The organism is Nitratidesulfovibrio sp. HK-II (assembly GCF_003402415.2).
Classification (GTDB): domain Bacteria; phylum Desulfobacterota; class Desulfovibrionia; order Desulfovibrionales; family Desulfovibrionaceae; genus Cupidesulfovibrio.
The window spans coordinates 774,045-831,715 of record NZ_AP036014.1; the positions used below are offsets into that span (position 1 = coordinate 774,045).

The window sequence follows — 57,671 nt, forward strand, 5'->3', positions numbered from 1 at the left end:
GCCGGGGGCTGGGCGTATTCCACCGCGTCCAGCGCGTTTTCCGCCACGTGCACGAACACCTGGCGCAGTTCCACGGGCGGGGCCACCAGCAGGGGCAGGTCCGGCGGCGCGTCCAGCCGCACCGTCACGCCAAGGTCGGCGGCCCGGTCGCTCAGCAGGCGCAGGGCCTCGCCCAGCAGATCGGCCGCGCGCACCGGGCCGGGGCGCGGGTCCAACCCCTTGCCGAAGAACAGCAGCTTGCGGGTTATCTCGCGCACGCGGCGGCTCTGGGCCTTGATCCGGATCACCGAGCGGCGCATTTCCGCCGCGTGCGGGCTGGATGCAAGGTCCGGCTCGTCCAGCAGGTCCTCGATCCAGCCCGCAGCGTTGGTCATGATGTTCACGGGGTTGTTGATCTCGTGCGCCACGCCCTCGGCCAGCCGCCCGATGGAGGCCAGCTTGCCCGCCTCGATCATGCGGGCGTTTTCTTCCTGGCGCAGCTTGCGCTCGTGGGCGGCGCGCAGCTCGCGCACCAGATCGTCGATGTCGGCGGGTTTCAGCAGGTAGTTGAAGGCCCCGTGCCGCATGCCCTCGACCGCGCTGCGCACGTCGGACGAGCCGGTGAGCATCAGCGCCTCGACCAGCGGCAGGCGCGCCTTCATGCGGCGCAGAAGGTCGATGCCGCTGGCCCCGGGCAGGCACACGTCCAGCACGGCCACGTCGAACTCCTCGCCCGCGTCCAGAAGCGCGAGCGCGGATTCGGCGTCGTAGGCCGTGCGCACGGCAATGCCCCGCGCGCGCAGCCGTTCGGCCAGCAGCTCGGCGAATGCCGTCTCGTCGTCAACGAGCAGGGCGCGCATCATGCCACCCGCGGGCGGGCAAGCCCGCGCCGCTACTCCTTGTCTTCGTCAAGGATCTTGCGGGCGTTGTCGAAGTCGCCCGCCTGCGCGAAGGTGGCGGCCACCATGGCGTCCTCGACCCTCTCGCGGAAGGCGCGGCGGATGTCGCGCACCAGGATGTCGATGTCCACGGGCTTCTTGTGGTATTCGAAGGCCCCCAGGCGGCGGGCTTCTTCCTCGTCCTTTTCGGTGCCGTGGCCGGTCAGCACGATGACCTGTACCTGCGGGTAGGCCTTCTTGACGCGGCGCAGCACTTCCATGCCGTCGATGCCGGGCATGCGCAGGTCGAGGACCATGACGTCGGGCACTTCGCCGGAGGACACCATCTGCAGGGCTTCTTCACCGTTCAGGGCAACGGTGGCCCCGGCGTCGCGCATGGACATGCGCTCGGCCAGCGTGCGGACGAAATTTTCCTCGTCGTCCACCAGCAATACCTTGATACCCTTCATGACTGCTCTCCTTCGGGTTCGGGTGAAACTCGGTCCGCAAACCCGCGCGGCGGTGGCGAAGCCGCCGCGCGGTGCATCTTAACTGTTCATGCGCTAAATGGGCGCCACGCCGTAGCACACGGCCACGTCGCCAAGGCCCACGTTGTCCAGGAAACTGTTGTGAATGACCCGGCGCGCGGGGCGCGCGCATCCCATCATTTCCAGGGCCGCGTCGTGGCAGTCGGCCTCGGCGAAGGCCACGGCCGCGAAGACATCTTCAAGCCGCCCGGCGCATGCGGGGGTGGCGGTGACGCCCGCCATGCGCATGGCCTCGCCGTGTTCCGCCGCATCGGCGAAGGCCACGGCTGCGAAGCAGCGTTCCAGCGTTTCACGAAGTGTTGCCATACGTTCCTCCGTTGTGCCGTGGCGGCAGGATGTTGCCGCAGCGTGAGACAAATGTTTCAGGAGAGCAGTTGGCTATATCGTAGCTGAAACCGTTGCAACGCGAAAGCGGAAAATATCGTCTGCATCATGCGGTGCAGTTGGGGCAGGGCAGAAAGAAGCGCAGTTGCGCCCCTTCCGTCTGCCGCACATCCGCCCCGCACGCCCGCATGCAACGCGCTATGTCGGCGCTGGACGTGGAAAGCTCCGTCGTTCCGGAGCCGGACAGCGCCCCGGGCGGGGTGAAATCCAGTTCCACGCCCGGCGTGCCGTCACGCATGGCCGTGCGCAGCACCAGCATGCCGCCGGTGGCGGGCCTGCCCTGCGGCGCGGCGCCATCCGCCAGCCCCTCGCCCAGGCAGCAGCGCACGGCCCGCAGCAGTCTGGCGCGCAGGGCAAGGCCGGGTGCGCTCACGCGCACGGCCGGGCCATCCCCTTGCGAAAGTTGCACCCCGCGCATGGCGCAGCCGCGCCGGGCCAGGGCCACGAATTCCTCAAGCACTGTGGAAAGCTCGCGGGCGGATTCGCCGTCCTCTTCCCAGGCGTGGGCCAGCCGGTTCAGGTTCCACGCAAGGTCGCCCCCGCGCGCCACCTGTTCCTGGATCAGCGAAAGCATGGTGCACAGCCGGTCGCGGTGGGGCAGCCCTTCGCCGCACAGGGACACGAGATCCTGCATCAGCCCGGCCGATTCGCGGATCACCGCCAGGGCGTTCTGCAGTTCGTGGGTGGCCGAGGCGGCAAGGCAGCCCACGCATTCGTGGGCCGCGTCGCTTCCGTCCATGTGGGCCGGGGCGTCCATGCGGGGGGTGTCGTCGTGTGCCATGCCGTGTTTCCTGTGCGGTGCGTTGTGCCGGGATGCGCTCGTGCAGGGGCTAACTGTTGCCCTGGGCGGCGTGGGCCAGCCTGCCCGCCTCGTGCAGCTTTTCCAGCAGGTCTTCCAGCCGCAGCGGCTTCATCAGGTAGTCGAACGCGCCCAGCTTCATGCCTTCGATGCCGTCGCGCGCGCTGCCGTGCCCGGTGAGCAGGATGACCTGCACGGTGGGGTGCCCGGCCTTGATGCGGCGCAGGGCCTCGGTGCCCTTGATGCCGGGCATCATCAGGTCCAGCACCACCACGTGGGGCGGGTCCGCCTCCACGGCGCGCAGGGCCTGCTCGCCGTCGGTGGCGATGCGCGTGACCATGCCGCGCAGCGAAAGCCGCTCGGCCAGGGTTGTGACGAACTCTTCCTCGTCGTCCACGAGCAGAACCTTCAGTTCCTGCATGCTAGCTCCCCAGGGTGGCCGTTGGCGCGGCTTTCACGGGCAGGAACACGGTCACGGTGGTGCCCGCGCCCTCCTTGCTCTGCACCGCGATGTCGCCGCCAAGGCGCCTGATGATGCCGTAGGTTATGAACATGCCAAGGCCGGTGCCCGAAGTCTTCTTGGTGGTGAAGAACGGTTCGAAGATGTGGCGAAGCACCTCGTCGGACATGCCCTTGCCGTTGTCCTTGATGGAGACGCCCACCGTGTCCGGGTCGCGCAGCCAGGTGGCCAGCGTCACGGAACCACCGTCCGGCACGGCGGCGAAGGCGTTGTTCAGGATGTTCAGGAATACCTGCTGCAACTGGCCCCGGTCCGAGGCGATGCGCGGCATGGCCTGGTCGAGGCTGGCCGAGGTGGTGATGGACCGGTGCAGGGCCTCCTGTTCCAGGAAGCTCATGGTTTCCTTGAGCACGTCGTTGACGTCCAACTGCTCTATGTTCACGTCCATGCGGCGCGAAAAGCCCAGCAGCCGGTGGGTGATGGAACGGCAGCGCTCCACCGAGCGCAGGATGGCGTCCACCAGAGCGCGGAAGCGGTCGCGCTCCGGAAAGTCCCTGGCCAGTTCCATGAGGTCTGAGGCCAGGCCAGCCTTCTCGTTGATGATGGCCAGCGGGTTGTTGATCTCGTGGGCAACCCCGGCGGCCAGCCGCCCGATGGAGGACAGCTTCTGGGTGTGCTCCATCTGCACGAAGGCCGCGATGCGCCGTTCGTCGCTGGCGCGCATGCGCCGCACCAGGAGGTCGGTGAGGCCGAAGGCCACGGACAGGATCAGCGCCACGCTGGTGACGAAAAGCAGGATCAGGTCGCTGCGCAGCGTGGTCCAGGGCTTGAAAATCTCGGCGCGGGGCTTCACCGCCATCAGCACGAAATCGGCGTGCTGGAAGTAGGTGTAGGTGATGAACACGTCGCGCCCGGCCGGGTCGGTGGTTTCCAGGGTGGCCGTTTCATAGGTCATGGGCGGCATGGGCATGGGCAGTTCGTCCAGCACCTTGCCGTAGAAGCGCGAAGGGGTCTGGAGCACCCCGGCGGTGTTCACGATGAAGGCGTCGCTTTCCGGCTCCAGCCCCATGGAGGCGATGAGCCGGTCGAACTGCCCGGTGTCGATGGTGGCGCGCAGCACCCACGAGTGGCCGTCGTCGGTCATGCGCTGCACGGCGATGACGATGTGCGGAAAGCGCCGGAAGCCCATGAACACGTCGCTGACGTACACGCCCTTGACCCGGGTCTGCTGGTACCAGTCCGCCGTGGAGTAGTCCTTGCCCTTGAGGTTGTACGGGCCCACGTAGCTGGCGTGCACGCCCTTCTCGTCGATGAGGCCAAGATCGATGAAGCCGGGAAATTCGCCCTTCACCGCGCGGAAGATGCGGTTCAGGTTGCGTTCGTCGGAAAGCTCGGCCGGGCTGTACACCTGCGAGATGAGGCTGACCGTGGAGGCGCGCTCCGCCAGGAACAGCTCGAAGGAATGGCGGGTCTTGTTCACCAGCCCGCGCACGGGGGTGACGATTTCGCGTGTCAGGGTGGCGCGGTACTGGTGGTAGTTGATGGCCGACAGGATGACCAGCGGCACCACGGCGGCCGTGGTCAGCAGCAGGGTGATCTTGCGGCGCAGGGCGCGGTAGCGTTCCGGCGCGATTTCTTCCGGCACGTCCAGCATGGTCCGGAACAGGCTGCGGAAGTGCTCGAAGCGGCTCACAGCTCGCTCCTGTGGAACAGGATGTCGCCGGGGCGCAGCACGTCGGCCCGGAACCGGGCGATGGCCTCGTCCGCCGGACCCATGACGTTGTCGATGACCTCGATGCGCTTCCAGCGCAGGTACTGCCAGAATTCGTCGTCGATGCCGTTGCAGATCACCGCGCGTACCTTTTCTTCCAGCGCGATGCGGCACAGCTCTTCGGACGAGGCGTGGGCCAGCAGCACGCTGGAACGGGAAAGCTCCGCGCCGTCGGCGTCCAGGTGCACCAGCAGGGCTTCTCCCGCCAGGTCGAAGCGGGGCGCGATCTCGTCGCGGTACAGGGGTATGAGCAGGGTGGCGGGCATATCAGCACATCCCGTACTGTTTCATCTTGCGCCACAGGGTGGAACGGCCCCAGCCCAGCAGTTCGGCCGCCTCGCCCCGGCGGTTGCCGGTGCGGTGCAGGGCGTCCGCGATAAGGCGGCGCTCCAGGTCGCTGACGCTGGCCCGGGCCAGGGGTTCGGCCGCATCGCCGGGCATGCCCTGCTGCGCGGCGGATTGCTCGTTGTCGGCGAGAGGCGACAGGGGTGACAGGGCGCGCCCGGCCCTGCGCTCGCGCTCGGCGCGGCGGGCCTCTGCCTTGGCCTGGAAGAGATAGGCGGGCAGGTGCGCGGGCATCACCGTTTCACCGTGGCACAGGGTGACGGCGTATTCGGCGATGTTGCGCAACTCGCGCACGTTGCCGGGGAAGGGGTACTCCAGCAGGGTGCGCAGGGCCTTGCCCGAGCAGCCGCGCACGGTCTTTTTCAGCCGCGCGGCGAAGTGGCCCATGAAGTGGTTGAGCAGAAATTCGATGTCCTCGCCCCGCTCGCGCAGGGGGGGCAGGTGCAGGCGCACGGCGGACAGGCGGCGGAAAAGGTCTTCGCGCAGGCGGCCTTCGGCCACCAGTTGTTCCGGGTCGCGGTTGGTGGCCACCACCAGGCGCACGTCGCAGGATGCCGGTTCCGTGGCACCCACGGGGTAGATGACCCCCTCGTCCAGGAAGGCCAGCAGGCGGCCCTGGATGGACAGGGGCAGGTCGCCGATCTCGGTGAGGTACAGCGTGCCGCCCTGGGCCATGCGGAACCGGCCGGGCTTGTTCTCGTCCGCGCCGGGGAAGGCCCCCTTGCGGTGGCCGAACAGTTCCGACTCGGCCAGAAATTCGGGCAGGGACGACAGGCTGGCCTTCACGAACGGTTCGCGGGCGCGCGACGACGCCTTGTGCACGGCCTCGGCCAGGGTGTCCTTGCCGGTGCCCGTCTCGCCGGTGACCAGCAGGGGGGTGTCGTTCTGGGCCACGGCGGGCAGGGCCTGGAACACCCGTTCCATGGCCACGCTGCGTCCCACCAGCGGACCGAAGGCCTCGCCCTTGGCGGTCTTTTCCTCCAGCTCGCGCACCAGGGTCAGGTCTTCCACGGCGTGCAGCCAGCCCACCACGCGGCCGTCGGCGTCGCGCAGGGGGGCCATGCTCATGCGCACCGGGATGCGGCGGCGGTGGCGGTTGAGGATGTCGCCTTCCTGGGCCTGCGGCGTCGGTGACCGTTCGCCGTCGTCGGCCAGGTCGTAGTGCGCGCCGGATGCCGTGGCCACGGTGACCCCGGATGCGGTGGTCAGCGGGCGGCGCAGCGGGCAGCGGTGCAGGCAGATGCTGGCGCGCAGGGCGTGGCGGCAGGGGATGCCGCGCACTTCTGCCGTGGTGAACCCGGTAAGGGTTTCCAGCGCGCGGTTCATCAGGCGGATGGTGCAGTCGGTGTCCAGCAGGGCCACGCCCACGGGCAGGGCGTCCAGCATGGCGGACAGGTCCACCGGCAGGGGGGAAAGCCCCGCCACGTGCGGCAGCGGCGACGCGCCGTGGCGTGCGCCAGCGCCGGTACGGGGCCGGGTGGTGTGCGGGGCTGCTGGGCCTGTCTGCTGTATGGACACGAAATACCTGTTCCGTTGTTGCGCGTTGTGCCGGTTGCCCAAGGGATGCGCCGGGATGCGGAACATCCCGCCGAACCGGCGTTCCGTTTCTCCGGTCCGGGACGCCGCGTCGCGTCCCGGACCGTTGCCCATGGCAGTTCCACGGGCGGCACATTTTTGCAAGCGGATGTGCCGACCGCGTTTCAGATCGGAATGCTAGTGGCCGCCAGCGCCGAAGATGCCCGACGCGGCCACGGTAAGCACGATGACCTCAAGCACCGCGATGGTGGCCATCAGCGGGTCCTTCTTCTTGAGAAAGGCCGGGATCAGCGTGAGGTAGCAGATGATGGTCATGCCCGCGAGCAGCACGATGCCGATGAAGTTCAGGAAGTCGCCCTGGCCGAGCAGCACGGCCCAGCCCCAGCCGGTGGGCACGTTGCCCTGCGAGAGGTATACGCCCACGCGCTGGCCCCACAACTGGGTGATGACGTCCAGAGGGATGTGCGGGGGCAGGATGCCCAGCACGTAGATGAGGTAGGTGACGACCATGATGGCCAGCGAACCCCAGCAGCCGTAGTAGAGCAGGTTGGCGTAGGTCACCTGTTCCGGAGACGCCTTGACGGACTGATTGGACATGTCTGTTTCCTCCTGTGCGCCGGGCTAGATGCCCAGGCCCTTCAGCAGCGCCTTGCCGCCAGAGAACAGCAGCACGCCGATGACCATGTAGCGGATGAACTTGGGCTTGGCCACGGCCAGCAGGCGCACGCCCACGAACGAGCCCAGCATCAGGCCGATGATGGAGGGGATGGCCATCAGCGGGATGACGCAGCCCTGGTTCAGGTACACCCACGCGGCCGAGGTGTCGGTGATGGACAGCAGGAACTTGGAGGTGCCCACGGCCACCTTCAGCGGCACGCCCATGAGCAGGTTGAGCACCGGCACGTTGGCCCACCCGGCGCCAAGGCCGAACATGCCCGCCATGAGGCCGATGACGATGAACAGCAGCAGGCCCGGGAGGGTGCGGTGGGTCTTCCAGTCAATGACTTCGCCGGTGGAGGGTTCGATGAACACGCCGTCCATGCCGAGGGCAACGCTGATGGCGTCCTGCTTCTTCACTTCGGGGCGCACGGTGTTCTTGGACACCAGCAGCAGCACGGCGATGAACAGGATGGTGCCGCCAAGGCAGATCTGCACCACGTTGGTGGGCAGGGCCAGGCCGACCATGGCGCCCACGATGGAGCAGGCCGAGGCGATGAGCGCCACGGGCAGGGCCAGGCGCAGGCTGGCCAGGTTGCGCTTCAGAAGACCAGGGCCGGCCGCCAGCGCGCCCGCCAGGGCCACCAGCAGGCCCGCGCCGCGCACGAAGTCGAGGTGGAACGGAAAGAACCCGCTGACCAGCGGCACGAACAGCACGCCGCCGCCCACGCCCGCGAGCACGGCGATGATGCCGAGAATGAAACAGAAGAACAGCAGCGCGGTGGGCCAGAACCACCACGGGTGGCCGTCTGCGGGCATGGCTGCGGCGGCCGCGGAGGCGGCGTCGCCCCCCGACGCCAGGACGGGAAGGGCCCAGCACAGCACGAGCAGGACCGCGAGGACCGCCGGGCCCCAGAACCTGACTTTGGTAGCGGTGTTCATGTCGGTAATGTCCCCTTTTGAAACATTGAAACATTGATGAAACAAAAACTCGCCATCGCGGCGCGCAATGCAGGGTGGTTTTTGGATTTTCCGCCCCGTAGTGCGATGCGCGTTGCGTCCTGTGCGCCAGCAACCCACCGGAAAGAGAGGTGATGGTCTGGTCGCCTCCGTTATTTGTGATTGCTGTAACAAGTTTCGTGCCACCAGTGAGCGCTTGCCAAACCTTGGGAAATGGCCTAGTCCTCACGCATGGACGGCAGAAAATTTCCGCAGACCGGCAACAAATTGCCGGGAGAGGGCCAGGAAGGTCCTCATTTCGAAACGTTGCAGAACGGAACGGGGTTTCTCCTGTTGTCCGGCGACATGCTGCGCCTGAAACAGTTGGCCGTGCAGGTGGCCTCGTCGGACGCGCCCATTCTGATCCACGGCGAAACGGGCACCGGCAAGGAACTGTTCGCCCGGCTCATCCACGACATGAGCGTGCGGGCGCGCAAGCCCTTCGTTGCCGTGAACTGCGGCGTGCACGAGGGCGAGCTGTTCGCGGACAAGTTCTTCGGACACGAACAGGGGGCCTTCACCGGCGCGCACCGCACCAGCCAGGGGTGTTTCGAACTGGCCGGGGACGGCACGCTGTTCCTGGACGAGGTGGGCGAGATTCCGCCCGCCAACCAGGCGGACTTTCTGCGGGTGCTGGAGGAGCGCAAGTACCGGCGCATCGGTGGGCAGCGGGACATTCCGTTTCAGGCGCGGATCATCGCCGCATCGAACCGCGAACTGCCGGACATGGTTCGCGAGGGGCGCTTTAGGGCGGACCTGTTCTTTCGGCTGAACGTGATCCCCGTTTCGCTGCCGCCGCTGCGGGCGCGGCGCGAGGAGATCGTGCCGCTGGCCCGGCATTTTCTTGCCCATTACGCCGAGAAGTACCATCGGCACGGGATGCGTTTTCGGCCAGAGACCGAGGCGGGCCTGAGCGGCTACCCGTGGCCGGGCAACGTGCGCGAACTGAAGAACCTGGTGGAGCGGCTGGCCCTGCTGGCCCCGGAAGGGGACATCGGACCGGAACATCTGCCGCTGGAGCTGCGGTCGGCCGTGGCGCTGGGGGCGGCGGGCATGGGTGGTGGCGCTGGCGGGTACGCCGGGGGCGCTGGGGGCAACGGTTCAGGCGGCAATGGATTGCCTGGTGGGGCGAACGGCGGCGCGATGGGGAGCGCAACGGGGCAGGGCGACTCACTGGCCATCCACGCCGTGCACCCGGCGGGCATGGGCGAGGACCTCAGTCTGGACGTGGCCCGCCGCGAAGCCGAGGTGCGCGTGATCCTGAAGGCCATGCGCGCCAGCGGCGGCAACAAGGGCGAGGCCGCGCGCCTGCTGGGGGTAAGCCCGCGCACCCTGCGCTACAAGTTCAGCGAGTACGGGTTGCGGTTCTGAGGGAATATGCGACGGCAAAACCGCCAAGGCACCGGGCTTTTCATGTCCGGTGTCTTGGCGGTTTCCTGTTGTGGCGGATGGGGGAAGAGGGCTACCAGCGCACGCCCTTCAGGAACAACTCCGGCTTGATGTTGGCCTTGTGTTCTTCGACGATGGCAAAAAATCCATGCAACACATCGTCCGTGAGGGGGTGAGGCGTGACGCCGATACCCTGGAGGCCCTGATAAGCAGGGTTGTAGTAGTGCTCTTCTGCTTCTTTGCGAGGATTTTCCACATGGTTGACCTGAACGGCATGCCCTCGTTCAGTGCCAACACGTTGGACGCGTTCAGCGAGTTCGTTGACGGTGAACGTTTCGGTGATCTGGTTGAAAATACGGAGTTCGCCGGGATTCGCGGGGGTCTCGAAGGACTTGTAAACACACTGCAGCGTGTCGCATATGTTCAGATAGCCACGGGTTTGCCCCCCCTTTCCATAAACGGTAAGGGGGTGCCGCGCGACGGACTGCACCACGAATCTGTTGATTACGGTGCCGAATATCTCATCGTAATTGAAGTAGGGGCGCAGGCGCTCGTCAACGCGTGACTCTTCCGTCTCAATTCCGTACACGGGGCCCTGCATCAGGTCTGTCATGCGGAGCTTCCATGTGCGAATGCCGAACCAGAACAGGTCGGTATCCATGATTTTTGACGTGTGGTAGATGGAGCTGGCCTGTCTAGGGAAAAGAAATCTGTCACGCCGGCCTTTGTGTTCAATGTCGAGCCAGCCTTCCTCGATGTCGATATTGGGTGTTCCGTATTCGCCCATGGTGCCGATGTGGATGATATGTGTATCGGGGGCGAAGTCTTTCACGGCGAACATGAGGTTGTTCGTCGTGATGAGGTTGTTGGCGAGCGTGATGTTCGCACGGCGGTAGTCCAGCAGGGAATACGGGGCCGATGGCTGTTCGGCGTAGTGTAGGATGGTGTGCGGCAGGCCGGTGAACCTTTCATCCAGAGCCCATGTGTAACGTACGGCGCCGGAGAACAGGCCGCGCATGGTCTCCGAGTCCGAAAGGTCGGCCAGTATCACCTTGATTTCCCGGCCTGTGGCTTTGTGCCAGATTCGGGCTCGTTCCGGCAGGCTCGGGACGGGGTAGAGGAAGTCTGCATCGACATCGATACAGGCCTTGCGGCGGAAGTAATTGTCTACAACCGTAACCTGGTGACCGCGTGCGGAGAAATACATGGCCGATGGCCAGCCCAGATATCCGTCGCCGCCTAGGATGAGAATGTGCATTGGGGCCTCCTCCGGTGCTTGGGGTGCGGTTAGCCAGCCTTCCGGATGCGATAAAGGTCGTGAATCAGAATGTCGAGTTGGGTCTGCTGGCCGGGCAAAAGGCTCTGCAAGGCGCGGAAATGCGCCGTGACGGACGCCGGGTACAGGTCGCGCAGCTTGTTACGGTCCAGGGCGGTCGTCGTGATGCGGCCCAGGAGGCGATTCAGGAAACGTTTGCACTTTACCTTGACGAGATAGCCTTGCAGCCCTTTTTGGGTGGGGGTATTGCCAACTGCGTGTCTCGCGGCAAGCTCTGATACGACCTGGGCGATTCTTTGTGCCGCCCTGCCATCATGTGTGAAAAATGCAGACATGATGTCGTCTATGCCTTCCGGCTTGGTGAGATAGTGGCCATTGGCCAGGCAGCGGACTGCGTCGTCTTCGTTGTGCATTCTGTGGCTGCACGCCACGGGAATCCAGGGGAAGAAATTTTCCTCGACGACGATTGGTGTATAGGCAATTGCCCATTTTCCGAGCATTGCCGCCTCGAGCCCGGTGGTAGAGTGGTTGTGGATCACGGTACGTGCCGCGAGGATCCAGTTGACTGCGGTTCCCTTGTATATCGGGTAAATACCCGGACTATTGGCAAATGCTTCGCGATATGTGCCAATGTTCTCTTCTGGGTGAGGACGCACCACGACGGGCATTCCGAGTTCTTCGGAAATCCTGCGGATCAATGATATGTTGGCTGCCAAGCGGGCGCTGTCGTATTCCAGGCGCCGTTCCAATTCCTTTACACGCCCTGTGTAGTTCTTGAGGATGTGCTCTCTGCTGTTGATGTTGTTGGAAAATTTGGAGTTCGTTGTATACAGGACGAAATCTCCGTACCGGTCGCGCAGGCGTTGTGCTTCGGCTTCGTACAGATTGCTCAAGGGTGGGGCGAGAAGGTCGAAACGTGGGTGCCCGGTAACCAGGACGCGCCGGGTGTCCATGCTTTCTCTGTGTTCTGCCAGGTAGTTCTGCTGGGATTTGCCCCAAAGCAGGACCCTGTCCATTCGGGACAGGAAGTCGTCTGGCATTCTGATGTCAAGCATGAAGAAGTCGCGGAAATCAACGCCATTTTCTTCGTCAAGGCTTACCAGAAGGCATCCCGCCTCCTTGAGGCGCGTGTAGATGCCCTCGGAAACTCCCCTGTGGAATCCCTTGTCAAAATAGATGACGCCCGGAAGCCTGCATGAGACTTCCAGTGCGGGGTCCTTTGCGCCGAGATATACGTTGAAGCCTCGTTCTGCCAGGACCATGGCCAAGTACAGCTTGGCGTTAAGCTCGCGCGCCGTGGTTTCAATCGGCAGGACTATGTTGCTGTATGTGTTGTTCATGAGCTGAAAGATGCGTTGTGTTTTTGGATGAATTTGGAAATGTCAAGAATGATCATCGAGCGTTTCCCCGTGTGTGCGGTGTCGATGGCGATTCGCGTTCCATCGGCGTTCCAGCGAGGGTGTAGATCGCAACGATGTTCGCCTGACAAGTTGGGCGGACTGTAGAAGGACCCCAGTTGCGTCAGCGTGCCTGCAGAAGGGTTGGCTACCCACAGGTTTCGCTCGGGTCGTGCGCCAGGCAGGGTGTCGCCCACCAGCAGGGTGCCGGCACGGCAGAAGCTGGGGTGTCCGTCCGAAGAAGGCAGGGTGTGGGGGAGGTAGGGCTCTGGAAGGGCGCCAGCTTCGTCCCGAACCATGAAGTAGCCTTGCCGCCCGCCATGCGTGGCGTAAAGAAGCAGGGTGCTGTCGTCAACCCACCAGTAATGGGACACGTGGTCTTCGTGTGTCAGAACCCGAACGTTGTCGCCAGTGGCATCTAGGGTGAGCAGGCGCGTGCGACGTGTACCATCGGGCGCCACCCAGATGTGAAATACCATCAATCTGCTTCCGGAAGGGGTCCAGCAAGGATGGTTGAAGTAGTGGCAGGCGCTTGCCATCGTTGGGGATGGCTGTTGGTGGCAGGCGTTTTCAAGGGAGAGGATGAGTCTTGGCTCGTTGTCGGGAGTCACGAGAAACAGTCCATTGTCTGCCGGAATGGTCGCTGTGGGAGAAAGTTCAGGGATGTTGCCATAGCCGTAGCCAGGGCGCAGGCGTTGCAACCGCGCAAAATCCAAGCTTAATGCGCGTTTTCCCGATGCATCCAGTGCATAGGTTGGCATCGGGAATTCGTAGAGAATGCTCCCGTTTTTCACGTCCTTCACGACACTCGCGGCATGGCCGTTACACAGTGTATTGTACAACACTGCATTTGTTCCGGCCTTCGGAACCCATTGAAGCCGAGCTCCCTGCTGCCAGCACCATGTCTGCGTTTCCGCTGTTTTATGGAACACATCCGGGCTGCTGGTGTCATACCAGCCAAGGTCCATGTGCAAGCTGTTCGAGTGTCTTTTTTTTGATGAAACCTTGCAGGCAAGAATCCGAGCCGTGCTCTCGTGAAATGGAGATATGTCGTAATATCCGAAGAAAATGTGGTTTCCTTTTTCGGTTAACGTAATGCAGGTGATGTCATCTTCAGTCTTGTAGGTGGGTTCATTGCGCGAGAAACGTACTGTAGTGTGTATCGCTTGTTTTATTGCGGTTTTGCACGAAGGCGGGATGAGGCGCTTTGTGAAGTCTATTATATCGTTCATGCGCGCACCATGCGGAACCACCAGTTGCCCATATCCTCAGCGAGAACATCGTGCATGCCGAATCCATCAAGAATGCCGCGCACTTCTTCCATGGTCGCGCCGGGAAATTTTTCCAGCGCATAAGGGGTCATGATTGCTTGAAGAGCGTTGGTGTTATTCCTGATCCGAAGCGCGACTGCAGATTCCTGACGCCAATAGCGGGCGAGGCACCGTACTGCGCGCAGAAGTTCACGTGGCGCGATAGGTGTCGTCCAGCGCAGCGACTCCAGTTCGTCAAGGATGTGATCAGTGGCAGTGCACCCCGACAGGCCGGCTATCTGTGGGGCAACACGGTGACGCGCCGCCGTCGATAACGCATCGCGTTCCACATCGGAAGGAATGTGCATGTGCTCCAGTGCCGCGAACATTTCAAAGGTGTTATCGTATTGTTCGCTAATGGCGTTTGGTAGCTGAACATCATAGCTGCCGGATGTTGTGGGGCAGTACGCCAGGACGCGGCAGCCCAGTAGCGCAGCTTCCAACGCCGTTGTGCACCCGTTGTGAATGGTCGCCACTGCAGCCATGGACCATTCCGTAGCAGTATGCTTTTTTGAGCAGATGCAGTTCTCGTGTTCCTCAGCTATCGCATTCCATACATTGGGATTTTCAGATGGATGCGGTCGAATAACCACGAGGTGATCGGGAAAACGGGCGGGTAGTTGCGCCACCATTTCCTTAAAAAAGCTATAGAGTTTATCGGTATAATCCATGTAGCCGATTTTGAATTCCAGGGCCTGCCCGCTGAGCCCGGAGCGTGCCAGCAAGGCCTTGCGGAATGCTTCGGGAGACATGTGAAAGGGGTTGCTGTGGGAGAAGCGCGAATTCACGAGTAGTATGGGGCGGTCAGACTGAATGGCCGTGTGCCGGTGAAGATGTCGGTACTGCGGTTCCAGAATGTCCAGGCGGGGGTTGCCTGCGGGGGTCATGTGCCCTCTGGCCAGCGGATAGCGAGTGGCGATGGCCTCGAGGTCGCCGGAGCCCCGTGTAAAGAATTTGTGGCAGGCATACAGGGCCTCGGGCCGAACGCGCTCATCAACGTAGTATGGATCGTTCTTGACGACGAGCGCCTCCTCGTCCCATGCCGCCACGCCAAAGCCAAGCCTGCGCAATTCCGGGAGCCTTGTGGTGCTGCCGACGCTGATGTCGTTTTCCATGACAATGCCCCGGGGAAAGCGCGGGGTGTTGGCATGGAAAAAACGGGCACAACCGAGCAATGCCGTAAATCCTCTTCGCGCGGCATGCCCGGCGAAGAATATTTTTGCAAGAAATTCACGGGTCTTTGTTTCGACCGGAAGCAGCAGGATGGTTGGATTAGGCATGGTTGGCTTTGTTTTAATTCTGCGGTGATAACGACAGCCATTGGCGCAACAGTTTTTCAGAAATGAACGTTTCGGCCCGAGCCATGGCATCATTGGATGCGCCGCCGATGTGGGGCGTGATCAGTACCCGGCGGCTGCACGCGGCAAGCTGCCGCAGTTTGAGGGAACTGGCTGTGGCTGCGGCGTCATACTCGTCTTCAAGGACGTCCAGCGCAGCGCCCGCGATTTTTCCCGTTTCCAGGGCCTCGACAAGGGCGCGCTCGTCAATGACGTCACCGCGCGCGGTATTGATGAGCACGGCGCCACGTTGCATGCGGGCAAAGGCCGAGCGGCCGACAAGGTGGTGGGTTTCCGGAGCCGAGGGGACGTGCACGGTGATGACGTCGCTCTCGGCGTACAGAGCGTCATGGGAAACCTGCTCTGCCCAAGGGGGAAGCTCCATGGGCCGGATGTCTGCAACAAGGACGCGCATGCCGAAGGCATGTCCGTAGTTCGCGACGATCGTGCCGAGCCGTCCGTAGCCCAATATCCCCAGCGTTCGACCGGCAAGCTGCAGGCCGTCCCGAAATTCGTCACGGTTCCACCTGCCGTGGGCGGTGTGCGCGCATGCGGCAGGTATGCTGCGTACGAGTGCCAGCAACAATCCCCACGTGAGTTCTGCGGTGACGGTGATGCGCCGCAGAAATTCCGTTTCACCCTTGAGGCTTATTATCTCTATGCCTCGTTGCGCTGCAGCGGAGATATCTATGTGATTCAGTCCCGTGGTGGCAGAGACGATTGCCCGCAGCCTGGGAGCATGGCCGAAAAACTCCGTATCCAGGCGATGCCCCAGGCGTACGAGGATGACATCCGCGTCACGGGATTCGTGCAGCAGGTCAGAACGTGTTGCCGCACCCATGTGGACCTCGAAAACGCCCCTCAGGGTTTCAAGGACGTCTTTGGGGAAGTTGAGTGGTTCCGTAATGAGCAGCTTGGGCTTCATGGCTGCCACAGCCCTTGCTCAACCAGCCACCCCCCCACGGCTTCCGCGATCACCCAATCCAGGGGGACGTCTATGTTGATGCTGCGCTCCGGTGGCATGACGTAACCCAGCACGGACGACCCATAAAGCGATTTCCTATCCATGATGACGTCTCGGCGCATGAGGTAGATCGCGCCATTGCGCCACCACACGGGGGCAAAATCCTGGCGCCTGACGCCGGCAGGGTTTGCCGGAAGCATGGGGGAAAGCCCCGTTTCGGGGTTGCCCGTGTAGCAGGTGAGGGGATGATGCCCCGATACATCGGCAACGCTGATCACCGTTTCGGCGCCGCTGGCATTCATGAGGGCCACGGCACCTTCGATATCCTCTGTGAGGCGGAAGGGTGTGGTCGGCTGCAGCAGCAGGACGGCATCGAAGTGTTCGCCGCGATCCTCAAGAAACGAAAGGGCATGCCGGATGGCGTCTATCTGAAGAGCGGTGGACGTCGCAAGTTCGATCGGGCGCATGAAAGGCACGTCCGCGCCATGTTCGCGTGCCACGGTTGCGATTTCGTGATCGTCGGTCGACACCAGGAGGTGGTTGACCGACGAAGAGCGCAGTCCGACACGAATCGCATGAGCGATAAGGGGAATTCCCATCAGCGGGCGGACATTTTTCCTGGGGACGCCCTTGGAGCCGCCCCGGGCATTGATCAGGCCGAGAATGCGCATGGTTGCTCCGTGCGCGCTTGCGCGGTGGTGTGTGCAAGTTTGCCGAAGGCTTCGAACCAAAGGGCGATGTTGCACCATTGCCACAGGAAGAAGCTGTTGTCGGCCCCGTGCGCAAGGTAGTTCCGAAACCTGTTCTGCAGTGCCGGGATGTGAAAATAGCCGCAGTCGCGCAGTGCCGCGGAATGCAGCAGATCACCCACCCAAGATGCCAGTGGCCCGCGCAGCCATTCTCTCTGGGGTGCCACAACCGCCCGCTTGGTCTGAAGGAGTGCCGCCTTTTCCGGGTGCCTTCCGGCAATCAGCCGGCGGACAAGGTACTTGGACACGCCATCGCGTATCTTGAGGCTGCTGGGCAAGGTGAACGTGAACTCGACGAGGCGGTGATCCAGAAAGGGCTCTCGCAGTTCTATGCCGCTGGCCATGGAGAGTCGGTCATTCATGCGCAGGACGCGAGGCAGCTTGCGGTAGATGAGGTCGATCTTGAGGGCTTGTTCCAGCGGGGCGGCCAGAGTGGATGGCCTGTCCGGCAGGACCGGGTTGCCGAGCCTGGCAAAATCCGGGGCGAGAACCTCTGGCGCAAGAAACGGGGAGGCGTCCTGATAGGTGTTGGCGCCCAGCCATGCGTCAATGCTCTGCGTTCCGGCGGCCAATCTGGAGTAGTAGGCATACCCGCCAAAGAGTTCGTCGACACCCTGCGCTTCAAGCTGGACGACAACCCCGCGCTTGCGGTGTTCGCGGTGCAGCTTGTGGTACGCCAGCGTCGAGACGCCACCAATGGGGGCCTCCTGATGCCACAGTGCCTCGTGCATGAGGCCCGGAATTTCGCCGGGCGCTGTGGGGATTTCGAAAGAATTCCATCTTTCCTGGTCCATCAGCCGTCTGGTGAACCAGGTCTCGTCGTACTGCGGCTCCCGGAAGCAGGCAGTGCTTGCATCAAGTCGCTGGTTGAGGGGGCTCAGCTGCTCCATGATGCTCATCAGGGTGAAGGAATCCAGGCCACCACTGAAGTTCAGCCCCAGCGGAACATCCGAGCGTAGCCGTATGCGCACCGCGTCGAGCAGCAGGTCGCCGAGTCTCTCAATGGCTTCTTCTTCCCTGATGGGTGCCACGTCGCAGGCATCTGGAATGCGCACGCTCCAGTATTGTCTGGGGGCGGGGGCGCTGGCCGGTGTCAGCAGCATGAAATGTCCCGCAGGAAGCGAGTGGACCTGTGCGAAGAACGTAGCGTCCGAGTGGTCGTAAAGCCCGTGCGCCAGATAGGTGGCGAAGGTTTCGTGGTTCGGGCGCGAATCCACGCCAGCGGCGAACAGCGCCTTTGCCTCGGAAGCGAAACGGAACGTCCTGCCGTCCCAGGAATAGAGAAAGGGCTTGATGCCCAGCCGGTCACGCGCGCAGAACAGCACGCTGGCTTTAGCGTCCCACAGGGCGAAGGAAAACATCCCCACGAAACGGGAAAGGCACTCCACTCCCCATTTGTCGTAAGCCGCCAGGATGACTTCGGTGTCCGAGTTGGAGCGAAATGGATATTCGCTTAGAATTTCACGCAGTTCTAGGTAGTTGTAGATTTCGCCATTGAAGACGAGGTGGCGCTGGCCGGTGGCATCCGCCATGGGCTGCAGCCCCTGCGGGCTCAGGTCGAGAATGCTGAGCCTGGTGTGGGCAAGCCCGATGGATTGATCCGGAATGCAGTATGTACCGCGCGCGTCAGGGCCCCGATGATGGAGCGCCGTAGTCATGGCCTCGAGAGCGTGGAATGTGAGTGCCGGGCCAAATATGCCTGCAATGCCGCACATTGCGTATCCTTTGCCTGTATCGGATTAGTTGCTGAACACCAGCCGCTTGCGGATGTCTAGGGTTACGGAGGCCAGGATATCGGCAATGCGCTTGCCAGCATGGCCGTCGCCGTACAGGGCGTTGCTTTGGTATTTGCCATGCGCCATCTGCTGCCTGATGGCCAAGTCGATGGCGTCATGGGCGTAGGGCGCGTGCACAACGTTGGGCCCATGCTCGCGGTTGGACTGGCGGGTGCCGATGTTGACGGCCGGCACGCCGAGCAAGGCGCCTTCGCGTAGGGCGGATGAGGAGTTGCCGACGAGGCAGGCGCAATTGTCGATGAGCCGCACATAATCTTCAGCGGAAAGATTCTTTACAAAGAACACGGGGTGGCTGCTGCGGCTTTCACGGAACTGGCGCAACCGCTTTGAGATCTGGTCTGTACCGGCATCGATGTTGGGCCAGAGCCAGACTGTCTGTACTTGCTGTGACAGGATGGCGTTCAGCGTCTCGTCGATTTGTGCGTAGGCCGAGCCGTATTCAGTGGTAACAGGATGTTGCAGCACCACAATGTATGGCTTCAGCGGGTCGATGGAATTTCCGACCCCGGGATTCCGTGCGAAAAAATCCTGGTCGAGCTTGGTCGAGGCAAGTGATGTCACGATGTCCATGGCCGGGCATCCGGTAAGGAAGACCTTGTCGGGGGCCTCTCCCATGCGGAGCAGCGTATCACGTGCCTTGGCCGTCGCAGGGAAGTGCACGTGCGCCAGTTTTGTGATGGCATGACGAACGCACTCGTCGATCGACCCTGTCTCTTCACCCCCCTGCGTGTGCGCCAGGGGGATGTTCATATAGCTTGCAGACACCGCTGTTGCCAGCGTCTCATGTCTGTCTGCGACCGTCAGGACAACATCAGGCTTCGTCTGCTCGAAAAGCGTCGAGAGTTCTATCATGCCGAGAGCTGTCGATTTTACCATGTTTGCGGGCGTATCGCCTTCAAGGGCCATGTAGACAACGGCGGATTCTTTGATGCCATCACTCCTGATGATGTCGATGACACGGCCGAAGCGATCCAGCAGGGCTGATGCCCCGACAATAAGCTGCAGTTCAAGCTGCGGATGCTCTTGTACAGCAAGAATGACGGATTTGATGCGCGCGTAATTCGCCCTGCTGTTCACTACGATGCAGATTTTTCTCATGTTATGTTCTGCCGAATCATGCGTTGTTGTCATCTAGGTCGCTCCACTGTAGCAGCCGGTCTGCGGTGATGTTTCTGCGTAGGCGGCGTCCCTGCAGGGAATCAAGATGTTCAGGAGGGATGCCCGTTGCCGGTTTCTTCAGCGTGAGCATGGACAGGTCAAGGACCGTGCCTGTGGGCAGGTCGCGAACGGGTGCGACGCTTTTGCCGAAAATCCTGCGCGAATCCGCCAGGGAGTGCGCCAAGGCGTCCTTATCGACGGGGTGCGTACGCATGACTTCCAGCGCATCACGAAAGGCCGCGAGGGTGGCGAATTCCTCGAACGTAAGGGAGGCAGGCACGTCGGGCCCGAACATGCTGCGATGGAAGGTGACGTGTACCTCTACCATTGCTGCGCCCCGGGCCATTGCCGCCATTGCCGGTTCAGTTCTTCCCGTGTGGTCGGACAGGCCGACCGGGCAGGCATACCGTTTGCGGAATTCCTGAAGAACGTTGAGCCCCACTTCCTCAAGACAGGAAGGATACTTGCTGGTGCACTGGAACATGGCGAACGGCGATCCGTCGCAGCGGAAGCCTGCTGCCAGTTGATCCAGTTCCGTGTAGCTCGCCATTCCTGTGGAAAGCAGGATCGGTTTTCCCGTTGCAAGGATGGCCTGCATCATGTCCGTCGAGCGGAGTTCTCCCGAGCCGATTTTCCATGCAGGGGTTCCCAGCTGGTCAAGCAGCCGTACGGCGGCTACAGAGAATGGCGAAGACAGGAACACCAGGCCGCATTCACGGGCATGTTCCGCCAAGCCCTGCCATTGCTCCGGCGTGAATTCCATGCGCTTCCAGTAATCATATCTGGTGGCGTCCTGTTTTGAAAAGAGCACCCGGAAGGGCTCGTCGCGCGTGGATTCGGCACTGGCGATGTGTGTCTGGAATTTGATCGCGTCGGCCCCGGCGACTGCTGCCGCCGAGACGAAGGCGTGCGCCATTCCCAGGGAGCCATCGTGAGCCTGGGCAACCTCGGCGATCAGGAATGGCTTGTTGTCATTCTGGATCGCCTTCCCGGCGATCATGATATCGCTATTCACGTGGGCCTCCCAAGCCGTGCTCTGCAAGCTCGCAGAGCCGCGCTGCAACAGCAGCTGCGGCGGTGCCTCGGTTGACTGAAACTTCCTGCTGCACCATCTGTTCGCGCTCGTGCTTGAGCCGTTGTGGTGAGGCAAGCTCGGCGGCGATCGTGGGGGCAAGATGCTCTGGTGAGAATACGCGGGTCACGCCGTTTGTGGCGAATATTCTTTCCAGGTGTTGCAAGGTTAGCTGCTTGAGAGGAATGTCGTATATGGATGTCTTCCATGTGCCGAACGCAATGTCGATAATCGGTTTGTCGAAAATTGCCGCTTCGATCATCTGTGTGGAGGCAACTTCGACACAGGCGTCGCAATGGTGGAACATATCAATAAGATCTTGCCCGTCGCGAGCATCAAGAAAGTAGTCCGCACCGTACGTCACCCTGACCGGTATTGGCATTGCGGCACGGCCATGCGGTAGGCTCCTCGCGATGTCGTGGTATTGATGAAGTAGTTGCTGTTCATCGTGAAAGGCGGGATGCGGGCGCAGCAATAGGCCGGTGCGAGGTGGGAATGCCTGTGTCAGGAGTCCTTCGACTAGATGTTTGACAAGACAGAGATTGCCGTCGTGGTACGCAGGATAGCCGAGCGACACGTATATGAGGTTGGCGGTGTCGGCAGCCAGGCCATGCTTGTGCAGGAACTCTTCGCGCGTGCACGAAGGGGAGGCGTTGAACATGGAATCCCACCCTGGCGCCCCGTCGACGAAGACGTGTTCAGGCGGCATGTCCAGATAGTGGATGGCCTCCTGGCGGGTAAGATGGCTCCAGACCAGCATGTAATCCGGGTGTACCGGGGGGTAGCCCTTGGTGGACGTTTTGTCCCAGCTTTGCACCACGGTGGCGATGGGAATTTGCAGCGCCTTGGCGGCGCACATGATTTGCCCGTCAAGTGCGAGCCCTGCGCTGGCTGTGACGAGCAGGTCCGGGGAAGTGTCTCTCAGGATGGCGTCGAATCCGCTGGAATGACACGTCATCCTGTATCCTAATTGGATGGCGCGTCGAAAGCACCTGCAATTGCCACCCGCATTGGCCATGGCGAGTGTCGCGATGTCCAGCAGTTGTTTGCCCCAAGGCTTGGCTTTCATGCTGCGTGCGACTTCGCTGCGCATGATTCTGCCGGAAGCGTTTTCGGGCAGGTCGCCACTCGCGTATGTCAGTTCAGCCGCCAGTGCAAGCATGGCATTGAGAGCCCTGCGACCGCGAACTGGATCGGAACTGAGACTGTTGTCTCCCCGCGATTTGCCGAGCCCCGCAGGCAGCGCCAGTACCTTGGCCTTGCTGCCTGCGGCCTGTCGCAACCCGTCAGCCAGGTTTGTGGGGACAAGCAAAGTTACGTCGACATGGTTCGCCATTTCTTCGATAACGCCCGAGAACACGAGCGTGCGTATGTCAAACGGACGGTAGGCAAACACGAGAACGTGCGGCGTGTGTTTCTGGGCGTTGGGTGGCATGTGATGGTCCGGCTTCCGCACTACGTGATGTCGTCAGGGATGTGGATCAGTTGGCGTTCGATCAGAAACTCCGCATAAGCGAAGTCTTCAGGGCCGTCCACGTCATGCGCGTACGGGCGTTCTATCACGAGGCCTGCCTGGTTGAGCCCGAAGCATCGATTTCCGGAGAGAATGGAGCTTGCGCGGAACGCAACAAGGTTGCCGAAACGATAATTCTTGGGCTTCAGCTGCTTGTTGTATGCGGCTTGCCGTTCTTTCTCATAACGGAATCGCACGTGCCCGTTTTCAAAGCTGCGCTGGTTCCATGCGTGCAGGTTGTGCGGAATGTCGGCAATGGTGAGTGCGGTGTCCAGGCTCTTGTCTTCCTTGAGCAGCTTGACAAGGCCGTCGATATGCTCCGGTAGCACGAACGGAGAGGTGGGTTGCAGCAGCACAATGATGCCGGGTGCCTCACCATCCTGCTGCTGCAGAACATGCAGCGCGTGCACCACGGCCTCTTCGGTCAGTGACTCATCCGTGGCAAGCTCTGCCGGCCTGTCAATGACGGAGACGCCGTACTTTTTGCAGCAAGCCGCGATATCGGGATGATCCGTCGAACATGCCAGTCCACCAAGCGAGGATTGCATTGCGTGTTTTGCCGCTGCAATGCAGTAGCTTATCAGCGGTTTTCCGCAGAGTGGATGGATATTCTTGAGCCGAAGTGACTTCGACCCGCCTCGGGCCGGGATGAGCCCGAGGGTCTTTTCCTCATTTATCGGTATCATCAGCATTGCTCGCGTTGTTTCTGAATACGGCGTGACTTGCTTTGAGCTCTTTCGGATCGATTGTGGCAAGCAGGCTTTCAACCTGTTCGCGCACCATGTCATACGCGCCATTCGCCACGATACGTCCGTTGTCCAGCACTAGAACGCAGTCGCCGTGTTTCGCGGTATTTATGCGGTGCGTCACGACAAGAATGGTGATGCCTGGCAGCGCCTGTCTGATTGCAAGGATGATGGACTGCTCAAGATTTTCTTCAAACGAGGTCGTGGCTTCGTCAAGAATGAGAAGTTCCGGGCTGCCGGCAAGTGCGCGAGCGATGGCGATACGCTTGCGTTGTCCTCCCGAAAGCTCCAACCCGCGATCGCCAACAATTGTATCAAGCCCTTCCGGTCGCGTGCCCAGCAGTGGCAGCAGGCCGGCAAGTTCCGCCGCGGCCTCTACTTCACGATCTGTCACATGTTGCCGCCCAAGGCGGATGTTGTCGCGGAGCGACCCGGTGAAGATGACGGCTTCTTGCGAAACGTAGCCTAGTTTGTTGCGCCAGCTTTTGATGTCGTAGTCGGATATATCGTGACCGGCCATGGCGATGGAACCCGATGTCGGGCTGTAGAAGCGGCCGATCATATCCAGGATGGTGCTCTTCCCCGCCCCGGAAGAGCCCAGAAGGTAGGTTGTTTTGCCTGCGGGGATCGATGCAGTCACATCGTGAAGTACCTGCCGGTCGTCCGAATAGCCAAAGGACACCGCGTCGAAAGTCAGCCCTTCGAATTTGGGCGCGGGCATCTTGTCGTTGTCGTCTGGCTGCTCGGCGGCCAGCCTCGGGTCTTCAAGCAGTTCAAAGACCAAATGCACGGAAGGAACCTTGTTTGAATAGGCCACCTTGATGGAAACCAGCTGACTTTGGGCCGCCATGAGGCGGACCAGGGCCAGCGCGAAGAAGGCTATTTTGGGCAGGACGAGCGCCAGTTGGTCGGGGGCGTATATATGCAGCGCGTAGAGCATGCCGCCGCCGACGGTGATGAAGATGAATTCCCCGACTGGCTGCGGCAGCCCTTTGATGATCTGGGTAAGAATGAAGACGCGGGTGAGCTGCGCCATTATCGAGCGGATGCCTGTGATTCTGAGCCGTTCAGCGCCGAACAGGCGAATTTCGCGCTGTGCCGACGCCGTTTCGTACACATAGCCGATAATCGACTGGGAAAGCCTGATGCTTTCCTTGCCGAGTCGGGATGCGGTGCCAAACAGAAGCTTTCTGATGGGAATGACAACCAGGCTGATCAGGGTTCCGAACACCGCAACTACACGCCAGTCCACAATCGCCATGCTTCCCACGAGAAAGCACACCATGAAGAAGTTGATCAGGTAGGTGAGATAAAAGTTGAGGAACCGCGATACCTCTGTGGTCTCGCGAATGATGTTGTTGGCAATAGTTCCGTGTCGTTGAGCGGCAATGACCGCATATGGCGCAAAAAGATAGCGCTGTCCCAATAGTTCCAACCAGTGCAGGCGCACTCTTTCCGCCGTTGCGGCGTTGAAGCTGAGGCTAGCTATGGAAAAGAACGACTTGAAGAAGTAGGTGAATATAAGGATTGCGCATAGTGCGCCGAATATGTCGTTGATTCCAAATGAATGCAGCGTGTTGATGATGACCTTAAGGGCGCCGCTTTGTCTGTCCGAGGCGGCATTGGCGTCGGACATCACTTCCAGAATGGGAAGAAACAACAGCCCGGACATGCTCTCAAGAAGCGCGCTGGCAACCATCAATCCAAGTGCCAAGAACAGGCGGCTGCGAGCTGGCCCGAACGCTCGAAGCATCAATTTGAAGGATTCGATCATGGATTCAGCGCTACGCCCATGTTTGCAAGCCTGTCGGCGTGACAATCAGTCTTGAAGCAGTAGAAATTGAAGGAAAGACCCTTTTGCGTGCCCCACCCTGGGGGCAGCGCGTCAGGGGATTCGATTTTTTCCAACCCGGAGTCGCTCCGATGAGCCTGCCAAATCGAGAAACCGCGCTCGGTAAACCAATTGAACGCGTGCTCGAAACTGCAATTAAAACGTTCCCAGTAGCGTGAGCATTCAACGCAGAGGAATGGTGGCTTTTCACCCGTGAGCAGGTTTTCCATCCCGTAAACGACGTCCATTTCCGGTCCATCAACATCGATCTTGACGAAATCCACGGCAGGCAAGGAGTGCTCTCTGACGATATCGTCCACCCTGACGACCGGGATGAGTATTTCATGATCCTGGCCAGCAACCCGCTGGATCAATCCGGCCCGCGCTTCGTGGGAAAAACCCAGCATTCCCTCTTGTGCTCCGGCGGCCAGGTTGAGCGGGGTGGTCCAGGTGCAGTTGTTCAGCTGCAACGCCTTGCAAAGGAACGGGAAATTGAGGGGGGACGGTTCAAGGGCCACGACCATGCCTGACGGTCCAACCGCGAGCGCTTCCTGAACGGCAGTCAGTCCCACCTGTGCGCCGACATCGATGACAACGTCACCGGGCTTGAGGCAGCGGGCGATGAGCTGGTCCAGCGCCTGCTCATGATGTCCCTGTCCGCAGCGCTGGGCCCAGATCCGGCTGGAAAGTACAGGGCGCAGTTCTTGGCCGTTATCCCATTCGACGGCCGGGGAAGGCAGGATTGGGATAAGTCTCTGCCCCAGCGGAGAGGGGCGCCACTGATGATGCTTGTCCAGATAGCAGAGTCCGGTAACCAGGCGGTAGTACTTTCGCAGGAGGCGGGTCAGAAGTCTCATGCCGGCTCCTTGGCCACTACGGCGGCAAAGCGCTGGTAGCCATCAAGGGTCAACGACTTGAGACCCGCACAGAACCAGTGGTGTTCCTTGGCCATGCGAATCAGCGGCTGGGAGAGATGCGGCTTGTGCACGTCGTCCACAATGATCATGCCGCCCGGGCGAAGGCCGCGCATGAGGCGGGGAAGGTGCTCCACGCGGCGCGCTATTGGCCGAACATCCAACACGACAAGATCGAAGTCGGTATCCCCTGAAGCCTCGAACGTATCCCAGGTCATCAGGTTGCTGGTGTCGAGTTGCGCAGCCTCCAGGTATTCCCGGGTGCGAGCCAGCCAATCCGCGCTGTCATCGACCGAGGTGACGTCCACAGGCGTGGCCTGCGACTTGGCGTAGCTGCGGAGGACATAGGAGGTGTAGCCGGATCCGAGGTCCACGAGGCGCCGGGGTTGCAGGACACGGCACAGCGCGGCCAGTAGCGCCGCAAGCTCGAGCGATGCGGCGGATGAGCCTACGGAAACCGTGGATGTGTATTCGGCGTGGGAGTCCTGCAAGTCTCGCTTCGCATCAGCCAGCAGAACGGGGAAGTCGATGCCGTTTGGCAGCAGGTTGATGATGTCATGCGCAGGGTCGAAATCAAGAACCTGAGGCTTTCCGAGTGCTTTCTTAAGCAAATTCAGTATCATTTTCATCTCCATCCGGGGCGTGCGTTGCCCGGGGGCATACGCGGGCGATTGTGCATTTGTCGCGTTTGATGCGCCGTTGTCGGGTCCCAGGGTCAAGAGCATTTGACGTTGTACAGTGCTTCGAACGTCAGGGCATGAAGCCGCCGCACCACGCGTGGCATTCCGGGGATGCGCATGAACCAGGGGTTGCAGCGCGGGACAAGGCGCGGCTTTGTGGCATGCTCTCCGAGAAGCTGCGCCACTTCCTCACGGTATCGGGGGTGTATCGTGTTTCCCAGGTGAATAACGCGCGGTTCGACAATGCCGAGCCGCATGATTTCAGTGGAGTTGAGATACTCGTCGAAGCCCCGATCCGACCCTTCAGTGTGCCAGGTTCTGTCGGCAGGAAAGAATCCCTGTAGAACGCTGCGCCGCGCAAGGAACTGCGCGTGCCACGATTGAATGTACGCAGAGACGTTGTTGCGTGTCACTCGAACCTGGGGATTCGCCAGCGCTTGAGCAAGGTAAGTGTCGGGCTGACTACCAAGACTCTCTCCGAATTCCCTGAACCAGTCGGGATTCGTGAACTGGCCTTGCTCTACGTGGATGTCTCTTGTCCTGTGGGCGATATCGATGCTCGTGGAGAGGGTGGCGGCCTGCAGGGCCGCTCCTTTCATGGGCAGTGGGGCGGCATTGACAATGCCTGCTTCCGGGTAGGCGTCGAGGACGGCCAGGCAGTCTTCCAGCCAGCCAGCGCGATGGAATATGTCGCAGTCGAAGAAGTAGACCAGGTCCGCTTGGGCAGCGCCAAATATCTGGCTCCATGCGCCGATTTTCTTCATGTTGCAAGAGGACAGCCATAACCACTGGATAATGTCTTCTCTGTGCAATTTCCGCAGGAAGTCTTGTACTTCACTACAACTGCCGTTGTCGTAAACCAACAAGTCGAAAGGGCGATCAACAGTGGCGCAGAGCGAGTACAGAGATGCCTTGAGAACATCGAGAGCCTCTGCATAGTAGTCATCAAGGCGGGGTATGTATACGACGGTGCATGCCAGAATATTTTCTGGCTTCTTGATGTCAAGGCGCACGATGTCAGGATTGTGCCGTGCAAACTTTGTTGGGTTCTCGCCTATACGCATGGATTTTCTGATTCCGCGGTTTTTTAAGGCTGATGATGCGATTAAAAATGCAATATGCCGTTTTGTTTCGTAGATGCTAGCTCAATTTCTTGAAAATAGTGAATTTTTGCGCTTCGCGCTTTTCAGCGGAATACCTCGCGGTGAGGTTGTTGTGCAGAAAAGCGCAGTTCGTATTCCTGCCATCGACAGCGAGCACGAACCCTGGTCTTAATTTTTGTTCTTGGAACAGCATGTCTGCGACTATTGCTCTGTTTGTCTCGCCTGTTCGGCAGTCAGAATACCCTCTGACATGGCGCGGATCTGGGCCGTCAAGGTATACCATGTCGGGCGCGATATCGAGTAGAGCCGGGTACACTATGCACATCATGGGGATGGTCGCGGGGCGTTTTTGATCGCGAAACCAGACACCGCGTTTGAATTCTTTTTGCCCGAAAGCCACTGCGGCAAATAGACGCAGCTCTGGAGTGTGCACTTGCATATCGATAAATGGTTTCAGGGCAGAGGGAACGCCAGCCATGGTATGATTTGCCCACTTGCTGTCCGACTCAATGGAAAGGATCTTCCCCTCCCAGCCTTGCCGGGCGTTTTCCATGAGGGCGTGAGCCATCGTTATTGTTGAAACGCCACTTCCATATTCCAGGATGAGCTTCGGGCGGGTTTCCTTGACCAATGCGTACAACGTGTGCAGGTCGTCATATTTCGGAGGCAGCGCCGAGCTGTCTCTGTTGGCAAAATTTTTTGTTATTCCGACGCGCTCAAGCACTTCCTTGCTTTTTCTGCAGTAGATTCCGTGCCTGAATGATTCGATTTTTCTAATGATTGTGCGCAGCACTGTAGCCTCCGCATTGGGGCGCGTTTATTGGTAGGCGGATGCATGGGGGGATGCTGGCTTCGAACATCCCAGGCCCAGGAAATCGGGTTCCGGTTCGTCGGAAAGTCGCCATGGCCTTGCCGCTGCCAGTCCGTGCTCGGTAGCGATAATGCGCTCCAGGGCGTTTACGTCGAAAAGGGTTGCGACCCAGTCGGGGCTCTGTTTTGCTATTGAAAGCAGCATGCGCGCATACAGGACGTCACCACCGTGAAACCCATCCAGAAACTCGCAGTCTGTTCCCCCGGCGACACTTGCGGATGTGAAGTCGAAAGCAGGTACGCCAAGCGTCTGTATTTTGTCGTGTAACGCCGGGAGGATGCCGTAGTCTCCGCGCATGTTCATGGCCTCAAGAACGGGTGAGGCCAAGGGCGGAAGGAGTATCGCTACGTGAATTCCCTTGGCTGTGAAGGTGTTGATAAGGTTTTGCAGGCGCTCCCATCTGTTCTCGTCGATGGTGTCTGCAGGTTCAAAGCGCCGGTTGCCATCCGTGACACGGCTCAATGTGTCAGAGAATTTGAAGTCCGGAAAGCTCTTCATTTTGACGATGCCAGACATGCCATGCCGCGATCCGTCGGTGGCAAAGCCGGTATTGTCGCAGATGGCGGCAATCCCGAGCATGTCCGTGGATTTGCGCGTTGAAAATGCATATTCCAGGGCGATATCGGGGGGAATGCGTTTTGCCGCGATCAACTCGACGATTTTAAAAAGCTGCTTCCATGACAGGGTGTTGCTTCCGTTTGGCGGGGCAGTGCTGGCGTCTTCCGGGCGAAGCGGGTTGTAATTCCAGAAATCGATACCGATGATGATGGCCTTGGGTGTATGGATGGCGAGCATGTCATTGGCAAAGGCTTCCATTTGCTGTGCAGTGTCGGCAGTCCCTGCGGCATTGAGCATGGACGCGCGAAAGCCGCCTTGTCTGATCTGCATCATGCGAGATGTGCCAAGGATGACGACATCAGGAAGTAATGCCTTGTATATGCTGAGTTTGTAAGCGTAGGTGTTGCCGTGGATCGCGGTTCCATACAGTCCGCCGTGCGTGCGCTGCTGGGTGACGATCTCATCCGTTGAGGCCAGTTCCCAAGTGTTTCTTGCGAACAGTAAAAGCGGTAGGGCCAAAAGCGCAGAGGCTAGCAGCGTGCCTAGCGTTGCGATCAAGTAGCTCTTCGCGGCGTGGAAGGTATGGCAGTTAGAATTGGAAATAGACAAACGGAGTGCTCCATCCCATCATGAAAAGTAGCGATACGGCAAGAGCAATGCCATGCGCGACACCCCAAGCGGGTGTGGATTGCCAGCGCAGTTTGCCTTGAGACAGGATCAACTCCTGGCTGTTTGGCAGCCCCCATACCCAGGCAAGCAGTACGCAAAGCGTCGCCAAGGCCAGTTTGGGCGGGTAGAATTCATGCGCGAAGGGGCTGCCGGCAACGAAAATGCCCTCAAGCATGGGGAACGCCGAGCGAATTCGCGCAGGAGCAGCGATGCCATTCACGCCAAGCATGGATTTCATGAGAGAGGCGGCGGAGGCAAAGTCGGGCGCGCGGAAAAGTACCCAGCCAAATACGGCGAACAGGAATGTGCCAGGAAGGGTAAGTGTCCGCGGCAGAGGCGGCTTTTCTTTTCGGTGCGCATTCCATGCGTGATTGATCATGACGGCAAGCCCGTGGTAGCCGCCCCATGCGACAAAGGTCCAGCCTGCGCCGTGCCACAAGCCTGCCAGCAGGAAGGTTGCCAGCAGGCGCAGGGCGCGTGCCGTCGGGGCGCCGCGATTGCCGCCAAGGGGGATGTAGAGATAGTCGCGCAGGAATCGGGAAAGGGTCATGTGCCAACGGCGCCAGAAATCAACGGGGCCAAGGGCCTTGTAAGGCGAATTGAAATTGAACGGAAAACGGATGCCGAAGCAATACGCCAGCCCGATCGCAATGTCTGCATAGCCCGAAAAATCGAAATAAAGCTGGAAGGTGAAGCCCAGCGCAGCAACCCAGGCTTCAGCCAGCGTGAGTTTCGTTCCGGCGCTTACGAGGGAGAAGCTAGGGTCTACAAGCAGTGAAAGAGGGTCTGCTATGCAGACCTTTTTGAAGAGTCCTGTTGCAATGAAGGCAAGCCCTGTGGCGATTGTTTCGTAGCGAAGGCCGAGCCTCCCATCATGCAGCTGGGGGAAGAAGTCGTCACGTCGCAGTATTGGGCCCGCAATAAGGTGTGGAAAAAAACTTACAAAAAGCCCGTACTGTATGAATGACTGTTCTGCGTGCCCATCGTGGTGGGCGTCTGTCAGGTATGCTATCTGGTGAAATGTGAAAAATGATATTCCCAAAGGAAGGGCAACGTCGAAGGCCGCAAGGTTGGTTCCGGTGACGGCATTTATATTTTCAAGGAAGAATCTTGCGTATTTGAATATGCAGAGGAGGGCGAGATTGAGCACTATGCCCAGGGCCAGCGCGTGGTTGCCATGGGTGTGTCGCTTGGCAAGTTGCTTTCCCATCCACCAGTTGAAGGTCATGGAGCAAAGAAGCAGAGGCAGGTGTTCGGGATACCACCATGAATAGAAAAGGCAGGACATCGCAAAAAGCCATGCCTGCAATGGTATTGGCGAACGCAGGCGTTGGGCGAATGCAGCGCCCAGAATGGTTGCCGGAAAAAAGCAAAGCAGGAATATATACGAGTTGAACAGCATGATTCGGTTTTTTGCTTGCCTGCTTGGTGATCTCGCTTACTTCGTTGGCCAGGGGAGAAGGATGGAGCCGCTGAATGGCCGCTCGCGGTGCTTCTCAATACGCATTGAGCTTCTGTTGTTCAAAGGCAAAACTGGCCAATATGTCTGCTATCTTTTCTCCGGATTTCCCGTCGCCGTATATGTAGCAGGGGGGGTAGGGGCCATGTGCAATCTGTGACTCTATCGCGCCAATGATTGTTGCATGGTCGTAGGGAACATCCGTGGCGTTAGGCCCTCTTTCGCGGCCTTGCTGTCGAGACCCAATGTTTACGACAGGCGTTCCAAGAAATGCGGCCTCCCTGATGCCACTCGATGAGTTGCCTACGAGGCAGGCGGCGTTCTTGATAAGCGGTGCGTAGAGCTCTATCGGCAGGCTTTTGAAAAGCCGCATGTGGGTAGGCGAGCGCCTTTCCCTGTACAGCCGCAGGCCCTTGGATATTCCGTCAGAACCGGCATCCATGTTGGGCCAGATCCAGAATGTGGGCAGTCCCAGCTTGTCGATGGCAAGGATTGTTTCGTTGATGTGCCCGAGGTTGTCGGCATATTCAGTGGTAACGGGGTGCTGGCTCACGACGATGTAGCGGCCGGGCTCGATGGCCAGTTCCGCCCCGACCCCTGCTTTTGTCTGGTGGTGTCGTATGGCCTCCATATTGTCGAGGTCCATGGACGCCAACACGTCGAAGCTGGTAGCGCCTACCATGAATATGCTGCCGGGCTTCTCGCCCATTTTTTTAATGCGCTCTGCGGCGTCTTTGGACGCAGGGAAATGAACATGCGCCATCTTTGTGATTGCATGGCGTATGGATTCATCTATCGATCCCGAGAGTTCTCCCCCTTCGACGTGGGCAACTGCGATGTTCATATAGGTGGCAGCCATCGTGATGGCCAGGCACTCATACCTGTCACCTATGATTACGACGACATCAGGTCTGAGATGGCCAAACGCATTGGCAAATTCCGTGACTGCCAGGCCAGCTGATTTCGCCATGGTCAGCGGCGTTTCTCCCTCGATGAGAAAGTGGATCAGGTGGTCGATAGGAAACTCGTCCACCAGCTTGTTTTCGAGAATTTTTCCATACTTGTCGAGGATAATGCTTCCGCCCACAACCACTTGCAGTTCAAGTTGCGGATGGTTGCGCACGGCGCGCATCACGGTCTTCATCTTTGCGTAATTCCCACGTGCCGTGAGTACGATACAAATGCGGCGCTTCACGAGAGATGTTCCTTTTTGACGACCGTATCGGCCTTGAGGGGCACAGATGTTCTTTTGCCGACGAGTTCCGTTAGCATTTCGGGAGGGTACCCGGTGCCGGGGCGTTTGGCCGTGAGCATTTCGTCCGTGAGTATGGTTCCCGCCGGGATGTCCCGCGTGGTGACCAGCGACTTGCGAGCCCAGGCGGCACTTTGTAATTCCAGCGAGGACGGCTGCTTGTCGCGCCGGCCAAGGCTTGCCTCGACCTCTCTCGCCTGTTGGATGAACAGGGCAAGGTCGTGCGGGCCGCAGGAAACTTTCCAGTCTTGCGCGTTGGGCACATTGAAATCCAGCGAAATGTGCTTCTCCACGATATTTGCGCCCATGGCGATGGCCGCAAGGGGGATATGGAACCCCGCGGTGTGGTCGGAGTACCCGGTGACCCCCTGGAATTCTTCTTGCAGCAAGGTCATTGCGCGCAAATTGACGTCGTCGGCCGGTGTCGGGTAGCGGGTCACGCAGTGCAGGATCGCGATGTCGCGGTTGCCAGTGCTCGTCATGGCTTCCACAGACCGGCGCACATCGGCGAGGGTGTGCAGCCCCGTGGAATAGATGACCGGTTTCCCAAGGCCCGCAACGCGCGCTATGAATTTCGGATTTGCCAGCTCTCCGGACCCGATTTTGTACACTGGCACATTGAGCGGCTCCAGATGGTCAAGGCTTTCGTCGTCATGTGCGGTCGCGAAGAAAATGATGCCCCGCTCGCGGCAGTAGTCGCGCAGGTCACGGAATGCCTCCGGGGGCAGGCTGCGCGAGCCCAGGCGATTCTTCCACTCAGCAGCCTCGTCGGCGATCAGTTTGTCGACGGAAAATATCTGGAACTTGACGGCGTCGGCACCGGACTCTGCGGCAAGATCCACCAGCTTCAGGGCTTTCTTGAAATCCCCGAAATGGGCCACGCCAGCCTCGGCGATGATGAAGCAAGGGGCATCGCCCCCTACGGGACGGCCTGCGATGTCAAACGTGGGTGAAATGATCATGCTGGTTCCGTTGGGTTGGTGCGCCGCTGCTGGTGAGCGGTTGGCTGGCTAAAGCTCTGCGTCCTCGATGATGTTGTGGTGTTGGAGGTACGCCGCGACTTCGTCCAGAGGCATTGGCTGCTCGAGGTTTGATCTGTACTCATAATGCGGGCGGGTGGTGTTGCCGCCATAGGCGTCGGCCGCAGGCAGTTCTGGCTGAAACGCGGACCTGACGATGAAGAAGTCTTCGGTTTCGTATGCCCTGCCGAGCTCTTCGCTGCTCATCAACTCTTCATACAACTTTTCGCCAGGGCGCTTGCCTACCACAGTGATGGGTATCTCCTGGGGGACAATGCCGCACGTCGAGCAATACAGGTCGCGCACGGCTTCAATCAAATCGACAATACGCAGGACTGGCATCTTCGTTACGAAGACCTCCCCTCCCAAGGCCAGTTGCAGCGCGGACAGCACAAGCTGCACGGCTTGGCGTCTGCTCATGACGAATCTCGTCATGTCGGGGTCGGTCAATGTGAGCGGCGCCCGGTTTTGGATTTGGCGAAGCAGCACGGGCACGACAGAGCCGCTGGATCCGAGAACGTTTCCGAAGCGGGTGGCCGAAAAAATGGTGCGGCGCCCGTGCCCCTGGGCTGCGGTGATCAGTCGTTCTCCCATGAGCTTGGAGGTGCCCATGATGCTAGTGGGATTGACCGCCTTGTCCGAGCTCATGAACACAACACGCTCGACGTTGTGTGAAACGGCAGATCGGATAATGTTCTGTACACCGTGTACATTGGTATTGATGATTTCGTCGGGGCAGCGCTCGCCAAGATATACATGCTTGAGGGCGGCACCATGAAGCACGATGTCAATGCCTTCCATGGCATTGTGCACGGACTTGCTATCGGCCACGTTTCCCACGATGCCTGTGAAACGGGGCTCGTCTCTGTATTGTTCTTGTAAATTGAATACTCCTGTCTCGTTGTGATCGAGCCCGCGAATTCCTAGCGCTCCTGTTCCCAGTATCTGGCGAACCAATTCATTGCCGATCGTGCCGCAAACGCCAGTTATGAGAACGTGTTTGTTTTTCAGTATCGATACGGGAAGTGTCATTACGTTTGGCCTCGTGGTGCGGATGTGTTTGCTACTGTCGTTGCAGCGCGCTGCGGGTAAGCATGTCGGAAAATAGTGTTTCGTAGCTATCGACTATCACGTCTGGCGCGAAACGCCGGTCTTGTTCCAAGGGGGGCCATTCCAGCACTTCGACGCAGCGTTCGGCAAAATATTGAATGTCGCCCGGGGGGACGAGGAATCCGTCGCGTTTATCACGGATGATTTCTCGCGGGCCGGTGGGGCAGTCAAACGCGACTGTCGGAGTGCCGGAAGCCAGAGATTCCAGCAGCACGTTGGGAAAACCCTCGCAGTCCGAGGTCAGCAGGGTGGCGCTGGCCTTGAGGTAGTATGGTCGCAGGCCTTGCTGCCAACCCTCGAGGATTACGGAACCGGAAAGTCCCAGGTCCCTGACGCGCCGCTCTAACATGGTGCGGTCCGGGCCATCACCAACAATGCGCAAGACAAGATTCGGGCGTAGTTGCCGTGCACGGGCAAATGCTTCCACTAGCTTGTCAATGCCTTTCGGGGGCTGCAGACGGCCCACGAAAAGCAACTCGGGCGGTGTTGCCCGTTGGGCGGTGCTTGGTAGAGGGGCTAGATAACATTCAGCCACAGGATTGGGAATAACTGAAATGCGAGTCCTCTCTATTCCCCACTCTGTAGCCATTTCCTCTTTCATTTTGCCGCATTGAGCTATGTAGTGGTCGGCCCGCCCGTAGATGGCCCTGGCTATGGCCGGGGCGAGTTTACGTTGCCATAAGGAACGCTGTGATCGGCAATAGGCGCTCATGGCCGTCACGTTCCGCGGGAGAAGAATAAAGTTTCCGAGGCCTGCGGCGCGGATGAGCGTCAGGGCAACAGCCAGGCCATATATCCACGGCACGACGAGCTTTGGTTGGTGGCGCCGGATGTATGCGGCAAGCGGAACAAGGCTGGTGCGCGCATGGCGGCAGTCCAGCGCGACGTGTCTGACGGAATCCGGCAGCGGCCCGAAGGCGATGGGCTCATCCTGAAACAGGGTGACGATGGTTACCGCCCACCCCCTTGAAGCAAGTGCGCATGACAGCGTGTGGCATACACGCTCGGCGCCGCCGGTGCCGAGCGTGTTGAGTACGAACGTGACTTCACGCCTGTCTGGTTTTGGCATGGCAACTCTCCAGGTGTGACAGGATGTTCGCGGCCCTGATTTTCCACGTGTGGTGCCTCAGGAAGCGCTCCCTTCCCCGCAACGCCAATTTCTCGCGTAATTCAGGCGAGTCCTTTAGGGTGGCCAGAGCCCGGTCCCAGTCCTCGGCGTCCTCCGGCTCGGCCAGCAGGCAGCATTCTCCGTCCTGGACTATTTCTTCAATGGCAGGCATGCGCGAGGCAATGAAGGGGCGCCCTGCCGCCATGTATTCGAAGATTTTGAGGGGGGACATGTAGGCGCTGGTGTCACATATGTCTCCATGTATGTGTACCTTGTGGGCATAGGGGGCAAGAAGTATGTCCATGTTCCCATATGTGTCTGGTATTTCAGCCGGTTTGATGTGCCCAAGAAAGAGCACATTGTTCGGAGGCTGTCCCTTTTTGTAGTGGGCGATCTGTTCAGGGGGGCCGCCTATAAGTACGAAGTCCACATCGGGCTGTCGCGCAGCCAGCGAAAGGATGAGCTCAATACCACGGCCTTGGTACAAGCTGCCCACATATCCCACGCGCAGTCGGTTTCCGCTGGTGTTATGGGGCGGTGGAGGAGGTGGGCCGGTATCGTCAGCCGCATCATGGGCCACAAGGATGTCTTGCGGTGAAAGGCGCGGATGGTTCGCTAGGTAGTATCGCTTCAACGTGTTGCTTATGGCCACTATGCCTTTGAACCCTCCGGACTTCATGAGGAAATTCTCAACGCGTCGCGCGAGTGGGGTGGGGGGGAGGCCGTGCGTTTCGTACGCGACAGGTATGCCTGTCGCGCCGAGCAGCGCGAGTGCGAGAGGGTCTCTTCCGTAGTATATGTCGTTTTTTTTCAGCAGTAGCGCCGCGTGTGCAGCGCATGCTGCGGAATACATAAATACTTTTATTTTTGGAAACCCAGCTAAATTTTTTTGGTGTATGGTGAAGGTTTTTCGAGTTCCGTAGTATTTGAAGATGTCCGTTTCGGAGCATAGGCCTCTTTGCGCAAAAAGGTGCACGTCGAGGCCAATGTCGGAGAAGGCAGCCGCCATACGCATCACGTGTATGGAATTTGCTGTCATTGATGGTAGCTTTGAGAATGATAGATACGCTATCCGTGCCATTGTTTTGTCGATTCTTTGGAAGGTTAGGAGGATTTAGTTTTTACTAAAGAGCGTGCTGCAAGTCTGGCTAACGCATATATTAAAGAGAACATTACGGTTGGTATAAACCAAGGATGAAACTTCGCAGCCAGAAGTATTCTGCTTCGCGCTATTCTGTAAAAGCCAATGAGGGAGCGATGCTTGCGCGACCATGTGCTGCTTCGTCCTTCGCGGTGAAGGATTTCTGCATCTTTTGCGTACGATATGTTGAATTTTCCGTTGGCGCTGAACGCCCAGTCTTGCTCTTCGCAATAAAGAAAGTAGCGTTCATCCATCAGTCCAACTGTTGAAATAAAATTTCGTGATGCAAGTACGGAAGCGCCGTATATGAAGTTGATGTTTTTTTCCACTTCTTCTGTGGGGATAGCCTTGGCTTGGTCGACAGAATAGCCTTGCCCCGCCAAGGTGGATAGTCCCGTTGCGCGGCTTGTTCGCCCGCCCCCCATGCATTGCACGACATTTGGTTCGTCAAAGTATCGTACCAGGGCACCGCACAATCCTGGTCGGGGGGCGTTGTTGAGTCGGGTCCAGAGTGCGCCAAGCGTATCTGGGAAAACCAGAGTGTCGTTGTTCAATATCCACACAGCTTTGGCGCCGTGCTGCATGGCTATCTTGATGCCTATGTTGTTCCCCGCAGCATAGCCAAGATTCTTGTCTGCAGTGACAAGATTGATGCGGGCAGGTTTAAATGATGTCGATAGTGCAGTATTCGCATCGGCGGATTTGAACTGTATACTGCCGGATTTATTGTTCATCCATTCTGAAATGTGAATCTTTGATTTGTTTGTCGATGCATTGTCAACGATGATGATAAAGCGTGGCGATGGTGAAAGCAGAAGGAGACTTTCTGCGCACGCAATAGTGTCCTCCCAGCCGTTGTAGTTCAGGACGACAACAGCGACATCCAGGAGCGATGATTTCATATGGTTTCTCTAGAGCAGGTATGAGTTGCTGCCCGTCATGCTGGCGCAATGGGGGCATGCATCACTTGTGGGTCAAGTTGCAGGCTTTCTGCGGCGGGCAGTCATTCATGGTATATGGTGCCGAACTGTCTGTAACCTTTATTAGTTTGCGTGGGCAATAATTTAAAATGTTCTGAAAAATTACAGGCTCTGGTAACTAACGTCAATATTTGGCACCCGCCAGCGGAGAGTGGTGGGCCAGTATCCTGCGTGACGCGCACGGGAAGGGCCGCTTGGGGGTTGCGAGTGCGCGTAAAGGGCAAAGAGAAAGGGCCGCAACGTGGGTTGCGGCCCTTTATTCTCGTGGTGCCGAAGGGGAGAGTCGAACTCCCACTCCCTTGCGGGAACTAGACCCTGAACCTAGCGTGTCTACCAATTCCACCACTTCGGCGCGGAGAAGTCGTATAGCCGCATGGCGGCGTGCTTGGCAAGCAGTTTTTTGCGAACGTGCCGAAATATGTGTGCGCCTTAAAGGAAGGCACGCAGGGGGCGCGCCGCCCCGCCCCGGAGGATGGCGGTGCCGCGGCATGGCTGGCCCGTGGACGGGAGCATCGGCCGGTCCGCCCCTGCCGCCCTTGAACCCGCGGGCCGTTTGGGGTAGCACGAAACGGCGCGGAGGAACCTTGCCGGGCCGCACGGGCGGGCTTCAGGGCCATCCGTCCGGCGGGGGCATCCGCACGCTGTTTCGCCAGTGCGGGCAGCCGTCCGCCGCTCCGCACTCCGCCGCGTGGGCCGCCACTACCGGCCCGACCCGGCCGCCGCGCCGCGCACCATTCCGCCGTCACGAGTATTCATGGAAATCGCACGCGAACTACAGGAAATCGGCCTCGACCTTTCGCGGGGCAGTTGCGTCACCGTCGGCAACTTCGACGGCGTGCACAACGGCCACCGCAAGCTCATCGGGCGGGTCATGGCCAAGGCCGCCGCGCTCGGCGTGCCCTCGGTGGTGGTCACCTTTTGCCCGCATCCCCTGCGGGTGCTGGTGGGGCCGCACACTCCCCCGCTGATCACCGACTACGAGAAGAAGCTGGACCTGTTCGAGGCGCTGGGGGTGGACCTTACCCTGATGCTGCGCTTCACCCGCGAGATGGCCGCGCAGGAGCCGGAAGAGTTCGTGCGCCGCGTGCTGGTGGACGCCCTGCACGTGCGCGAACTGGTCATCGGCTACGATTTTTCGCTGGGCAAGGGGCGCAAGGGCAACTTCGAACTGCTCCAGCGTCTGGGCGCGCAGTACGGCTTCGCCACAGAACGGCTCGACCCGGTGATCATCAACGACGCCGTGGTCAGCTCCACCCGCATCCGCGACCTGATCCGCTCGGGCGACGTATGGGACGTGCGCCCGCTCATGGACCGCTTTTACGCCATCCGTGGCAAGGTGGTGCGCGGCATGGACCGGGGCGGCAAGCTGCTGGGCTTTCCCACCGCCAACATGGAGCCGCGCGACGAACTGATGCCGAGGCCCGGCGTGTACGCCACCTGGGTGCAGATCGACGGGCAGGTGTACCAGGGCGTGACCAACGTGGGCTACAACCCCACCTTCGACAACGCCCGGCTCAGCGTGGAAACGCACATCCTCGATTTCGACCGCGACATCTACGGCTGGGAGATTCGCGTCTCGTTCGTGCACCGCCTGCGCGACGAGCGCAAGTTCTCCGGCCTGGACGAGTTGGTGACCCAGATCCGCCGCGACGTGGACCTGGCCCGGCAGATACTGTCCGCGCCCGACGCGCGCCTGTAGCCTTCCGGCAGGATGCGTCCCCCGCCAGGGCCTGCTCTGCGTTCTGCCGCTTGGGCTGGATCCGCCGGACCGCCGTATCGGCCGGACTCGCCGACCTTGTGGATTTTTCGCCCCGCCGCGCCCGGCCGTGTGCCGCGCCGCGCGGCCCGCATGCCGCCGTAACGCACAGCGCCCCTGTGTGTTGACGGCGTGCACGCGTTACCGCGAGTCCGGAAACATCGGGACTGGAAGCGCCATACCCAAGGAAGCACCATGCTGCGCATGCTCAAGAAACCCGTGCACGAATTCCTGCGCCTGTACCGCACCGTGGCCTACGTGCGCCTCGGCGTACTGGGCATGGGGCTGGGCCTGCTGTCCGGATGCGCGGCCATCCTGTTCTTTCTGGGCATAGAGGCGGGCAAGCACTACATTCAGGTGGTCTGGGCCGGGCTGTCCTTGCCCGCCCCGGCCGGGGAAACCCTGTTCGGCCACGCGGAATCGGCCGCGCGCATCTACCGGCCCTGGGTCATCGTGGCGGCGCTCGGCATTACCGGTCTGGTCACCGGCTGGCTGGTGCAGCGCTTTCTGCCCAACAGCCTCGACGGCATGACCGACGGCACCGACGCCATGATCCGCGCCTTCCACGCGGAAAAGGGCGTCATCCGCAGGCGGGCTCCGCTGCTGAAAGGGCTTACCTCCATCTGCACCATCGCCGCCGGGGGCAGCGCCGGGCGCGAGGGGCCGGTGTCGCAGATCGGGGCGGGCATCGGCTCGTGGCTGTCCATGCGCCTGGGACTTTCCCCGCGCGAGCGGCGCATCCTGATGCTGGCGGGCGCGGCCGGAGGGCTGGGCGCGGTGTTCCGCGCGCCCCTGGGCGGCGCGCTGACCGCCATCGAGGTGCTGTACCGCGAGGACTTCGAGTCGGAGGCCCTGCTGCCCGCCGTGCTTTCGTCGGTGGTGTCCTATTCGCTGTTCACCTTCGTGTTCGGCACCGCGCCCATCTTCGGCATTCCCCGCTTCAGCTTCACCTCGGTGCTGGAACTGCCCTGGTACCTGCTGCTCTCGCTGGCCTGCACGGCCACGGGCTGGGCCTACGTACGCACCTTCCGGGTGCTCAAGTATTCCGTGTTCGGCAAGCTGCGGGCGCGGGTGGGCATCATGTGGACCACGGCCCTCGGCGGCGTGCTCATGGGCCTGTTCGGCATCCTGTACCCGCCCGTGCTCTCCGACGGCTACGGCTGGATAGAGCAGGCCATCCTGGGCCAGTTGCCGGTGGTCACCATGGTGACGATACTGCTGGGCAAGACGCTGGCCACCGCCGTCACCCTGGGCTCGGGCATGAGCGGGGGCATGTTCGCCCCGGCCCTGTTCGTGGGCGGCATGACCGGCGGAGTGGTGGGCTTTGCGGCGCAAGAGATCCAGCCGAACGTGGTCACCCAGCCCGGCGGCTACGTGCTGGTGGGCATGGCCGCTTTTTTCGCGGGCATCGCCCACGCGCCCATCGGGCCGCTGGTGATGGTCTGCGAACTCACCCAGGGCTACGGGCTGCTGGCCCCGCTGATGCTGTCCTCGGCGGTGTGCATCCTGCTGGGGCGGCGCACGGCGCTGTACGAAAACCAGGTGGAGAACAAGTTCGAGTCGCCCGCCCACCTTCAGGACGCCACGGTGAACCTGCTGGCCACCATGCGCGTGCGCGACTGCTACACCCGTGGCCGGGTGGCGGTGGTGGAAGAGAACGTGACCCTGAAGGCCCTCACGGACATCATCGCGGGCACCCAGGCGTTCACCTTTCCGGTGCGGGGCATGCATGGCAGGCTGAACGGCCTGCTGGCCGTGCAGGACGTGCGCGGCATCCTGTACGAGGCGGACCTGTTCGACCTCGTGCTGGCGGGCGACCTGGCTCGCCCCCTGACCGCCCTGACCGAGGACGACGACCTGTACACCGCCCTGCTGGCCTTCGTGGAGACCGACCTTTCGCAACTGCCCGTGGTCTCCAAGGACAACGAGGAACAGGTGCTGGGCCTTCTGGAACGGTCCGACCTGTTCCGGGCGTACAGCGAGTCGCTGAAGGCGCTGCGGGAGGATCAGTAGGAGGCCGCCCTGTCGGTCCCGCCTGTCGGTCCCGCCTGTTGGCCGGGCCTACCGCCGATGCCCCCCGGCGTTGCACGCCAGCAGGGGGCAGAAGGCCAGCGCCTCGTCGGTGAGGGCCGTGGCCGCCCCTTCCCCCCTGTGGAGGGCCAACGGCGGCTCCACCACAAGACCGGGCCTGCCCGCGCGGCGGGCCTCCATCAGCACCAGCGTGGCCGGCCCGTCGGCACGGGAATGGACGCAGCGCATCCGCTTGGGTTCCAGCCCCGCCGTGCGCAGCTCCTGCAGCAGGTCGGGCAAGCGGTCCGGCCCGTATACCCAGCAGCTGCGGCCTCGGGCGCGCAGCAGGCGCGCCGCAGCCCGCGCGAAGGCGGGCAGGGTTTCTGGCGTCTCGAACAGGGCGCGGGTGCGCTGGCTGCTGGGCGAGGGGCGGCCCGAGCCGTGCCGCCGGTAGGGCGGGTTGGCCACCACCAGGTCCATGGACCCGGCCTTGGGCAGGGCGTCGGACGTTGACGTGGCGGTAGCGGCAAGGTCGGCCCGCAGCACCCGGAAGCGTTCCGTCAGCCCCAATCGCGCCGCGTTGTCCCGCGCGGCGTCGGCCATTTGCCCGTCGATCTCGATGCCCGTACCCGTCAGGCTCGCACTTGTCAGGCCCGCACTTGTCAGGCCCGGCTGCGCCAGCAGCAGGGCCAGCCCCACCACGCCGCACCCGGCGCCAAGGTCCGCGAAGGCCAGCGCCTTGCCGTGACCCGGCATGGCCCGCGCATCAGGGGCAATTGCGCCCTTCTGGCGAGGTTTCCTTTCCATTCCCGTCAACCCCTCTCCCGCGAACGCCGCCAGCAGCAGGGCGTCCAGGGAAAAGCGGAAGCTGCCTTCCGGCTGGGCCAGGCCGCGCGGGAACAGGGCGCGGGCCTGCAGGATGGCGTCGGGCAGTGTGGCGGGCTCGACCATCTTCGGGGCAGGCGGCATGGCGTCCGGGCGGGGTTCTGCGGCAGGGTTGTTCATGGGCGCAGGCTATCCGGGCGGCACCCAGTTGACAACCCGGCGGGCAACCGGGTCGGCAACGGGCTGGTAACCAACCGACAGTCGGGCGGGGTGGCCCTGTTCGCCAACCCATTTGCCAAGCTAGTCTATTTTGATAGACAAAAGGTCACGGGCCGGATTCGTGCGGCGGGGTCCGCCACGCAATCCCCGGCCTTCTCGCGGTCCATCGTTCGCGGACCGGGGCCTTGCCCCGGCGCAACCCGGCCCGTAGCACACCAGCCGGACTAGGTGGCCCTTTCCGCGCCGCCCGTCCCGTCCGGCCAGCCCCACAGGAGCCCGCCCGATGCAGCAGTTCCGGGCCGACCTGCACATCCACTCCCGCTTTTCGCGCGCCACCAGCGGGCGGCTCAACGCCCGCCATCTGGCCGCGTGGGCGCGGGTGAAGGGGCTGGACGTGCTCGGCACCGGCGACTTCACGCACCCCAAGTGGCGGGCGGAACTGGCCGAGCAGCTGGTGCTGGACGAGGCCAGCGGCCTGTACCGCCTGCGCGACCCGCGCGGGCTGGACGCCGAACTGCCCGAATACGCGGGCAAGCCGCTGGCCGGGCGCACCCTGTTCATGCTCCAGGCCGAAATCAGCAGCATCTACAAGCGCGGCGGCAAGGTGCGCAAGGTGCACAACCTTGTCTACGTGCCCGACATGGACGCCGCCGACCGCCTGTCCCGCCGCCTGGCGGAGGTGGGCAACATCGAGTCCGACGGGCGGCCCATCCTTGGCCTGGACTCGCGCAACCTGCTGGAAATGGTGCTGGAAACGCACCCTCAGGCCTTTCTGGTGCCCGCGCACATCTGGACGCCGTGGTTCGCCCTGTTCGGCTCGAAATCGGGCTTCGACTCGGTGGCGGAATGCTTCGGCGACCTGTCGTCCGAAATCTTCGCCATGGAAACGGGCCTGTCGTCCGACCCGGAGATGAACTGGCTGTGGAGCGAACTGGACCGCTTCGCGCTCATCTCCAACTCCGACGCCCACTCCGGCGAGAACCTGGGGCGCGAGGCCAACCTGTTCTCCGGCGAAATCGGCTACGAAAGCATCCTGCGCAGCCTGAAGGGGCAGGGCATCGGCGGGCGATTCCTGGGCACGCTGGAATTCTTTCCGGAGGAAGGCAAATACCACCTGGACGGCCACCGCAAGTGCGGCGTGGTCATGGAGCCGCGCGAAACCCGCGCCCGTGGCGGCCTGTGCCCGGTGTGCGGCAAGCCGGTGACCGTGGGCGTGCTGCACCGGGTGGTGGAACTGGCCGACCGCGAAACCCCCATCCAGTCGCCGGGGCAGCAGGGCTATCTTTCGCTCATCCCGCTGCCGGAAATCCTGGGCGAGTTGCTGGGCGTGGGGGCCAAGAGCCGCAAGGTGGCCGAGCAGCACGCCCGCTGCATTGCCCGATTCGGCTCGGAACTGAACATCCTGCAGGACGTGCCCGAGGCCGAGCTGTCGCGGTTCTGGGAGCCGCTGGGCGAAGGCATTGCCCGCATGCGGCGGCGCGAGGTGCTGCGCCAGTCCGGCTACGACGGCGAGTACGGCGTGGTGCGCGTGTTCACGGACAAGGAGCGCGCCTCCATCCAGCGCCGTTCGGTGGTGGGCGGCCTGCCCCTGCTGGAGGGCATGGGCATGACCGCCGCCCCGCGCGGGGATGGCGTAAAGGCCGCCGCCAGCGCCACGGGCAAGGGCAAGAAGGCCAAGGGGGCGGACCGCCCCTCGCTGCTGGACGCCCTTTCCGGCCCGTCTGGCCAAGCTGGCCCGGCTGTTCAGTCTGGCCCCATGGCGGCCTGGGAGGGGCGCAGGGCCCCTGTTCCGGTCACCGCCACGGCGTCCGGCACGTCAGCTGGCCCCGCTGCGGAGCCTGAATTCGAATTTTCTCCCGCGCCCACGCCTGGCTCCATCGATGCCCCCGATCTTGCGGACGGCGACGACGGCCCAACGCCGCCCGCCTTTGCCGCGCTCAGCGCGCCCCGTCCCCCCGAGGGCGCATCCATGCGCTTCAACCCCGCCCAGCGCCGCGCCCTGACCGCAGGCCCCCAGCCGGTGCTGGTGCTGGCCGGTCCCGGCACGGGCAAGACCCGCACGCTCGTCGGCAGGGTGCTGCACCTGGCGGAAACGGGCATCGACGCCCGGCGCATCCTGGCCGTCACCTTCACCCGCCGCGCGGCGGCGGAAATGGACGAGCGCCTGGCGACCGCCCTTGGCGAGGACGCCCCCCTGCCGCGCACCGACACCCTGCACGCCCTCGCCTTCGAATACTGGCACCGGGCCACGCCCACCCCGCCGGTGCTGCTTTCGGAAGAGGCGGCCCGCCGCGTGTTCGCCGAGGCCAACCCCGACGAGCCCGCCCAGCGCCTGCGCGAGGCGTGGGAAGCCATCGGGGTGTGCCGCGAGAAGATGCGCTCGTGCCTGGTGGAGCATGCCCCCCTGCTGGCCCGCTACACCGAGCAGAAGGCGGCGTGGAACCTGGCCGACTACACCGATTTGCTGGAATTCTGGCTGGATCAGATGCAGAACAACATCTACGCCAGCCCGTGGCGGCACGTGCTGGTGGACGAAATCCAGGATCTTTCGCCGCTCCAGCTCACCCTGGTGCGGGCGCTGGCCCCGCACGGCGGCGCGGGCTTCTTCGGCATCGGCGACCCGGACCAGTCCATCTACGGCTTCCGGGGGGCGCACGGCGACGTGGCCGCCTTCCTGCGCGAGGCGTGGCCCGACCTTTCCGTGGTCGCGCTGGAGGAAAACTACCGCTCCTCGGCCCGCATCCTCGACTTCGCGGGGGGGCTGATGCGGGGCCGCTCGGCCTGCGGCCCGCTGCGCGCCGCGCGCGATCTGCCCGGCGAACTGCACCTGTTCGAGGCCCCCACGGCGGAAGGCGAGGCGGCCTGGATCGGCGAGCAGATTCGCGGGCTCATCGGGGCCACCAGCCATTCGCTGCTGGATGCCGGGCACGGCAGTTCGCGCCGGGGCACGGTGCTGGACGAGGGCGGGTTCAGCCCCGGCGACATCGCGGTGCTGGTGCGCGTGAAATCGCTGATTCCCCAGTTGCAGCGCACCCTGACCCGCTTCGGCGTGCCCTGCGCCGTGCCAGAGGCCGAAGCCTTCTGGACCGACCAGCGCGTGGCGCTCATCCTGGGCGCGGCCGGGCGCATGCTGGGCATCGGTTCCACGTCGCCGCAGGGCGCGTCTGGCGGTCCGGCACTGCCCGCCGGGCTCAGCCACCGCCGCCTGATGGCGGAAGGGGTGCACCCCTCGCTGGCAAACCGGCTGGGGCTGACGGCGGCGCAGTTGCATGCCTCCCTTGCGCACGACGAGGAAGGTGACGATGCCGAGGATTCCGGCGCGGCCGTTTCCGGCCTGCCGGACGGCGGCGAGGTCCCCTTGCGGCCCGACGTGGAAATTCCCGCGCGCGGCACGCCGTCCGAGGTGGACTGCCCGCCCAAGGTGCTGGCCAGGGGGCCGCTGGGCGTGGCCGCCTACCTGCGCGAAACCCCGCCCTTCGACGACCTGTTCTGGCAGTCCTCGGCCTTCCGGGCGCTGTCCCGCTCCTACGACACCCACGGCGGATGGGCCGGGCTGATGAACTGGATCAGCCTGCAAAGCGAGCTGGAACTGGTGCGGCGCGGGAGCGAGAAGGTGCAGATCATGAGCCTGCACGCGGCCAAGGGCCTGGAATTCCGCGCGGTGTTCCTGCCCGCGCTGGAGGACGGCATCATGCCCTTTGCCGGGGCGGGCACCCTGACCGGCAAGCCCGACCCGGAGGCGCGCAGCGACGTGGACGAGGAACGCCGCCTGCTCTACGTGGGCATGACCCGTGCCTCCGAGGGGCTGTTCCTGAGCTGCGCCGCGCGCCGCCAACTGTACGGCCGCGAACTGCGCCTGAAGCCGTCGCGCTTCCTGGACGACGTGCCGCTGGAGGGGCTGCGCCGCTCCATGCTGGTGCAGCACCAGAAGCGCAAGGAGCGGCAGCTGCCGTTGCTGTAGACCCGGCAGGCCGGTGCCGCTGCGCGCTGCTTCGGTTTTTCGGGGCACGAAGGCCCTGACGTTCGCGCGGGGTGCACCCCTCGCCAAGAACTCGGAAAGCAAACGGCCCGGTCATGCCGGGCCGTGGTGTTTTTTTGGGGAAGGGGAAGGCGTCGCGGACAGTGCGCCGTCGCGCGTGGCCCGGCATGCGCACAACTGGCCGGGCGGCGGGGGCAGGGTCTACAGCGGACAGCACACCCTGTACACGTAGCGCTCGTACAGGCCGGACACCCGGCCCGCCGCGCGGGGGCTGAGGCCAGCGTCGCGCAGGCGACAGTACACGTGCAGGGGATTGAAACGGTGCTGCAGAAAGTGCTTCACGTGGCGCATCAAAGTCTCCTGTTCCCCGCCGTGGTCAACCGAAGTCTGACGGGGGAACGACGTATGCCGTGCATGCCGCATGCCGTGGCGGGCCGTGGTCCATGGTGACGGCACCTTGCGGAAGGGGCGCGTCCGTCGAGCATGGCCGGACGTGGGCGGACGGCGGGAAACCGGCGTTCCGCCGGGCGCGGGCGGCACATTTTTGCCGGGCCGCGCTTGCCCGGCGGGCGGAAAGCCCGTAACCGGAACGGCATGCACGTTCCGCAGGCCCTTACCGCATCGCCTCGGCTTCTGTCCAGAACCGTGGCGGCCCCCTCGTGGGTTATTTCCGGCAATGTCCATGATAATTGCGCATTTCTTTCGGGGAAAGTGCACGAGGTGGGGCTGTGCCTGTTCGAGGCCGAAGCCTGCCTTGCCTACACCGATGCCGACCTGCCTCCGGCCATGACCGGGCTGCCCCTGTCCTGGCACGCCCACCTTCCGGTGGACCTTGCGTGGGGCCACGGCCCGCATGGCGCGCCCGGCGCCAGCGCGGCGCGCGTCTGCGCCCTGCTGATGGACAGGGTGGCCTTTCTGGGCGCGCGGCGCGCGGTGCTGCATCCACCCACGCCGGAACAGGCCCATGCGGCGGGTTTTGCCGGTCCGTCCGGCCCAGCCCGGCTGCTGGGCGTGTTTCTGGACGCATGGGCGCGCCACGGGCGCGATCCGGCCGACCTGCTGCTGGAAAACATCGCCGGGCAGGATCTGGTGGACCTGATTCCGGCCATCGCCGACGGAAACTGCAATGTGTGTCTGGACATGGGCCATGTCCTGACCTACGGTCAGCATAGGCTGCCCGCATCCGCCGCGCTGCTGGCGCGGGTGCGCATGGCGCACGTGCACGCGCCGGGCGGCATGGATCGCCACCGCCCCCTCACGGAGCTGACGCCCCACGAGGCGGCGTGGGCCGCGGGGGTGCTGCCCGCCCTGCCGCCGGATGCGGTGCTTACGGTGGAGGTATTCGCCTGGGACGGGGTGCTGGCCTCGCTGCCGGTGCTGGACCGCCTGCTGGCCGCCGGTGCGCCGGAAGACCGATCAGTGGCGGGGATGCCGGAAGTGCCGGAACCGCCCGGGTAGCCGGGCGGCGGCGACAACCTTCAGCAGGATTTCGCAACAGGACACAGCGCCGCGCGCCGCGCGCGGCGGACGCTTACGTGGCCGGGGCCGAGAGGAAACCATGAGTTACTTCAGGAAGCTGGAGACCAAGCTCACCCATCTGCTGGAGCTGCTCGACCGCGCCGAACGCTGGCTCATCGTGATCAACGCGGACCCGGACGCCATGGCCTCGGCCCTGGCGCTCAAGCGCATCATGATCCACCGCGTGGACGACGTGGCCATCGCCCGCGTCAACGAGATCACCCGGCCCGACAACCTGGCCATGGCCCGCTACCTGCGCATCCCCATGGTCAAGCTTACCCCCACGCTGGCCGCCCAGTTCGACCGTTTCGCCGTGGTCGATTCGCAGCCCCACCACCACCCTTCCTTCAAGGACCTGCACTTTTCCCTGGTCATCGACCACCACCCCCTCAGCGAGGAACACCCGGTGGTGGCCGACTTCAAGGAGATCCGCAACGACTACGGGGCCACCTCCACCGTCATGACCGAGTACCTGTACAATCTCGGCATCCGGCCCGGAAAGCTGCTGGCCACGGCGTTGCAGTTCGGCATCAAGACCGACACCGCCAGCTTCGAGCGCGCTTTTTGCGACGTGGACATGCGCGCCTACCGCTACCTGACCAAGTTCGCGGACCATGCCCTGCTGTCGCGCATCGTGCGCAGCGAATTTCGGCTGCACTGGCTGGACTACTTCTCGCGCGCGTTCATCAGCATGCACAAGCTGGGCACCGGCCAGTACGTGTACGTGGGCGAGGTGGAAAACCCGGACATCCTGGTGGTCATCGCCGACTTCTTCATGCGGGTGCACGAAATCCGCTGGGCGGCGGTGTGCGGGGTGTACCACGACACCATCGTGGTCATCCTGCGCGGCGACGGCATGGGGCGCGACCTTGGCCGTTACGCCAATCTCCAGTTCGGCGACGTGGGCTCGGCCGGGGGGCACCGGGCCATGGCCCGCGCCGAGATTCCCCTGTCCGTCGCCGAGGGCCGCAACGTGGAGTTCTTCATCTACAAGCGGCTGCTGGCCCCGCGCAAGCGGGCCAAGGTGAGGCCCGAGGCGAAGCCGGACGCCAAGCCGGACGTCAAGCCGGACGCCAAGGTGGCCGCGCAGCCCGCCCAGAAGGCCCCGGTCAAGGCGCTGCCCGCAGGCACGGCCGCCGCACCTGTCGGGGCGCCCAGTGTGTCTGATGTGCCCGGTGTGCCCGGAGTGTCTGATGTGCCCGTTGCGGCAGTCGCACCGGACGCGCCCGTGGGGACGGGCGCCAAGTAGCGGCCCCGGCCGCGCGATTTCGTCCTACTCCCAGTATTTTTCCCTTTCCTTGCGGGCCAGCGTTGCCGTGCACCGCGCCGATTCGCGTACGGTCACATCCAACTGCGTGCGGCCATGCCCCATGGCGTGCAATCGCGCTCGTTCACGGGGCGGTTTGCGGTTCCCCGCCGTCATGCCGCCTGCCCGCGCGCATATGGCAAGGCCGCCCTCCGGGGGTCCGGGGGGCGGCCTTGCGCGCGGAGGGAAGGGAAAGCAACCATGGCCGGGTGCCCCGCATGGCCGATGGGCCGCCCGTCCTGCGGGAGGGGGGCCGGGCCGCCGGTGCTACGCCCCGCGCCGCCTGCGGTCGGGGCGGCCCGCGTCGGCGCACAGCACGTGGGGCGTGCCAGAGGCATCGGTAAAGCGCACCGCCAGGGTCACGCACAGGTTGCCCGAGGCCCGTGAAATGTACGGGGCGGTCAGGCACTCCTCTATGCCGCTGCGCATGGGCAGGAAATATTCCTTCAGCGAATGGTCGGTGCCGCGCCGGGCGGGCTGGTAGATGAACCGCCTGCTGGCCGAAAGCCGGTAGGGGTTGCACACGGTGTCGGATATCTGCCGACCCGAGGCGTCGAGCACGTACAGGCATTCCAGGGCCGATTCCGCGTTCAGGTATCCGGCCAGTATCCCATCGAAATCACCGGGGCAGGCGCGGTGCAGGTCCTCGCGCAGGCGGTGCACGGCGGCGCGCAGGGTGGCCACGCGGCGTTCCTCTTCCTCCACCTGGGCCAGGGTGAGCGCAGCATAGGCGCGGGCCACGTTGTGCATGGCCGTTCCGCCTTCGGCCACCGCGCCTTCGGGCGAGGGGTGCGCGAACAGAAAGCCCTGCATCACGTCGGCCCCCAGGTCCATCAGCAGGGCGGCCTCGGCCTCGTGCTCCACGCCTTCGGCCACGGTCATGGCCCCGATGCGCCGGGCAAGGCCCACCAGCGCCCGCACCACCTCCTGGCGGTGGAACGAATCGGGCAGGCCGGACACCAGCGATCGGTCCAGTTTGAGCACGTCGGGCTTCAAGGCGGCGATGCGTTCCAGGTTGGAATGCCCCGCGCCCACGTCGTCCAGGGCGACCAGGAAGCCCAGCTTGCGGTGGCGCGCGGCGAAATCCATCAGCGCGTCGGTGTCGTCCACCTGCGATTCCACGATTTCCAGCACCACGTTGTTGTGGCTAATGCCCGCGGACTCGGCCAGCCGCTGGATGTGCCCGGACCCCACCACCCCGCGCCGCAGCACGGCGGTGTCGATGTTCACGAACAACAGGAGTTCCGGCCTGCGGCGCACCAGCGGCGCAAAGGCGGCAAAGGCCCGCTCGCGGCACAGGCGGTCCAGTTCCAGCGCGCCGCCGTGGGCGGCCGCCGTGGAAAACATGATGTCCGGGGGCATCACCGCGCCGCCGGGCACCCGGCCCCGGCTCAATGCCTCCATGCCCACAACCGCGTTGCGGCGCACGGAGACCAGCGGCTGGAACAGGGTGAACACGTCGGCGATGGCCAGGCCAGGCACCGGGGGGTGGCCCTTTTCGCGGGCGGGCGTGCCGCCGTGCGCCGCTGGACGTGCGGCGGAAGGGGTGTGGCTCTGCGGTTCGGCGGGCGAGGGAGAGGCCGGGCGCGCCGTGGTCGTGGCGATCATGTGGTCGTCTCTTGGGCGCGGCGGCGCGCGGGCAAAAAGGGCCGGACCGGGGCGGCGGGCGGGGGAAGGGTGCCCCGGTCCGGCGGAGGGTGCGGGCGGCGGGGGTTGCTGGGGTGTCGCCGCCCGTTCACGCCGTTGTCAGTTCCTTCGCCAAGGCGAGGAACCGTGCGCGATCTTGCCGGGTTGCAGGTGGAGCGGCAGGGTGCTCCCCCCGGCGGACCGGTGCACGGAAGGAACCGCGAAGCCTGGCGCGGTGTGTGCGCCAAGGGCCTCCGGCGGAAATCCACCGCCCGTCGCGCAGATGCCGTCCCCAACCTGGGGGGCGGCGTGCACGCGGGCGTGCAGCAAGACATCAAGGTTGCGGGCGTCGACATCCGCCGGGGCGCGCAACAGGCTGCGCAGCGAGGCGGCGGCCACGTGCATAGTGAACACCAGCCACGCGCACACCATGGCCGCGCAGACGACGCGGGCCGGGTCGCCGGGCAGGGCGGCGGCAATCACGCCCAGCCCGGCCGCCAGAAGGCACGAGAGCCCCGGCGCAAGGCCGCGCGAGGTGTGGCCGGGCGTGTCGCAGGCACGTCCGGCGCCCGCGGGCGGCGCTGGTATGGCGGGGTCTCCGTACGGTTCCGCGCGCAGGAAGGGCAGCACGTCCGCGTGGTCGCGCAGGGCCAGGGCCGTGGCGCGGGCCGCGCCACGGCGGCGGGGTGCGGGGCTGTCTGGCGTATGGCGGTGTGCGGGGTGCATGGCGTCTTTCCGTGCCGGTCGCGGCGGAGGCCCTATGGTTGCTGTTATGTCCGGTCCCCTTTCCGGCGGGCAACCGGGGTGGGGGGGCGTGCACGGCGGCAAGCCGTCCACGTGACCATGCCGGGAAGTTAGCAAAACAGGGGCCAACGGCGGCAACGTGCTGAATTTCAAGGCATCGCGGGTGAGTCGGCGGGGTGGATGGCAATGTGCCAGGTGTTATAATTACAAATTTGGATACGCTATGAGTGTTTGAAGAAACAAAAACGTAAAATAGGACAAGGCTGAAGCCGTGGAAAAACGGGATTGCCCCGAATATTCCGCTTGACAGCTTTCGCGGGGCGGGCGTAGGTTTCACGAAACACCTGAAACGGATAACGTCGGGACACCAAACCGGATTTCCGCAAGGACATCATTCAAGATGCTTTCCACCTCCGCCACCTTCACCACCGCTTTCCGTACCAACTATTACTTTTGGTACTTTTTTAGCTATGGAGAAGCCCGTGGCCGCATGGAGCGTGCGTAAGCATCTGACGAAGGTGTAAACACACGAAGACTCAAGGGGCCGCGGGCGAAAAGCCGGCGGCCCCTTTCTCTTTTTTTCCGGTGGCGCGTTACGCGCGGCGCGCCCCGGAGCGTGTGCCCCAAAGGCCGGGCACGCCGCAAGGCAACCCCGGCCCGCAGCCCGACGCTGCCGCATCAGCAGTACCCGGTACACGGGGGATACCCCCCGGCGTCCGCGCCAGACGGCCTGGGCGCAAGGTAAGGACGAACGATCACGGCCAGTTGCGCCGCAACCTTTCCGAAATAACAGGGGACGATACGATGCAAATCGGCAAAAGAATCAGGATGGAGCGCATTTTCAACCGAAAAACCGGGCGTGCCGTCATCGTGCCGCTGGACCACGGGGTGAGCGTGGGACCCATCTACGGGCTTGTGGACATGCGCGAAACCGTGAACCAGGTGGCCGAAGGGGGCGCGGACGCCGTGCTCATGCACAAGGGCCTGGTGCGCTGCGGCCACCGCGAGGGCGGCCGCGACGTGGGCCTCATCGTGCACCTTTCCGCATCCACCTCCCTTTCCCCCCGCCCCAACGCCAAAACCCTGGTCGCCACCGTGGAAGACGCCCTGAAGCACGGCGCGGACGGCGTGTCCGTGCACGTGAACCTGGGCGACGAGACCGAACGCGACATGCTGGCCGACCTTGGCCGCGTGGCCACCGTGGCCAACGACTGGGGCATGCCCCTCCTGGCCATGATGTACGCCCGCGGCCCCCGCATCAAGAACGAGTACGACCCCGAGGTGGTGGCCCACGCCGCCCGCGTGGGCGTGGAACTGGGCGCCGACGTGGTCAAGGTTGCCTACACCGGCGACATGGACAGCTTTGCCCACGTGGTGGCCTCTTGTTGCGTGCCCGTGGTCATCGCGGGCGGCCCCAAGCTGGATTCCACCCGCTCGTTCCTGCAGATGGTGCACGACGCGGTCCGCGCGGGCGCGGCCGGTCTTTCCGTGGGCCGCAACATCTTTCAGCACGAACGCACTCCCGCCCTCGTCAAGGCCCTGCGCGGCCTGGTGCATGAGGATTGGGATGTGGAGCAGGCGATCTCCCTCGTCGGCGAGTAGCTTCCCGCGGCGTATCGGCGCGCGGGCGGTGTCGGACGGCGGTTTCCGGTCGGTCACGTACCAAAGAGTACGCTCCCTCCCGGAATCCTTGTCCTCCTGGCCGGCGCACCGATACGCGCGCGGGAAGTGGTCGGGTTCGAGCGGTGCCACCTCCTTGCCAGAGAACGGAACTGCGCCGAATCCGGGAGAGTCGGAAGCGCATGACGCCCGGCAGTGAACGGCTGAATGTCCTTGTTCCTCCCGAAGAGAGTTGGCCCGAATGGGCCGCGCACTGGGCGGATTTATAGAGCGGTTCGCCGCCATGACAAAAATGTGAGGGGTCGGATGCGGACCATTCTTTTCAAGAGCGTGCCTTTCGACAAGGGCCTGGTGACCCTGGCGCTGGAATCGGGCGTGGACGGCATCATCGTGCCGCGCGCGCAGGTGGATTCGGTGGCCGCCCTGGCCCGGTGCCGGGTATTGGCCGACGAGGACGTTGTGACCATCGCCCTTGCGGCCAAGGCCGACGAAGAGGACGCCGCCGCCCGCTTGGCGCGGGGCGAAACCGTGGTGCTGGCGCGCGGGTGGGAGATCATTCCGGTGGAGAATCTTTTGGCCCAGTCCGACGACGTGGCCGTGGAAGTGGCCGACCTTGGTGAAGCGCGCCTTGCGGCGGGCATCCTTGAGCGGGGCGTGGCCACCGTGGTGGTGCTGCCTGAAGGCGCTGGCGAGCTGAAGTCCATCGTGGCCGACCTCAAGCTGTCGCAGGGCTGCATGGACCTTGCCCCCGCCGTGGTCACGGCGGTGGAGAACGTGGGCCTTGGCCACCGGGTGTGCGTGGACACCATGTCCATGCTGCGCCGGGGACAGGGCATGCTGGTGGGCAATTCCAGCGCGTTCACCTTTCTGGTGCATGCCGAGACGGAGCACAACGAGTACGTGGCCGCGCGGCCGTTCCGCGTCAATGCCGGGGCCGTGCACGCCTACGCCCAGATGCCTGGCGACAGGACCACCTACCTTGAAGAACTGCGCGCGGGCGACGAGGTGCTCATCGTCAGTGCCGACGGTTCCACCACCGTGGCCACCGTGGGCAGGCTGAAGGTGGAGGCGCGGCCCATGCTGCTGGTGCGCGCCAGGGTTGGCGACGTGGAGGGCGCGGTGTTTCTGCAGAACGCGGAAACCATCCGCCTGACCCGCCCGGACGGCACCCCGGTGAGCGTGGTGAGCCTGAAGGAAGGCGACCAGATCCTGTGCCGCACCGATTGCGCGGGCCGCCACTTCGGCATGCGCATCAAGGAGGACATCAAGGAATGCTGATGCGCACCACGATGCAACGCCGGAGGACGCGGCCATGAGCCTCACCGACGACAAGGACCCCCACTGGCGAGGGGATGCCATGGCCGCCAGCACCGCCAAGGCTCTCAAGGCTACGGACGGCGGCGCAACCCCGTCCTCGCCATCTGCCGACCCGGAAGCGGCGCTGGCCGGACGGCTCGGCCAGATCCGCCACGAAATCGACGGGCTGGATTCTGACCTGCTGCACCTGCTGAACCGTCGCGCCTCGCTCAGCCTGGAGGTGGGGCGCATCAAGGCCGACGACGCGGGCATCGTGTTCAAGCCCTTTCGCGAGCGCGAGGTGCTGGAAAATCTCATGGCCGCCAACGGCGGGCCGCTGCCCAACGAGCACCTGCGCTCCATCTGGCGCGAGATTCTTTCGTCCTCGCGCAGCCTGCAGCGGCCGCAGAAGGTGGCCTACCTCGGCCCCGAGGGCACCTTTTCGTACTTCGCGGGCGTGGAATTCCTGGGCAAGGCCGTGGAATACATGCCGCACAAGGATCTGGACGGGGTGTTCCGCGCCGTGCACGACCGGCAGTGCGAGCTTGGCGTGGTGCCGCTGGAAAATTCGCTGCACGGCACCGTGGGCCAGAGCCTGGACCTGTTCCTGACGCACGAGGTATTCATCCAGTCCGAGCTGTTCTGCCGCATCAGCCATTGCCTGTTGACCACGGAAACCAGCCTGGCCGACGTGACCACGGTGTACTCGCATCCGCAGCCGCTGGCCCAGTGCGGCGGCTGGCTGCGCCAGGCCCTGCCGGGGGCGCGGATCATCCCGGCGGATTCCACCGCCTCGGCCGCGCGCCGGGTGGTGGGCGAGAAGGGCGCGGCGGCCATCGGGCACCGCAGCCTGGCCGCACTGCTGGGGCTGAACATCCTGGCGCGCGGCATAGAGGACCAGCCGGACAACTGGACGCGCTTCGTGGTCATCGGTCCTGCTCCGGCGGGGCAGCCCGGCACGGACAAGACCTCCATGCTGTTCTCGGTGCCGGACAGGCCCGGCGCGCTGGCAGAGGTTCTGAACCTGCTGGCCCGCGAAAGCATCAACATGAAGAAGCTGGAATCGCGGCCCCTGCGCGGCGAAAAGTGGAAGTACGTGTTCTTCGTGGACGTGGAATGCGACCTTGGCAACGAGGACTATGGCCGGGTGGTGCATGAACTGCGCAGGCTATGCCATACGTTGCGCATCCTCGGGAGCTATCCCGCCGGGCCGCAGTTGGATATGAGCGGTGATTGACGCGGCGCGGCCTTTTGCCCTCTGGCAGACCGACCCAAAGGGCGCGAAGCGTGGCCGTTAGACGAGCTTGCGAGTCTTACGGCCATCGAGAGCAGAGCGTCAGGCGTCGCCTTTCCTTCGGGTCACGTACCGAAGAGTACGCTCCCCTCTTGAAAGGCTCGCCTTCCTTGCCAGAGAACAAAAATCCGCACCGCGCATGCCGTCGGCGACGGTGACCGGCGCTCTTTGCGTAAATGAGTTCGAGCCGGATCATCCGACAGGGTGCATCCGGGTTGTGTCTCCTACCCCCAAATAAAAAGTTTGGGGGGATGGGGGTCCGGGGGAAGGAGACCCTTTCCCGCTCTGCGGTCGCCATCCGTAAGGTTCGCGCTTGGCGCTCACCTAACGGCTGGCGCAAAGGGTCCCTTCCCCCGGTGGCTCTTCTTCCCATACGGATTGCCAAAAGGATTCATGATGGAAACCAAGCGTGAAACCGTGATCGTGGCGGCGCCGCCGTCCAAGTCGGTGTCGCACCGCATGCTGATCGGAGCGGCGCTGGCCGCGGGTGATTCGGTGGTGGAGCACGTGCTGGAAAGCCGCGACATCGAGCGCACGGCGGACATCCTGCGGGCGGCGGGCGCGCGGATCGAGCGCCAGGGCGACGGCAGGTTCGCGGTGTCCGGCGTGGCGGGCACGCCTGCGGGCGGGTTCGACGCGCCGGTATCGTGCGACGTGCACGAATCGGGCACCACCTGCCGCCTGCTGACGGCGGTGCTGGCGGCGGGCAAGGGCCAGTTCCGCATCCACGGCGCGCCGCGCATGCACGAACGGCCCATTGGCGAACTGGTGGACGTGCTGCGCGGGCGCGGGGTGCGCGTGACCTATGAGGGCCGCGAGGCCTGTCCGCCCCTGCTCGTCGATTCCGACGGCATGTCCGGCGGTTCCACCGCCATCGGCCTTGGCGAATCCAGCCAGTACCTGTCGGGGCTGCTGCTGGCCGCGCCGCTTACCAGCGGGCTGACCATCGAGGTTTCCGGCGACAAGGTGGTGTCGTGGCCGTACGTGGCCCTGACCCTGCAGGCGCTGGAAGACTTCGGCATCGGCTTTCGCGTGGAAACGCGCGAGACCCCGCGCGGCACGTGGCAGGCCGACGACTGGAGAATGTTGCGCGAAGTGCGGCCCGGACTGGTGCGCTTCGTGGTGTCGCCGGGGGTGTACCGAGCGGGCAACTACCGGGTGGAGGGCGACTGGTCCAACGCCTCGTACTTCCTGGCGGCGGGGGCCGTGGGTCCGCGCCCGGTGCGCGTGGCGGGCTTGCGGGTGGATTCGTTGCAGGGTGACAGGGCCATGCTGGACATCCTGGGCCGCATGGGCGCGCGCTTCGAGCGGGCCGACAACGGCGTGGTGGTGGCCCCGTCCAGCCTGACCGGGGTGGAAGTGGACATGGGCCACTGCCCGGACCTGGTGCCCACGGTGGCGGCCACGGCGGCCTTTGCCCAGGGCGTGACCACCATCCGCAACGTGGCGCACCTGCGCATCAAGGAATGCGACCGGCTGTCCGCCCCGGCGGCGGAACTGCGCAAGGCCGGGGTGCGGGTGGAGGAACTGGACGATGGCCTTGTCGTGCATGGTTCGCTGCGCAGCGGCGGCCCGGCGCCGGCAATTGACGAAAAAGTGATGCCATTTTTGTCATACGGTGACCATCGCATGGCCATGAGTCTTGCGCTTCTGGGGTTCGCCGGGGTACAGGTGGCTTTGGACGACCCGGCCTGCGTGGCAAAGTCGTTTCCGCATTTCT

The 57,671-nt window shown here is 62.9% G+C and carries 47 protein-coding genes, 1 tRNA gene and 1 pseudogene (2 of these 49 cut by a window edge); 10 read left to right on the plus strand and 39 right to left on the minus strand.

Going from position 1 to position 57,671, the window contains the following annotated elements:
- The 10 genes from RVX_RS03010 to RVX_RS03055 all read right to left on the minus strand — a co-directional run.
- Positions 1–842, minus strand: partial view of a sensor histidine kinase gene (locus RVX_RS03010; RefSeq protein ID WP_420192381.1) — the 5' portion only. 334 nt of this gene lie to the left of the window's left edge; only the first 842 of its 1,176 coding nucleotides appear in the window; its start codon is at positions 840–842; its stop codon lies off the left edge, out of view.
- 29 nt (positions 843–871) lie between these two features.
- Positions 872–1,327 carry a response regulator gene (locus RVX_RS03015; protein WP_007524674.1) on the minus strand — a complete coding sequence of 152 codons (456 nt, stop codon included), beginning with the start codon at positions 1,325–1,327 and terminating at the stop codon, positions 872–874.
- 93 nt (positions 1,328–1,420) lie between these two features.
- Positions 1,421–1,711 carry a hypothetical protein gene (locus RVX_RS03020; protein ID WP_420192380.1) on the minus strand — a complete coding sequence of 97 codons (291 nt, stop codon included), beginning with the start codon at positions 1,709–1,711 and terminating at the stop codon, positions 1,421–1,423.
- Between the two features lie 124 nt (positions 1,712–1,835).
- The gene (locus RVX_RS03025; protein ID WP_420192379.1) at positions 1,836–2,570 is read right to left on the minus strand and encodes a sensor histidine kinase; all 735 of its coding nucleotides are present in this window, start codon (positions 2,568–2,570) and stop codon (positions 1,836–1,838) included.
- A gap of 49 nt (positions 2,571–2,619) precedes the next feature.
- Entirely contained in the window at positions 2,620–3,009 is a 390-nt protein-coding gene (locus RVX_RS03030; protein WP_420192378.1) for a response regulator, read from the minus strand.
- Position 3,010: 1 nt separating this feature from the next.
- Positions 3,011–4,741, minus strand: a complete 1,731-nt coding sequence (locus RVX_RS03035) for a sensor histidine kinase (RefSeq protein WP_420192377.1) — start codon at positions 4,739–4,741, stop codon at positions 3,011–3,013.
- Positions 4,738–5,085 (minus strand): NifB/NifX family molybdenum-iron cluster-binding protein, encoded by a 348-nt coding sequence (locus tag RVX_RS03040; RefSeq protein WP_420192376.1) that lies wholly within the window; start codon positions 5,083–5,085, stop codon positions 4,738–4,740. The genes RVX_RS03035 and RVX_RS03040 overlap by 4 nt, the downstream gene beginning before the upstream one ends.
- 1 nt (position 5,086) lies before the next feature.
- Positions 5,087–6,682 carry a sigma-54 interaction domain-containing protein gene (locus RVX_RS03045; RefSeq protein ID WP_420192375.1) on the minus strand — a complete coding sequence of 532 codons (1,596 nt, stop codon included), beginning with the start codon at positions 6,680–6,682 and terminating at the stop codon, positions 5,087–5,089.
- A gap of 195 nt (positions 6,683–6,877) precedes the next feature.
- Positions 6,878–7,297 (minus strand): DUF1634 domain-containing protein, encoded by a 420-nt coding sequence (locus RVX_RS03050; protein WP_420192374.1) that lies wholly within the window; start codon positions 7,295–7,297, stop codon positions 6,878–6,880.
- Between the two features lie 24 nt (positions 7,298–7,321).
- Entirely contained in the window at positions 7,322–8,299 is a 978-nt protein-coding gene (locus RVX_RS03055; RefSeq protein ID WP_043609059.1) for a sulfite exporter TauE/SafE family protein, read from the minus strand.
- Between the two features lie 249 nt (positions 8,300–8,548).
- Between RVX_RS03055 and RVX_RS03060 the strand changes: the two genes are divergently transcribed.
- Positions 8,549–9,727, plus strand: a complete 1,179-nt coding sequence (locus RVX_RS03060) for a sigma-54 interaction domain-containing protein (RefSeq protein WP_420192373.1) — start codon at positions 8,549–8,551, stop codon at positions 9,725–9,727.
- Positions 9,728–9,818: 91 nt separating this feature from the next.
- Here the strand turns inward: RVX_RS03060 and RVX_RS03065 are convergent, their stop codons facing one another.
- The 25 genes from RVX_RS03065 to RVX_RS03185 form a co-directional block, all read right to left on the minus strand.
- On the minus strand, positions 9,819–11,003 hold the full coding sequence (locus tag RVX_RS03065; RefSeq protein ID WP_420192372.1) for an NAD-dependent epimerase/dehydratase family protein: 1,185 nt from the start codon (positions 11,001–11,003) through the stop codon (positions 9,819–9,821).
- Between the two features lie 29 nt (positions 11,004–11,032).
- Entirely contained in the window at positions 11,033–12,361 is a 1,329-nt protein-coding gene (locus tag RVX_RS03070) for a surface carbohydrate biosynthesis protein (protein ID WP_420192371.1), read from the minus strand.
- Positions 12,358–13,650, minus strand: a complete 1,293-nt coding sequence (locus tag RVX_RS03075) for a hypothetical protein (protein ID WP_420192370.1) — start codon at positions 13,648–13,650, stop codon at positions 12,358–12,360. The genes RVX_RS03070 and RVX_RS03075 overlap by 4 nt, the downstream gene beginning before the upstream one ends.
- Positions 13,647–15,101 carry a surface carbohydrate biosynthesis protein gene (locus tag RVX_RS03080; RefSeq protein ID WP_420192369.1) on the minus strand — a complete coding sequence of 485 codons (1,455 nt, stop codon included), beginning with the start codon at positions 15,099–15,101 and terminating at the stop codon, positions 13,647–13,649. The genes RVX_RS03075 and RVX_RS03080 overlap by 4 nt, the downstream gene beginning before the upstream one ends.
- On the minus strand, positions 15,022–15,990 hold the full coding sequence (locus RVX_RS03085; protein ID WP_420192368.1) for a 2-hydroxyacid dehydrogenase: 969 nt from the start codon (positions 15,988–15,990) through the stop codon (positions 15,022–15,024). The genes RVX_RS03080 and RVX_RS03085 overlap by 80 nt, the downstream gene beginning before the upstream one ends.
- Complete coding sequence (locus RVX_RS03090) at positions 15,987–16,700, minus strand: cytidylyltransferase domain-containing protein (protein WP_420192367.1); 714 nt, start codon at positions 16,698–16,700, stop codon at positions 15,987–15,989. The genes RVX_RS03085 and RVX_RS03090 overlap by 4 nt, the downstream gene beginning before the upstream one ends.
- The gene (gene asnB, locus RVX_RS03095) at positions 16,682–18,493 is read right to left on the minus strand and encodes an asparagine synthase (glutamine-hydrolyzing) (RefSeq protein ID WP_420192366.1); all 1,812 of its coding nucleotides are present in this window, start codon (positions 18,491–18,493) and stop codon (positions 16,682–16,684) included. Before asnB ends, RVX_RS03090 begins: the two co-directional genes overlap by 19 nt.
- Before the next feature lie 24 nt (positions 18,494–18,517).
- The gene (neuC, locus tag RVX_RS03100; RefSeq protein WP_420192365.1) at positions 18,518–19,705 is read right to left on the minus strand and encodes a UDP-N-acetylglucosamine 2-epimerase; all 1,188 of its coding nucleotides are present in this window, start codon (positions 19,703–19,705) and stop codon (positions 18,518–18,520) included.
- Positions 19,689–20,747: an N-acetylneuraminate synthase family protein gene (locus RVX_RS03105; RefSeq protein ID WP_420192364.1), complete on the minus strand. Its 1,059-nt coding sequence runs from the start codon at positions 20,745–20,747 to the stop codon at positions 19,689–19,691. The genes neuC (RVX_RS03100) and RVX_RS03105 overlap by 17 nt, the downstream gene beginning before the upstream one ends.
- Positions 20,740–22,239, minus strand: coding sequence for a hypothetical protein (locus RVX_RS03110; RefSeq protein ID WP_420192363.1), 1,500 nt, complete (start codon positions 22,237–22,239; stop codon positions 20,740–20,742). Before RVX_RS03110 ends, RVX_RS03105 begins: the two co-directional genes overlap by 8 nt.
- A 20-nt stretch (positions 22,240–22,259) precedes the next feature.
- Positions 22,260–23,009 carry a cytidylyltransferase domain-containing protein gene (locus RVX_RS03115; RefSeq protein WP_172596673.1) on the minus strand — a complete coding sequence of 250 codons (750 nt, stop codon included), beginning with the start codon at positions 23,007–23,009 and terminating at the stop codon, positions 22,260–22,262.
- Entirely contained in the window at positions 22,987–24,837 is a 1,851-nt protein-coding gene (locus RVX_RS03120) for an ABC transporter ATP-binding protein (protein ID WP_116308081.1), read from the minus strand. Before RVX_RS03120 ends, RVX_RS03115 begins: the two co-directional genes overlap by 23 nt.
- On the minus strand, positions 24,834–25,751 hold the full coding sequence (locus RVX_RS03125; protein WP_116308080.1) for an FkbM family methyltransferase: 918 nt from the start codon (positions 25,749–25,751) through the stop codon (positions 24,834–24,836). The genes RVX_RS03120 and RVX_RS03125 overlap by 4 nt, the downstream gene beginning before the upstream one ends.
- On the minus strand, positions 25,748–26,437 hold the full coding sequence (locus RVX_RS03130) for a hypothetical protein (RefSeq protein ID WP_420192362.1): 690 nt from the start codon (positions 26,435–26,437) through the stop codon (positions 25,748–25,750). The genes RVX_RS03125 and RVX_RS03130 overlap by 4 nt, the downstream gene beginning before the upstream one ends.
- A gap of 86 nt (positions 26,438–26,523) precedes the next feature.
- Entirely contained in the window at positions 26,524–27,552 is a 1,029-nt protein-coding gene (locus tag RVX_RS03135; protein WP_116308078.1) for a glycosyltransferase family A protein, read from the minus strand.
- Positions 27,553–27,628: 76 nt separating this feature from the next.
- Positions 27,629–28,384, minus strand: a complete 756-nt coding sequence (locus RVX_RS03140) for a hypothetical protein (RefSeq protein WP_147307546.1) — start codon at positions 28,382–28,384, stop codon at positions 27,629–27,631.
- Between the two features lie 24 nt (positions 28,385–28,408).
- Positions 28,409–29,629: a hypothetical protein gene (locus tag RVX_RS03145; RefSeq protein ID WP_147307545.1), complete on the minus strand. Its 1,221-nt coding sequence runs from the start codon at positions 29,627–29,629 to the stop codon at positions 28,409–28,411.
- Positions 29,610–31,091, minus strand: a complete 1,482-nt coding sequence (locus RVX_RS03150; protein ID WP_116308076.1) for an MBOAT family O-acyltransferase — start codon at positions 31,089–31,091, stop codon at positions 29,610–29,612. The genes RVX_RS03145 and RVX_RS03150 overlap by 20 nt, the downstream gene beginning before the upstream one ends.
- Positions 31,092–31,185: 94 nt before the next feature.
- A complete protein-coding gene (gene neuC, locus RVX_RS03155) occupies positions 31,186–32,343 on the minus strand; it encodes a UDP-N-acetylglucosamine 2-epimerase (RefSeq protein ID WP_116308075.1) in 1,158 nt (385 codons plus the stop codon).
- Positions 32,340–33,362: an N-acetylneuraminate synthase family protein gene (locus tag RVX_RS03160; RefSeq protein ID WP_116308074.1), complete on the minus strand. Its 1,023-nt coding sequence runs from the start codon at positions 33,360–33,362 to the stop codon at positions 32,340–32,342. Before RVX_RS03160 ends, neuC (RVX_RS03155) begins: the two co-directional genes overlap by 4 nt.
- Before the next feature lie 48 nt (positions 33,363–33,410).
- Entirely contained in the window at positions 33,411–34,451 is a 1,041-nt protein-coding gene (locus RVX_RS03165) for an SDR family NAD(P)-dependent oxidoreductase (RefSeq protein ID WP_116308073.1), read from the minus strand.
- A gap of 31 nt (positions 34,452–34,482) precedes the next feature.
- Entirely contained in the window at positions 34,483–35,598 is a 1,116-nt protein-coding gene (locus RVX_RS03170; protein ID WP_116308072.1) for a glycosyltransferase, read from the minus strand.
- A complete protein-coding gene (locus RVX_RS03175) occupies positions 35,576–36,718 on the minus strand; it encodes a glycosyltransferase family 4 protein (RefSeq protein WP_116308071.1) in 1,143 nt (380 codons plus the stop codon). The genes RVX_RS03170 and RVX_RS03175 overlap by 23 nt, the downstream gene beginning before the upstream one ends.
- Positions 36,719–36,741: 23 nt before the next feature.
- Positions 36,742–37,680 carry a glycosyltransferase family 2 protein gene (locus RVX_RS03180; RefSeq protein ID WP_116308070.1) on the minus strand — a complete coding sequence of 313 codons (939 nt, stop codon included), beginning with the start codon at positions 37,678–37,680 and terminating at the stop codon, positions 36,742–36,744.
- Between the two features lie 343 nt (positions 37,681–38,023).
- Positions 38,024–38,110: transfer RNA gene (locus tag RVX_RS03185), tRNA-Leu, on the minus strand.
- A 402-nt stretch (positions 38,111–38,512) separates the two neighbouring features.
- Here RVX_RS03185 and RVX_RS03190 point away from each other — a divergent pair.
- Positions 38,513–39,457 (plus strand): bifunctional riboflavin kinase/FAD synthetase, encoded by a 945-nt coding sequence (locus tag RVX_RS03190; RefSeq protein WP_116308069.1) that lies wholly within the window; start codon positions 38,513–38,515, stop codon positions 39,455–39,457.
- A 252-nt stretch (positions 39,458–39,709) separates the two neighbouring features.
- On the plus strand, positions 39,710–41,527 hold the full coding sequence (locus tag RVX_RS03195) for a chloride channel protein (RefSeq protein WP_116308068.1): 1,818 nt from the start codon (positions 39,710–39,712) through the stop codon (positions 41,525–41,527).
- Between the two features lie 48 nt (positions 41,528–41,575).
- Here RVX_RS03195 and RVX_RS03200 read toward each other — a convergent pair whose 3' ends face one another.
- Positions 41,576–42,529 carry a tRNA1(Val) (adenine(37)-N6)-methyltransferase gene (locus RVX_RS03200; RefSeq protein WP_116308067.1) on the minus strand — a complete coding sequence of 318 codons (954 nt, stop codon included), beginning with the start codon at positions 42,527–42,529 and terminating at the stop codon, positions 41,576–41,578.
- 322 nt (positions 42,530–42,851) lie between these two features.
- On the opposite strand from RVX_RS03200, the gene RVX_RS03205 reads away from it, so the two are divergent.
- A complete protein-coding gene (locus RVX_RS03205) occupies positions 42,852–46,529 on the plus strand; it encodes a UvrD-helicase domain-containing protein (RefSeq protein ID WP_116308066.1) in 3,678 nt (1,225 codons plus the stop codon).
- Between the two features lie 219 nt (positions 46,530–46,748).
- On the opposite strand, the gene RVX_RS03210 is transcribed toward RVX_RS03205, so the two are convergent.
- A complete protein-coding gene (locus tag RVX_RS03210) occupies positions 46,749–46,898 on the minus strand; it encodes a hypothetical protein (RefSeq protein WP_007524573.1) in 150 nt (49 codons plus the stop codon).
- Positions 46,899–47,141: 243 nt separating this feature from the next.
- Here RVX_RS03210 and cbiR point away from each other — a divergent pair, with 243 nt between their 5' ends.
- Positions 47,142–48,005 carry a cobamide remodeling phosphodiesterase CbiR gene (gene cbiR / locus RVX_RS03215; RefSeq protein WP_116308065.1) on the plus strand — a complete coding sequence of 288 codons (864 nt, stop codon included), beginning with the start codon at positions 47,142–47,144 and terminating at the stop codon, positions 48,003–48,005.
- Positions 48,006–48,105: 100 nt separating this feature from the next.
- Positions 48,106–49,110 (plus strand): annotated as a pseudogene (locus tag RVX_RS03220) (DHH family phosphoesterase); the annotation flags it as partial.
- A 528-nt stretch (positions 49,111–49,638) separates the two neighbouring features.
- Here the strand turns inward: RVX_RS03220 and RVX_RS03225 are convergent.
- Positions 49,639–50,979 carry an EAL domain-containing protein gene (locus RVX_RS03225; RefSeq protein WP_116308063.1) on the minus strand — a complete coding sequence of 447 codons (1,341 nt, stop codon included), beginning with the start codon at positions 50,977–50,979 and terminating at the stop codon, positions 49,639–49,641.
- Between the two features lie 138 nt (positions 50,980–51,117).
- A complete protein-coding gene (locus RVX_RS03230) occupies positions 51,118–51,723 on the minus strand; it encodes a hypothetical protein (protein WP_116308062.1) in 606 nt (201 codons plus the stop codon).
- 822 nt (positions 51,724–52,545) lie between these two features.
- On the opposite strand from RVX_RS03230, the gene RVX_RS03235 reads away from it, so the two are divergent.
- The 4 genes from RVX_RS03235 to RVX_RS03250 form a co-directional block, all read left to right on the plus strand.
- Positions 52,546–53,343: a 2-amino-3,7-dideoxy-D-threo-hept-6-ulosonate synthase gene (locus RVX_RS03235; RefSeq protein ID WP_116308061.1), complete on the plus strand. Its 798-nt coding sequence runs from the start codon at positions 52,546–52,548 to the stop codon at positions 53,341–53,343.
- Between the two features lie 324 nt (positions 53,344–53,667).
- Positions 53,668–54,639, plus strand: coding sequence for a 3-dehydroquinate synthase II family protein (locus tag RVX_RS03240; RefSeq protein ID WP_116308060.1), 972 nt, complete (start codon positions 53,668–53,670; stop codon positions 54,637–54,639).
- Between the two features lie 34 nt (positions 54,640–54,673).
- Positions 54,674–55,894 carry a prephenate dehydratase gene (gene pheA / locus RVX_RS03245; RefSeq protein ID WP_172596671.1) on the plus strand — a complete coding sequence of 407 codons (1,221 nt, stop codon included), beginning with the start codon at positions 54,674–54,676 and terminating at the stop codon, positions 55,892–55,894.
- 453 nt (positions 55,895–56,347) lie between these two features.
- Positions 56,348–57,671, plus strand: partial view of a 3-phosphoshikimate 1-carboxyvinyltransferase gene (locus tag RVX_RS03250; protein ID WP_116308058.1) — the 5' portion only. It continues 29 nt past the right edge of the window; only the first 1,324 of its 1,353 coding nucleotides appear in the window; it begins with the start codon at positions 56,348–56,350; its stop codon lies beyond the right edge, outside the window.

What these genes read in the sequence shown, in the direction of transcription:
- RVX_RS03160 (WP_116308074.1), bottom strand. Translation starts at nt 33,362, where the DNA reads ATGATCATTTCACCCACGTTTGACATCGCAGGCCGTCCCGTAGGGGGC.
- RVX_RS03025 (WP_420192379.1), bottom strand. Translation starts at nt 2,570, where the DNA reads ATGGCACACGACGACACCCCCCGCATGGACGCCCCGGCCCACATGGAC.
- RVX_RS03175 (WP_116308071.1), bottom strand. Translation starts at nt 36,718, where the DNA reads ATGGCACGGATAGCGTATCTATCATTCTCAAAGCTACCATCAATGACA.
- cbiR (WP_116308065.1), top strand. Translation starts at nt 47,142, where the DNA reads ATGCACGTTCCGCAGGCCCTTACCGCATCGCCTCGGCTTCTGTCCAGA.
- RVX_RS03065 (WP_420192372.1), bottom strand. Translation starts at nt 11,003, where the DNA reads ATGCACATTCTCATCCTAGGCGGCGACGGATATCTGGGCTGGCCATCG.
- RVX_RS03230 (WP_116308062.1), bottom strand. Translation starts at nt 51,723, where the DNA reads ATGCACCCCGCACACCGCCATACGCCAGACAGCCCCGCACCCCGCCGC.
- RVX_RS03120 (WP_116308081.1), bottom strand. Translation starts at nt 24,837, where the DNA reads ATGATCGAATCCTTCAAATTGATGCTTCGAGCGTTCGGGCCAGCTCGC.
- RVX_RS03210 (WP_007524573.1), bottom strand. Translation starts at nt 46,898, where the DNA reads ATGCGCCACGTGAAGCACTTTCTGCAGCACCGTTTCAATCCCCTGCAC.
- RVX_RS03200 (WP_116308067.1), bottom strand. Translation starts at nt 42,529, where the DNA reads ATGAACAACCCTGCCGCAGAACCCCGCCCGGACGCCATGCCGCCTGCC.
- RVX_RS03125 (WP_116308080.1), bottom strand. Translation starts at nt 25,751, where the DNA reads ATGAGACTTCTGACCCGCCTCCTGCGAAAGTACTACCGCCTGGTTACC.
- RVX_RS03070 (WP_420192371.1), bottom strand. Translation starts at nt 12,361, where the DNA reads ATGAACAACACATACAGCAACATAGTCCTGCCGATTGAAACCACGGCG.
- RVX_RS03190 (WP_116308069.1), top strand. Translation starts at nt 38,513, where the DNA reads ATGGAAATCGCACGCGAACTACAGGAAATCGGCCTCGACCTTTCGCGG.
- RVX_RS03130 (WP_420192362.1), bottom strand. Translation starts at nt 26,437, where the DNA reads ATGAAAATGATACTGAATTTGCTTAAGAAAGCACTCGGAAAGCCTCAG.
- RVX_RS03170 (WP_116308072.1), bottom strand. Translation starts at nt 35,598, where the DNA reads ATGCCAAAACCAGACAGGCGTGAAGTCACGTTCGTACTCAACACGCTC.
- RVX_RS03115 (WP_172596673.1), bottom strand. Translation starts at nt 23,009, where the DNA reads ATGCTGATGATACCGATAAATGAGGAAAAGACCCTCGGGCTCATCCCG.
- RVX_RS03135 (WP_116308078.1), bottom strand. Translation starts at nt 27,552, where the DNA reads ATGCGTATAGGCGAGAACCCAACAAAGTTTGCACGGCACAATCCTGAC.
- RVX_RS03075 (WP_420192370.1), bottom strand. Translation starts at nt 13,650, where the DNA reads ATGAACGATATAATAGACTTCACAAAGCGCCTCATCCCGCCTTCGTGC.
- RVX_RS03020 (WP_420192380.1), bottom strand. Translation starts at nt 1,711, where the DNA reads ATGGCAACACTTCGTGAAACGCTGGAACGCTGCTTCGCAGCCGTGGCC.
- pheA (WP_172596671.1), top strand. Translation starts at nt 54,674, where the DNA reads ATGAGCCTCACCGACGACAAGGACCCCCACTGGCGAGGGGATGCCATG.
- RVX_RS03180 (WP_116308070.1), bottom strand. Translation starts at nt 37,680, where the DNA reads ATGAAATCATCGCTCCTGGATGTCGCTGTTGTCGTCCTGAACTACAAC.
- RVX_RS03085 (WP_420192368.1), bottom strand. Translation starts at nt 15,990, where the DNA reads ATGAAGCCCAAGCTGCTCATTACGGAACCACTCAACTTCCCCAAAGAC.
- RVX_RS03235 (WP_116308061.1), top strand. Translation starts at nt 52,546, where the DNA reads ATGCAAATCGGCAAAAGAATCAGGATGGAGCGCATTTTCAACCGAAAA.
- RVX_RS03110 (WP_420192363.1), bottom strand. Translation starts at nt 22,239, where the DNA reads ATGCCACCCAACGCCCAGAAACACACGCCGCACGTTCTCGTGTTTGCC.
- RVX_RS03015 (WP_007524674.1), bottom strand. Translation starts at nt 1,327, where the DNA reads ATGAAGGGTATCAAGGTATTGCTGGTGGACGACGAGGAAAATTTCGTC.
- RVX_RS03150 (WP_116308076.1), bottom strand. Translation starts at nt 31,091, where the DNA reads ATGCTGTTCAACTCGTATATATTCCTGCTTTGCTTTTTTCCGGCAACC.
- RVX_RS03030 (WP_420192378.1), bottom strand. Translation starts at nt 3,009, where the DNA reads ATGCAGGAACTGAAGGTTCTGCTCGTGGACGACGAGGAAGAGTTCGTC.
- RVX_RS03040 (WP_420192376.1), bottom strand. Translation starts at nt 5,085, where the DNA reads ATGCCCGCCACCCTGCTCATACCCCTGTACCGCGACGAGATCGCGCCC.
- RVX_RS03055 (WP_043609059.1), bottom strand. Translation starts at nt 8,299, where the DNA reads ATGAACACCGCTACCAAAGTCAGGTTCTGGGGCCCGGCGGTCCTCGCG.
- RVX_RS03090 (WP_420192367.1), bottom strand. Translation starts at nt 16,700, where the DNA reads ATGCGCATTCTCGGCCTGATCAATGCCCGGGGCGGCTCCAAGGGCGTC.
- neuC (WP_420192365.1), bottom strand. Translation starts at nt 19,705, where the DNA reads ATGACAACAACGCATGATTCGGCAGAACATAACATGAGAAAAATCTGC.
- RVX_RS03205 (WP_116308066.1), top strand. Translation starts at nt 42,852, where the DNA reads ATGCAGCAGTTCCGGGCCGACCTGCACATCCACTCCCGCTTTTCGCGC.
- RVX_RS03050 (WP_420192374.1), bottom strand. Translation starts at nt 7,297, where the DNA reads ATGTCCAATCAGTCCGTCAAGGCGTCTCCGGAACAGGTGACCTACGCC.
- RVX_RS03195 (WP_116308068.1), top strand. Translation starts at nt 39,710, where the DNA reads ATGCTGCGCATGCTCAAGAAACCCGTGCACGAATTCCTGCGCCTGTAC.
- RVX_RS03225 (WP_116308063.1), bottom strand. Translation starts at nt 50,979, where the DNA reads ATGATCGCCACGACCACGGCGCGCCCGGCCTCTCCCTCGCCCGCCGAA.
- RVX_RS03240 (WP_116308060.1), top strand. Translation starts at nt 53,668, where the DNA reads ATGCGGACCATTCTTTTCAAGAGCGTGCCTTTCGACAAGGGCCTGGTG.
- RVX_RS03080 (WP_420192369.1), bottom strand. Translation starts at nt 15,101, where the DNA reads ATGATGCCATGGCTCGGGCCGAAACGTTCATTTCTGAAAAACTGTTGC.
- RVX_RS03060 (WP_420192373.1), top strand. Translation starts at nt 8,549, where the DNA reads ATGGACGGCAGAAAATTTCCGCAGACCGGCAACAAATTGCCGGGAGAG.
- RVX_RS03165 (WP_116308073.1), bottom strand. Translation starts at nt 34,451, where the DNA reads ATGACACTTCCCGTATCGATACTGAAAAACAAACACGTTCTCATAACT.
- asnB (WP_420192366.1), bottom strand. Translation starts at nt 18,493, where the DNA reads ATGTGCGGCATTGCAGGCATATTTGGCCCGGCACTCACATTCCACGCT.